Here is a 55098-nt window from a genome sequence, read left to right on the forward strand (position 1 = left end):
CGCCTCCTCGACACCAGCCCCCTCTACGCCCTGTTCTGCTCCACGGCGGCCGACACCGTCGAGTGGTGGGACGAGCTCTTCCCACTGGTGGAGGCGTATTTCGTGCGGATGGTCAGCGTGTACGTCGCGATCGCGGCCGTCGAGCACCGGCCCACGTTGAGCTCCCCGACCTCGAGTCTGCTCGGCGCGTGCATGCTGCGGATCCTCGACGCGCTGCCGCCCGGCTGCCGAGAGGAGATGCAGGCGGCCGTGCCGGACGACGCCGGTCACTTTCGTGACAGGTATCTACCCGGCCATCACAAGAGCGAGATCGGGTGGGCGCTCAAGAAGCTCGGCTTCGACATCCTCGACACACCCCTCGGCGGCGATATCGAGCGGCGCGTGCAGTTCTGCGAGCACCAACGCTTCACCGCGACCGGGGAGCTGCCCCCGGTCGACCTCGCCGACACCACAGTCTCGGAGAATCCTCGGACCTGAACAGGAGGACACGTCCCGCGGCGGGTCGCGTGGCCGCTCCTCCGAAGATCGGATCGGCTCTGAGCTCTGCTGTTCTCCGGCGCGCGCAGCGGTCGGCCGTGGAGTCGGGTGAGGTGGACGGATTTCGCCGAGGTGTGGGGGTGTTCGGCGAGTTGGCGTCGGAGGCGGTCGTACATCTCGTGCGCGCTGATGGCGGTGAGGTCGGTGAGGATTCGGGTGCCGGTGCAGGTGGTGTCGGCGAGGAGGGCAAGCAGGAGGTGTTCGGTGTCGATGATGTCGTGGCCGAGGAGAGCGGCTTCTCGCAGGCTTTGTCCGACGGCCTTTTCCGGGGGTGGGGTGAAGGGGGGCCCGGCGCATTCGGTGTCGGTGTTCGGGTAGGCGGGGATCTCGTCGAGGGCGCTGTCGAGGTGGGGGCCGGTGATTCCCCAGGAGGTGAGGGTGGCGCCGGTGGGGCCGCCGGCGGCGTGGATGCCGGTGAGGAGGTGTCCGGTGCCGAGGTGGTTGTGATGGTGGGTGCGGGCGTTGTCGGAGGCGAGGACGTGCCGGGCCCGATCGCTGAATTTGTCGAACACCGCTGATCACTCCCTCGGCGGACCCTGCGAGTGGAGCCGGTTGCCACTTCCAGTATCCCCGTGTAGGGGGCGCTGAGCCTGCGAGGAGGAGAAGTCCCGGGGCGGTGGGCGATGGTGCCTGGTCCGCCACCTCGAAGACGGTGTCGGTGCCGGCCCGGGCTTCCTTGTGTCCGTTGACAGCGATCACACCGATGGTGAGGTCGAGGGCGGCGGGTGGGGGTCACCGCGGTTCGGGTCCGGGGCGGCGGTGGGGTGTGCGGGTGCGGCGGTGGTGGCGGGTGCGGTCTCGTTCGGTCAGTCCGCCCCAGATGCCGTGGGACTCGCCGGTGGTGAGGGCGTGGTCGCGGCATGCGGTGAGCACTGGACACTGCTGGCAGATCTGCTTCGCCGCCCGTTCTCGTCGGGCGCGGGCTCCGGTGCGTTCGCCCTCGGGGGAGTAGAACACGGTCGTCTCGGTGCCGCGGCAGGCTCCGTGGTGCTGCCAGTCCGACTGGGTGTGCGGGTGTGGGCGAAGGTGTTCGGGGGTGTTCATGCACTTCTTCCGGTACCGGGGTGGGTGACAGCGAGGAAAGGGGTGGGAAGGTGGTGCGTGGTGTCAGTACGCCCGTTCGGAGGGGGTGCCGCAGGGTTCGGGTCCGTCGTGCTCCGGACGGGGTGGGGTGTCGTGTTCGGCGAACATGGCCGCGAGGTGGGCTTTGATGGTGGCGGTATTCATCGCGTCGCCGGGTGCTTCGTTGCGGGGGTGGGCGGGGAGGGGCATGGTGTGTTCTTCCGGTGGGGCGGCGGATGGGCGATGCGGGATGGTGGCGGGCGCGGGGAAGCGGAGCGGGGCGGTGCGCGTGGACGAGGGTGCGCGGGTCAGGGGTGGACACCGGTCGCGGACCCGATGATGTTGTGCGACAGGACCCCTCGTCCTGTCGCACGATTGACGGGTTTCGCTGCGGCGAGCGGGCGCGGGTGAGTACGGGCGGTACCGATCAGGGGTATCGGCGGCCGGTGCGCCCCACGCGCTCGGGGTGGGGTGCTGATGCCTGGGCTCGACATCGAGGGACACGACGGAGGCGGCGGTCTCGGGGGTGCCTCCACACCCTCGTCGTTGACCGAACTATGGGTCTGACGAGGTGTTATGCCTAGGGTAGCGAGGGTCTGATTGACGTCTGGATGAAATCGGAAAGGAGTAGTCGGCGTCACATGCCCGCGGCGACGGTTTCGGGGGGACGGCGGGAGAGCGGGCGCTCAGCCTGTCGGTGACGGGAGGTCCTCGGTCGGCGGGCACGGTCGGCGATGGCACGGTCACCGGGTCTGTCGCCGCGGCGTGGACGGGAGGTCGGTCGTCGGGTCCGGCGGCTGCCCGCCGGCCAACTGGGGCCCGCCGTGGGCGGCGGTGAAGGCGTGCGCGAGGCTGTCGAAGGTGGGCACCGTGTCCATACCGACCCGTGCGATGATGCGGCGCAGAGGGTGAGGTGCGGCGACGGTCAGGTGGCCGCGTTGCTCGCGGATCCGGGGGCCGGCCTCGGCGAGTACGGACAGGGCCGCGGATCCGACGAAGCTGGTGCCGAGCAGGTCGACGACGGCGCTGCGGCCGTGCAGCACGACTTCGTCGAGGCAGGCGGTGAGTATCGGGGCGGTGACCGCGTCGACGTCGCCGCTCAGGCGCAGCACGATCGGACCGCCGGTGGGTTCGTCGATCTTGAGGGTGAAAGGGCAGTGGTCGGTGCCGGCTCGGTCCCAGCCGGCGGTCTCGGACAGGGACAGGCGTAGGCGTTGTGGGCTTTCGATGACCGATCGCAGGTAGGTCATGGTCGCTCCCGGGTGGGGGCGGTCGGGGAGCGGGCACCCTGCCGGTGGGGGCGGGGGTCGGTGCACGCACAGCGGCCGCAGTGGATGAAGTTCGGCGGCTGCTGTCTTAACCTGTGACGACGACGGTAATCGGGCTGCAGCCGGAATGAAACCCCAGCATCGGCACAGCACCCGCCGGTGTGGCGCCCACACCCACCTCACCCGGCCGCGTCGCGGCTCGGCGGGATGCCTGCCCTTCTCGCGCGGACGCTCTCCGACGAGGACATACCTGGGGGTCGCGCCCGGTCAGTGGTGCCAGTGCACCGGGCCGATCCGCACGGTGACGCCGAACACGCGGCGGGCCGCGGGACGCGGCACGATCCGCACGCGAATCCGGGGTGGCGGAGCACGCCTCTGCTGCCGGTCGGGCTCGGCGCCCCGGGGGGCGGTGTGGTCGCGGGCGCGGACCGGGTCGCGCAGCAGGGTGTAGGCGGCGAGGATTTGTTGCAGGTGTTCGTCAGCACCGGGGTCGGCGGGCCCCGGTCCGCGGGTGTCGGGGTGGTGTCGGCGGAGCAGACGTCGGTAGGCGCGGGCGATCTCGGACTGAGAGGCCGCAGGGGTCACTCCCAGCACCCGGTACGGATCTCGGTCGACGCTCATCGTCACACTTCCTCGTCCCGCTTCGCCCCCGCATCCGTGTGGTCTCCGCGCTCCGACGCGTGGTGACCGCGCCCGCAGTGTTCGACACGACCTTGTCGTTTCGCGCCGCAAGACCGCGTGCGTTGCGGCGGCCCCGGCCGCCCGTTCGGGTACGCGTCCGGGTCACCGGGTGCGTCGGCTTCGTCCGCACCGCGAGCCCGCCTGCGGCACTGCTTAACTCTGCCGGTTCCCCGCGTGCGGTGGTTCGACGCGGGTGTGGTTTTTCGTGTGCGTGGCGGGTGGCCGGATCCGGGGCGGACGACGTCGAATTCGAAAAGGGTGCCATAGTCAATGGCGTTGCGCCCGAACACCATCGCTGTGGTGTGGTGGCGCCGGTGTGTCTCGTCGGTGGGTCGGCGGCCCCGGATCGGTGCTGTGTACCAGGGGTTCGCCGTGCCGTGTCCGCGCAGTGGACAGGTGACGGAGGCGCGGCGGCGGTCGAACCCCTTTCGTGCATCTCGTTGCGGGTACGCACACGTGCATTTCGCTGTGGTGCTTTCTCACCCCCTTTCTTCTTCGTCGCGATCGTTTCCGGTGTTGTTCTCGATCCCGGCGTCTCACCGCGGGTGTTCGAGTTCGCATCCCAGCCACCGCCCCGGTGGGCTCGTATCGCCCGGTGGTGAGCGCTGGGTGGCCCGGATCTGCGGGGCCGGGGGAGCGGTCACCGGCCACCCCGACCACCGGGGACGCGGTGGGTGCCACGGGCCGGACCGTGCGGTGGCCATCGCCGCGAGCAGGATCGCGGCCTGCGGGGTGAGCGCGTCGGCGAGGATGCGGTCCGAATCGGCGACGACAACTCGTAGTCGAGCTCGTGCCACGGCCGCACCGCCGCGCGTGCGAGGCGCTCCGGTGAGCCGGTGCCGGGTGCTGCGGTGACCATGATCGCCGAGGTCATCGACGTTCACCCCCTCCTGGAGGGCTGTCACGGTGTGGGTCAGGCGGTGACGGCCCTGCGCTCGGAATGGTTGCTGATCTCGATCTTGCGGGGCTTGGCCTTCTCCGCGATCGGGATCGTCAACCGCAGCACCCCGGCGTCGTAGGACGCCTCGATCTTGTCCGCATCGAGGTTCTCGCCGAGGAACAGCTGCCGGCTGAACACCCCACGCGGACGCTCGGAGGCCACCATCTCCTGCTTGTCGTCGAGTCCGGGCCGCTGCGCCCGCACGGTCACGGTGTCGCGTTCGACGTCCAGATCAATCGATTCCACCTGCACGCCGGGCAGGTCGAACTCCACCACGAACCGGTCATCCTCGCGCCAGGCGTCCATCGGCATCACCGCCGGCCGCGCCGCGGTGCCGAGGATCTGCTGCGTCAGACGGTCGAGGTCGCGGAACGGATCGGTGCGCATCAACATCGTCTCCACCTCCAGAAACCCTCTCATCTCAACAATTAAGCTCCAGCAGATGCTGTAGATTTGGTATAGCATCTGTCGTAGACTATGGCAAGAGTCTGGGCGAGATAATTTCCGATCGGAGCACGGCATGACCCCAGAATCCGAGCGCGACACCGAGATCCGCTCCCGGCGCGGGGTGTACGGCATCTCGGTGGCCGCCGAACTGTCCGGATTCGGGATCGCGGCGCTGCGGTTGTACGAGGAGTACGGGCTGCTCACTCCGGCCCGCACCGGGGGTGGTACCCGTCGCTACAGCGACGACGACCTGGTCCGGCTCCGGCGGATCGCCGAACTCATCGACGCCGGCGTCAACCTGGTCGGTATCGGTCACGTCCTCGACCTCGAGCGCCGTACCGGGGAACTCGAAGCCGACAACGCCCGTCTGGAAACCGACAACGCCCAGCTGCGCGCGCAACGACCACCGCCGCCGTGACGGGCCGCGCTAGGCCTCGTCGAGTGAGCGATCCCCGACCGTTCGACTGGTGAATCATGGTCTCTACGGCGCCGGTCGGACGGCGACGTCCTTGTGCGCGCACACGCGTGAGTTGTCAGAAATGGGGTAGCGCGCAGACCAGAAAAATCAGACCTGCCGCGATGCCGAACACTCCGGCGAGCACGCCGAGAAGCACTTCCAGGGATGTGGATTTGTCGTCGGTGACGTCCGGGCGCCGGAGGCTCAATGCGCCGGTGACGAGGGCGGCCCCACCGAGGATGATGCCGAACCCGAACATCCAGAACATCACGATGGACAGGGCACCGAACATGATCGCCGCATCGGACAGGCACGTCCCGAGGCGCGGGGTGGGAGCAGTGGGGGAGGAATTGCGCGCGGGTTCGGAGGCGAACGGACGGGCGGCGGTGGTCATGATCCTCCTTCATCGGACCGGGGAACGGCGACTCTGTCGACACGGCGGCGGCCGGGCGAGACGGGAGCTCGGCGAGTCTGCGGGCGACGCCGCGAATACGTATCTGGGTTATTTTCCAGCCATCGCAAATCTCGAAACCGGGCCGGAATCTCGCGTCGAGGAGACAGAGCAAAACGTCTCTGCGCCAGCAAAGCCCGATTCGAGAGCGCGTGGGGTGCCATCGACATGAGCACTCGCAATCATTGCTTATCAATTTCCGCATGCATGCGCAACTGGATGGCAATGATGGCGCTGGGGAGGGTCGAGTGCTAATTTCTGGTGTGCACAGTGACTGCGCTCGTCGGGTGACGGGTGCCGGAGTCGAGGGGAGGTGTGCTGCTGTGCGCCACGACGATCGACATCAGCAGCAACAGTTCGGTGATCCCACGGTCGAGGCCCCGCTGGTGCTGGGTGAATCGGTGCGCTGGCCGGAGCCGAGCCCGCTGGCGAACTGGTGGCAGCAGATACTGTTCGGTGAACGGGAGGCGATGTGAGAACCATGCGCCCGCCGCACACCGTTTTCTCTTGCAGCCGTTGCGATCACGTGTACCGGTCGCGGGAGGTAGAGCGGTCCTTCGCCGCTGCGATGGCCCGGTTGAACGGGTGGGAGATCGGTGACGGTGTCCTGTGTCCCGGCTGCGCCTCGATCGGCGCGGTCACGGCCTGACGGGTCGTCTTCGAGAGGCCAGGAGCCTGCACCTGCGGTGAACCGGCACCCAAAGTCGTCAGCGGTGGTCACCGGTGGGGCGGAGCAGGGTGGTGCGGTGGCCGCTGAGCGAGGCGATGTCGATGAGGAGGTAACAATCGTCGGCAGACCCGCTCCACGGGGAGCGGGTGGGATCGTCGAATCCGTCGAGACCGTCCGTGCCGGCGAACAGTCGGGCGCGGCCGATCGTGAGCACCGACCAGCCCGTGCGCGTCGACGCGGTGATGTTTCCGGTTTCGAAGGCGAGGACGGTGCCCTCGAGCGGGTGAGCCACGGATTGTCTCCGGTCGGGATGACGATCTGCCCGTCCGGGCAGGCGAAGGTCACCGGCCGCACCGCGGGCAGGGCGTTCTCCCCGCGCCCCCTCGATTTGCTCATTGAGGTCGAACACCGCTCCGCCAGCGACAGGTCGGCCTGGACGAGGGCATCTGTAGCAACTCCTATGGCCTCACCGGCCAAGTGGCACATCAGCGCCAATCGGTCTGTCAGGACGTCGAGTTGGTCGTGAAACTTCGTCCGCATGCGCATCATCATCGTGCACTCCGCCGGGCGCCGGGGTTTCAGGCTCCTCCCGAGCGCTTCGCGTCGGGCCCGGGCCTGACCGCGTTCCCCGTCCGCTGGAAGGTAGTGAGCTGGTGCTCGCCGAGCGAGCAATGGGAACCGCCGTTGGCTAAGGCGCAACCACCGGAGTCCGGTCGGATCGTTGTCGGTCGCTAGGCCCTGGAGGCGCCTCGTATGAGGTTTCGTCGGAGAGGTGCTTACGATCCGGAGGTAGGCCGAGCGGAAGGCGCAGACCGATGCCCGAGAAGAAGGATCACAGTCCGAGACCCGAACCCGGTCCACTCGGTGCGGGCGCGCGGATGCTGGTGCGCCGGCGGTCCGAACCGGCGCAGACCGGTCGGATCATCGAGGACTACGCCGAGCTGACCGACACCGAGGAGCGCGGGCACGCCTGGGCTCCGGTGCACCGGTGGGCGGTCGCCCTCGACGACGGGCGCCTGGTCTTCGCCGACACCGACGACCTCACTGCCGACCCGAGCACGCCAGACTCCGCCGGGTAGGCCGGCCCTGGCCGGTGGACGAACCAGTCAGAGACCGTGCCTCCGGCGACCGACCGAGTTGGGTTACGTCACCGCCACGCTGCCGGTGAAGAAGAACGGCGCCGCGGCGCCGAAGCAGAATACGGTCGCGTTTCCCTTCGCGAAACCGCTGAGCTTGCCCGCAACCCCGGGTCCGAACGCACCGGTCTTGAAGTTGAAGCCCGAGTCGAATCCGAAGCAGGTCCAGTTCTCGCCGGCGGGTACCGTCACCACCACCTCGCCGGATGCCCCGGCGCTCAGTGCCGGTACCGCGGCGGCGGTGCCGCCCGCGAAGATCATCGCGGGCGCGATGACTGCCGACGCGATGGCTGTGCGGACCGCGATCTTCTTCTTCATGATGCTCACCTCGTTCTGAGAGTCCCCGACTCTTGCAGCGAACGGGTAGCGAAACTGCCCTACGCTGGGCGCCGATTCGGGCACCCGTTCTTGTGAACATGTCACGATTGCCCCGATAAACAGCAGGTGAAACGGCGGAATGGGCCGAATGTAGTCGGCCAGGACCGACAGCATCCCGAACATGGCGCGGCCCTCGGCGGCACTGCAGCCGTGAGCACGCAAGCGGACGCTGCGACCAGTCCCCTAAATGCGTTGTTGCGCAACGGTATAAAATTTCCGATAGTTTGTCTGCCTCGGTGCCCGTCGCGAATCAGGATCGGTCATTGGGGGTCGACGGTGGGCCGGTGTTGCCGGTCGCGGAACCGGGCCCGGTGACCGTCGAGCACCGCGTCGGTGGCGAGGTTCCGCCGCCGCTGTCGAGCGGCGGCGTAACGGACGGTAGCGCTGCGCCGGTGGAGCATCTCGGCGTGCGCGGCCGCGGAGTCGTCGTCGAGCAGAAACGCCACCGCCCGATCGCACTCGATGAGCGCCCGCTGGTACACCAACCGGCTTAGGGCACCGTCATCGAAGATCAACCGCATCACGGTGGTATCGATGAGGTCGAACGGGAGCCGCATCAGCCGGTACTGAAAACGGGCGAGCGCTCGCGCCTCGCCGCCGATTCCCATGGTCAGAGGGTAGTGGCGCGGCCGGGTGCGCCGACACGGTTTCCTCGGTCTCACCGGCACATCGGGCATGTGTGAGGACCCGCCCACGGCGAGCTCTGCGGCATCGACGACCGGAGCGACGTGTGTGTGGCAGTGGTTCGTGAGGTTATGGGAGGGCCGCACGCGGCCGGGGCGGGGTGGGCGAACACTCGGCCTCGGCGCGTGCGACGTTGGGCGCCCCGCGGCCGAAGGGGTTGGCGACCGAGCCGGGGCTGGCTGCCCCGGCGGGTCTGGCAAGAGCCCCGGGACAACGTAGTGAGCGGGTACCCGGATCCGGGCGGGCTACGCCGGATTCCCGCAGGCCCCCGGAATGCGTGGCAGCTCGGTGGCCTCGGTGTGCTTAGTGGAAGTCGTCGTCCGCAGGATCCACCGACCGGTCGGGTCGTTTCGCGGCCGAACTGCGGTGTTGCGGTGGGCGGCCGATTGAGTGGCCCCGCCGCGGGGTAGTCGGCGGAATGCGCCCCCCACCGCGCAGGATCCGCTCACAGACCGACGTCGGCGCCGAGGTGCACCACCACATCCACTCGACGAAGGGGTTGGGCGATGACAAGCAAGGGCCAGATGGCCATGGCCGTGGGTGCCGGTTACATGTTGGGCCGCACGCACAAGATGAAGCTGGCGCTGATGCTCGCCGGGTACGGGGCCAGCAGACGGTTTCCCAGCGGGTCGCTGGGTGTTCTCAACGAGGGCCGCAAGCTGCTCGCCGATTCCCCCGAGGTCGCCAAGCTCGGTGCGACGGTCCGCAAGGAGCTGATGAATGCCGCGAAGGCGGCCGCGGTGACCGCGGCCAGCCAGCGCATCGACTCGCTCAACACCCGGCTGCAGTCGGGTGAAAACCTCCTCGGCGGCCTCGGCAAGGCCGCCGGTGGGCAGAAGAAGTCGAAGCGGGCCCGTGACGAGGAACCCGACGACGAGTACGAGGACGACGAGTACGAGGACGACGAGGACGAGGGCGCCGACGAGCCCGGTGACGACGATTCCGAACAGACGCCCCGCGCCCGCAGGCGGCCGACCCCGCGCCGCCGGTCCTCCGCGGGCGGTGGTTCCCGGCCCACCCGGTCCCGGTCGCGGTCGCCGTCGAAGGATGACGACGAGGACGAGGACGAGCTGTCCCGAGCCCGCAGGACACGCGCGAAGGCGACGACCGATTCCATACCCGTACGACGCACCCGGAAGTGATCAGTGATGACCTCGAATCTTGACAGCGCGGCGAAGAAGCTGCGTAAGAACGTCTCCGGTGCGTCCGGTGAGGCCGCATCGATCTCACCCCTGCAGAAGGCGGCGCAGGGCCTGCTCGGCACCGTGACCGACAAGGCGGTCTCTACCGTGTCCGACAAGGTGCAGGGTGCGGCCGGCCGGCTGACCGACTACGCCGAGGGCGGCGGTGGAAGCCTGCTGTCCGCGGTCACCGGCAAAGGCAACGGCAACGGCGACGGTGACGGTGACGGCAACGGTGACGGCAAGTCGCTGTTCTCCGGGCTGACCGACAAGGTGAAGGAGACGGCGTCGGATGTGAAGGACGCGGTCACCGGCGGCGGCGGTGGCGGTAAGGGCAAGAAGCTCAAGTTGACCAATATCGTCGAAACGATCGATGTCGGTGTCCCGGTCCAACTTGCCTATAACCAGTGGACCCAGTTCGCCGACTTTCCGTCGTTCATGAAGAAGGTCGAACGGGTCGAGCAGGAAGCGGACGAAAAGCTCGAGTGGAAAGCGCAGATCTTCCTGTCGCACCGGACCTGGGAAGCGTCGATCCTCGAGCAGGTTCCGGATGAGCGGATCGTGTGGCGGTCGAAGGGCGCCAAGGGTTTCATCGACGGTGCGGTGACGTTCCACGAGGTGACTCCCGATCTCACCCGTATCGTTCTGATTCTCGAGTATCACCCGAAGGGGTTGTTCGAGAGGACCGGAAACCTGTGGCGTGCACAGGGTCGGCGAGCGCGACTGGAGTTGAAGCACTTCGGGCGTCACGTCATGACCCAGTCCGTTCTCCATCCTGACGAGGTTGTGGGGTGGCGCGGGGAGATTCGGGACGGCAAGGTCGTCGAGCCCGAGGAGTCCGAGGACGACTACGAGGAACCGGCCGACGACGAAGAGCCGCAGGACCAGGACGACGAGTCCGGCGAATACGAGGAGGAAGAACCGGAGGAGGAGCCGGAAGAGGAGTCCGGCGAGTACGAGGACGAGGAACCGGACGAGGAACCGGAGGAGGAGCTGGAGGACGAGTCCGGCGAGTACGAGGAGGAAGAACCCGAGGAGGCGCCGGAGGAGGAGTCCGGCGAGTACGAGGAGGAAGAACCGGAGGAGGAGCCGGAGGACGAGTCCGGCGAGTACGAGGACGAAGAACCCGAGGACGAGACCGCTGAGGACGAGACCGCTGAGGACGAGACGGAGGAGGACGAGACGGAGGAGGACGAGACGGAGGAGGAACCCGAGGAGGACACCGCTGAGGAGGAGACGGAGGAGGAAGAGCCTGAGGAGGAGCCCAAGCCGCGCCGGCGTCGTCCCGAGCCGCGCCGGCGTCGTCCCCAGGAGGCCGCTGCGAAGAAGGCTCCCGCGAAGAAGGCTCCCGTGAAAAGGGCCGCAGCTAAGAAGACCCCTGCGAAGAAGGCTCCCGCGAAGAAGGCTCCCGTGAAAAGGGCCGCAGCTAAGAAGACCCCCGCAAAGAAGGCTGCCGCGAAGAAGGCAACACCGCGGCGTAGGACGGGAGCACGCGCATGACCACGGCAGGTGGACCCAGCTCGAGTAGTCTCGCCGACGTCATCGACACCATCCTCGACAAGGGCCTCGTGATCGACGCCTACGTGCGCGTCTCGCTGGTCGGCATCGAATTGCTGACCATCGACGCCCGCGTCGTGGTCGCGAGCGTGGACACCTATCTGCGGTTCGCGGAGGCGGTGAACCGGCTCGAGATCGGCAGCGAACCGAAGGGGCTGTCCGAGATCGTCTCGGGCGCCACCGAGGGCGCTGCCAAGTCGAAGACGAAGGGCGCCCTCGAATCGGCGGGCGACAAGCTCGGCGGCCTCTTCGGGGGTGGGGAGGAAGAGGAAGAACCGGAGCGGGAACGAGTGTCGCGCAAATCGACGCGGGGTGACCGGTGATGGCCACCTCGGAGCAGACGAAGCAGACGACCGGGGTGTATGTCTACGGCATCGTCCCGGCCGACGTCGAGGTCGCCGAGGGTGCGACCGGGGTTGCGGACGGCACCGTGGAGGTGGTCACTCAGGGTGACATTGCCGCCCTGGTGAGCGGGCTGTCGGTGGACCGGGCGCTCGGTAAACCTGGGGACCTGCGGGCGCATGCGGACCTGCTGGACGGGGTGGCCGGGGTGGCGCCGGTGCTGCCCCTGCGGTTCGGTGCGGTGCTCAGCGACGCCGACGCCGTGCGGGAGGAACTGCTCTCTGCGCACGCGGGCGAGTTCGGTGCTGCTCTCGAGAAATTGGAGGGCAAGGCCCAGTACATCGTGAAGGGCCGGTACGTGGAGCAGGCGATCCTGCGGGAGATCCTCGACGAGGACGAGCAGGCGGCGGCGCTGCGCGAGGAGATCCGCGACAAGTCGGAGGACGCCAGTCGCGATGCACGGATGGCACTGGGGGAACTGGTGAGCAACGCGATCGCCGCCAAACGCGAAAAGGACACCCGCAGGGTCGTCGAGGCGCTCGACGACCTCGCCGCTTCGGTGAACGTGCGCGAACCCACGCACGAGGAGGAGGCCGTGCAGGTGGCGATCCTCGCCGACGTCGAGCGTCGGGACGAGCTCGAACGGGTGCTCGGGGAGCTGGCCCGGGACTGGGACGGGCGGGTGGAGATGCGCCTGCTCGGACCGCAGGCGGCGTACGACTTCGTGGTCGCCCCGAAGCCGGAGGGGCAGGGCTGAAGGGATGGGTCTGTTCTCGTTCATCGTCACCTTGCCGCTGCAACCGGTCAAGGGGGTGATCTCGCTGGCGGAGTTGATCCAGCGGCAGGTCGAGCAGGAGTTGCACGATCCGGCGCGCGCCCGCCGGGCGCTCGAGGAACTCGAGGAGGCCCGGGAACGCGGTGAGATCACCGAGGAGGAGGAAATGCAGGCACAGCAGGCGATCCTCGACCAGATGACGGGCGGTGGCGGAGCCGTCCCCTGAGCGAGTCCGGCACACGCCAGAGCCGGACCTTGCCCGGCCGCACCGGTCGGGGACTCGGGTGGAGAGGCGGGTGTATCCGGCCCCACCCCACAGCGCCGCGCTGCCGCTGCAACCGGCGCAGATCGAGGGGTCGCGGGTACGTCACCGATGTCGGGGTCCGAACGTATGGGTTCCGGGAGTGCCCCGGACAGGGGTTCGGCCGGGAATGCTCCCGCATTCTCGGCCGGATCTCTGCTTCTCGAGCTCTTCACCGCAATCCGATTACTCTCTCGATCCGCACCGTCGACGTTACGCGCGTACCGCCTCCGCAACAATGACCGAGCGGCCGCTCAACAGGTGGTCAGCGGGGTGTGACGGGCGTAGTTGCGAGGATCGGAACCGGGGCGTCGAGCGTGTACCGGGTGACCTGATCGACGGGGGTGCGGAACTGCCTGTGCCCGCGCACAGCCTGGGCGCTGCACGGGGCTATCGCTCAGTTCTCCAGGACGAGGTGAAAGATCCGTGTTCAGTGGTCGCCGGCGTCGGCTGTCGCGTCACGGATCGTCGACTCCGCAGGGGTGGCCGGCCGCTGCACGCCGACCGTGGTGCTCGCCGACTCGTCCTGGCGTGGAGTCGATTTCGCGTCGAAGTAGTCACCGCCCTTGCTTGGGGCATTGTAGGTTCCCCGGCAGCGGTGCCGGGGCGCCGGAACCATGCGGGGAATGTGCTTGCGGCAGTGGATGTACGCCTCCTGCACCGTGATCACCACCCACCGTTCGGACAGACGGCCACCGCCGTGATCGGCGGGCAGGTCGGGCACCGCGGCCCGCAGGTCCTCGTCCTCCACGATCCGAGCGGAACCGTTGATGTGCAGGCCGACGAGGTCACGAACGAAGTCCACGAGGAGGATCCCGACGTGCGGGTTTTCGGCGATGTTGCCGAGGCTCGCCATCACCCCGTTTCCGCGGTACTCCGGATACGCCAGCGTTCGCGGGTCGATAACGTGCATGAATCCTTGTTCGCCGGTGCGCAGGCTGTTGTCGCACTCGCCGTCGGCGTCGGCGGTCGCCACGAACGCGATCTCCTGACGGCCCACGAACTCGATCATCGCCGGATTGAGGTGATCGAGCATCTGGTCGGAGTAGAACCGGGTGGCGCGCTCCTGTGTTCCGAACTTCCACTGGAGAATTCGTTCGCCGACGCTGCCGATCGGGGGGCGGGCACTCATGACGCTCCTGACGGGAATCGAGGGCAACTCGGTCGGCGCTCACCCTACGTGACTGTTCAGTAACTTCCGCAGTGCCCGATCCACCTCTCAGTACAAGGGATCGTGGCAGATGTCGGCGGAATCGACGCCCGCGGCCATCAGCTGGTACTTCGTGGCGCGAACCATGGACGGTGAGCCGACGACCTGGATGTCGTGATCGGTCCAGTCCCCGTACGTGGCGACGACGCGTCCGAGCTGGCCGGTGAGCAGATCGTGCATCCCGGCCGGATTCTGGGTGTTTCCCGAGACCCACCACGGGTTGTCGCTGTTTTCGATGACCGGGACGACGGTGAGCCACGGGCAGGTCCGAGACAGCCCCCACAGGATATCGAGGTCGTAGAGGTCGCACGGGTAGGTCCCGCCGACGAACACATGGGTCCGGGGAGTGTCGTCCAGTCGGGGCATATCCAGCAATTGCGCCCGCAGCGGCGCGATTCCGGTCCCTTCGGCGATCATCAGGCGACGTCGACCCGGCCGCCGTGACACGCCGAGGCCGCCGAGCGGGGAGCCGATCAGCCAGGTGTCGCCGATGCGGGTGTCTGTTGTGATCGCGGGGCTCACCCAGCCACCGGAGACGCGGCGGACATGGAATTCGACGATCCGGTCGGGGTGCGGAGGGGTGGCGAAGGAGAGGTAACGCCACATCCGGGGGCGAGTGGGTACCTGCACACTCACATGCTGACCGGGGACATACGGCATGGTCTGGTCGAGTTGGAGACGAACGATGGCAAGGTCGTCGAGGACTCGGTGGTGGTTGATCACGGTGCCGACCCAGGTGGGCGGCCCCTGCTCGGCGTTCGCCGCGTCGGTCATGGTGGCGACGATCAGGGCGATCGCGTCGCGCCATGCGCGCTCGGTCTCGTCGGTCCACAGTTCGGTCCCGGTCAGGTTGGCCAGCGCCGTGATGAGTGCGTCTGCGACGGCGTTGTAGTGGTCATCGGTGACGCCGTACTTGCGGTGATCACGTCCGAGTTGCGCGAGCAACGGCAGGACCTCGCCGGGTGTGTCCAGCTGGTCGATGACGTATCCGATGGCGTGCATGAGTCGGTCGCGCTGGTCGTCCATGGCGGCCGGAAAGTGTTGGCGGATCTCGGGGTTGGAGGCGAACAGGACGGCATAGAAGGCTCGCGCGAAGGCGTTCTCGCCCCCTGGGGACGCTCCGACGGATTTGAAGCTTGATCTGACCAATGAAGTCGTCAGAGAGTCCACGACAATCGCCGCCTTTGATAGTGGGAGAACGGGTCGGTGGGTTCGCCGAGGTGGTGCTGGTCGAGTTGGTGGTCGCGGATGAGTTCGTCGATGAGATCGCCGCGGATCTCGTCGGTGCGGGTCCTGGACAGCACCGTGGCGGTGGACCGGCCCAGCACCGTGATGGTGAGTCCGGAGCCGGCGAGGTCGAGGAGGACACCGGTCCTGTGGTCTCCGAGTACACCGGTCTCCTCGAGCAGCCGCAGCGCCGCCGTCTCCGCGGGTACCACCTGCACGTGGTGGAGTTGGTGCCGGGCCGCCGCCGCCCGCACCACGCCGGCCTACTGGTGATCCTGGTGGGCGACGGCCGGCGGGTGGGAGTCGCCGGAATGCTCGGCGAGCAGGGTGCCGACCGTTTCCGCGGCGAGTTCCTCCGGGTGGGATCCGTCGGTGCCGACGGCCCGCGAGCGGGACTTCGCTACGCCGGTGCTCTCTTCGTCCGGGTACGCGCCGCACCGCACTCGCTCCGATGGACACCCTGAGATTCGAACTCATAACCAAATTATAACGTTTCGGTCACAGGAGCATGAAGGTGGGGCGGAAGCGGTACGCCTGCAATGCAACGCGACGCTACCCCGTTGTGACGGCTGACTACACGACGCTCGAGCGCTGTAACGACAGGGCCCACAAGGGATTCCGCTGCTCGAGCGTGCTTGTTCCATTCGGCGTCGAGTTCTGCGGACAAGCAAGGACGACTCCGCGGCCTCTTGCGCGGGCACGCCGTCGCCGGTCGATCGGGAGGTCACCGACCGGTTGGCGACCAGGGGTGCCTGGAAGTCGGCATTCTCGAACTCGAGGGCCCTGCTTGCGAAGGCCAGGCGCCGCCTCGACGAGGTCTCCGCCGAGAGATCGACTCCCTCCAGGAACATCGAGCACCACCGAGGTAAGCGACGGTCACACCCCCCAAAGCTCGGACCTCGCCGCCCAGACCAACCTCGACACTGACGATGACGTCTCCGCCGCCGACCCGGCTCGGGGGGATACCGCGTGGGGGTGCACACCTGGCAGGTGTCCCGCCCAACGAAGCTCCGACAGCAACGGAGCTACCGCGCGGGCACCGCTCCCGGACCCGCCGCCCGCGGGGCCGGAATCCCATGAGCCCTTTCCAGCACCGGTGCTACGAAAACAATTGATCCACAACGCTTCGCGCTCTTCGCGGTCGTGATGCGCTGATGTCGCGTTTCCCGCGTGCCCGGACACCGCGCGGTTGCGAACCCGGGGCCCTTCGGTCACCGACGGGAGACCCTCCGGCGGGGACCGCTTCCGGGTGCCCAGCCGCCGCGGCGGGGCCGGGTTGATCGGTGCCGGTGTGGTCAGGAGCCTGCCCACAGCCGTCGGCGAGCAACGGCCTTCATCGTCTCGACCAGTTTCGGTTGCAGTGGCGTCGGCGGGTCGAGTTCGAGGTTGGTGTGCAGTTCCCGGAAGAATTCGGTGGGGCTCATCCCGAAGTCCGCCAGGATCGTCTCTTCCGGGCCGCCGCCGTGGCTGTACCAGCGCAGTTCGAAGGACACCATCCGGCTCATCGGTGCAGCACTCATCTGGCCACCCCTTTCCCGTCTCGTCGTTCGTGTGCTCGTGTGCTCATGTGCTTTGGTGGGGAGCTGTAATGCGCCCGGGGTTCAGTGACGTGCCGCGCTTGCCGCGAAGCCCGCGAATTGTGCCCCGCATCTCATTTCCGACAATCTCGAATAGTGTCACCCTCGCAATTCGGGCAATGAGCGCTCAGGCGGTAGAAATTTCGGCTCCACGCGAATATTTCGGCGCCGCGCGAACAATTTTCTCGGACCCGTCCCCGGACGTGTGCGACCGTCCGGGTGGGCGCTCCGAACCGTCGACGGAAACCGGGCCTCACCAGCATGAACCGCTCGGGCCGGTCTGACCGCTCCCCGGCGGGTGGTTCGACACCGGCGTGCCGCCGGGCCTGGCAAGAATTGCAGTTTGCGCAGCTCAGCGTGGTGCTCGGCTCACCTATTGGTGAACCGAGCACCACCGCTTCTCGTTCTACGGTGCGGTGTTCCGGGCGCTGCGGGCGGTCAGCCGATGCCGCCGCCGATGCCGAAGCTCAACTGAAGCCAATGGAGGAACGCCTCGAGAGCGACGTTGAAATCAATTCCTGCAGAACCCATGCAGATTTCACTCCTTCTGCTGTGGTCGGGTATCCACGCGAACGTTGTTTCGCGCTTATTTCTTTTATCGGACGGACCAGTCGGCCGCGTTTCACATAAATCCGGATTTCCCAGTCTGTGAAATTAAACAACCGACCAGATTAATTCGCCCACGAGGGATTCACACTCACCGGCGCCCGCGTGACCTGCGGATGCGGCCGAGGTCGGCGGTGGAGGATGCGTGTACCGCACCCTCGACCACCGGCCGGACCGTCGGGGTCGTCCGGCCGATGCCGCCGACGCGGTGCGATCCCTGGCCGGGCGACCACCCGACGAGCGCCTCGCCTGCCTTGATCCGCGTCCGGCGGACGCGCATCCAGAGGTTCCCTTCTGGTGGGTCACCACGCCCGCATGTATCACCGTGGAAGGCCATTGCGGCGTCGTGCCGCGGACACGGCGGTTCAGGTCGCTGTTGCGAGGAACCTCAGCTGGACCCGGAGTGGGGAATGCTCTCGGGCTGTCCACCAAGGACTCGATGAGGGCATGACCATCCTCGACGGAGATGATTGCACCGGTGACACCATGAACCCCGCGCCGACCCCGTTCGCCGAGCCTGTCGGAGGTGTCCGCAATACTTGCGTGCACCACCAGTCACACAGGTAACAGGAGAACAGTCGCATGCGCCCACACCCCCGGACCGCCCTGCTCGCGTTGGGTGCGGTCACCGTCCTCGGTCTGACCGGGTGCTCGGCGATCGTCGATGCGGACCCGGGCACCGGGTCACTCGGGGGAGCGCCGGCCGCTCCGGCGCCGGTGTTCGATGCGGGACCGGCGTTGGCGAAGCTCGACACCCTTGCGGTGAAGGGCCGTGCTCCGAAGACCGGGTACACCCGGGAGCAGTTCGGGCCGTCGTGGTCCGACGACAACGGTGTCGAGGGCGGACACAACGGCTGCGACACCCGCAACGACATCCTCCGCCGCGACCTGGTGGATCTGACCTACAAGTCCAGCACCCGGGACTGTGTGGTGGCGACCGGTACCCTGCACGACACCTACACCGGCACCACCATCGCGTTCGTCCGCGGGCAGGACACCTCCACCGCCGTCCAGATCGATCACGTCGTCGCCCTGTCCGATGCGTGGCAGAAGGGGGCCCAGCAGCTCAGCCCGGAGCAGCGCCGCGACCTGGCCAACGACCCCCGCAATCTGCAGGCCGTCGACGGGCCGACGAACTCGCAGAAGTCCGATTCGGACGCTGCATCGTGGTTGCCGCCGAACAAGGCCTACCGGTGCACCTACGTTGCCCGGCAGGTCGACGTCAAGGCTCTCTACCGGTTGTGGGTGACCCAGGCGGAGAAGGACGCGATGAGCCAGGTCCTGCACTCCTGCTGAGCACCGCTGTGCCAGCCGAGACCAGCGTGGACGCGCACCGCCATACGCGATCGGGGGACGCCATCCGTTCGACCCACCGTCCACGGACGTTGCGTACCGATGATTAGGCGTCCCGGTCCCGGGTAAGCACCCGTATACGCACCCCGCGCCGGGCACGGCTCCAACACACACCCTTCCCGCCCGCCAACCGAGGTACGCGGACGACAGCTCGGCATTTGCGGGGTGACGACGATGAAAACCAGCGGCCAGGTGGTAGTGGCCCTCGGGGCGGGCTACCTGCTGGGGCGAGGGACCGCGACGCTCACCAGTTCCCCGGAGGTCGCCAAGCTCTGCGAGACCGTTCGGGGAGAGCTGATGAACTCCGCGAAAGCCGCGGCGATCACTGCGGTCACCTCGCACATCGATTCGCTGACCAGCCGGCTCCACTCCGGCGGTGAGAGCCTGGCGGGGCACGTGGGCACTGGAGCCGGCGCACTGGGCAGGTCCGGCGATATCCGCCGGTTGCACCTCGTCGAGCCGGACGAGGGCGAGACCAAGGACCGTGAGGGGGACGGGTCCGCAGCGAACGAACGGGGCCGAACAGACGGAAAGCGAGCGGGTAAGGGAAAAGGGAAGCGGGGCAAGGAGACGGACGAGACCGACGAGAGCCCCGCGACCGAGCAGCCCGAGCAGGAACAACGGCCGCGACACCGACCCCGACGAAACCGGAGCACACGCACCGCCAAGGAAATCCGCCAGTGGGCTGTCCAGCACGGTTACGAGATCTCCTCCCGCGGACGCATACCCGCGGACATCGAGCACGCTTTCGCCGACGCCCACTGACAACCGGAGCGGTGCCGGTCGCCCACCCACAGCCGCGTCACCCGGGAGACTCGACCCGAACCCGAGTTCGGCGCTGCCTCCTGTCCTACTCCTGATGCCGCCGGGTCCAGCCCACCCCTGTCCGCGGGCACAGACGGTGTCCACCGCATCCGTTCGTGCGCCCGACCATGATGAACGGCCGGTGCGCCCCGCCGCCGGGGTGACGCCCTGGGAACTTGGTGTCGAGGTCGGGAAGTGGCACTGGGCGGGAGATTCAGCCGAACACGATCTGGCACGTCGCCGATCGGCTCATCTCCAATCCCGAACTGCGCGGCGCGCTCCCGGACACCAGCACTGTCTCCGGACACCTGCACATGTCCACGGTCCCAAGGCCCCCGGGTCAGCCCGCCGCCGCGGCCGAGTCAGAGTGAGGCGGCGAGCACCCTGCCCCGGGCCTCGACGTATCTCCACAGCAGCGCGGTCGTCGTGGCGTCCGGGTGCGCCAGCTCGGGTAGGTCCTTGGCCCCCACGATCTGATCATCAACGGCCGCGACCTTGCGCAAGCACTCATCGATCATCTCGGGGGTCAACGGGACGGCGTCGAGGCGTTCGGTGAGGTAGCCGATCGAGTCCTCCAACCGAAGGTCCGAGGTGGGTGCGCCGGCGCACCGATTGGCGGCACGTTGCGTCCAGTCGTCGAGTTCTGCGACAGTGGCAGGGTTTTCGACGGCGACGCGTACCGCCCGGTTGACAGCTTCCGGGTCGGTGATGTCACCGTCGAGGAAACCTCCCCGTTGCAGAATCTGCTCCAGGTGATGATTGGCGAGACCGTCGAATCTGCTCCACCTCCAGATCACACTGCCCATGACCCTGATGCGCGGGTCATCCCCCTGCCCCATGTACGCCCTCCCCGTTGATGAAACATGCAGATCGGTATGTTTCCATATCTGTGGGTCAACGGGGCAATCCGAGCACGGCTGCCGGGTGTCAGATCTCCGCGGCGTGAAGGGCGATGAGCCGCCGACTGGCAGTGCGGCGTTCGCGGCCGATGGCGAGGAGGTGCTCGAAGAGCTGATCGTCGGGCAGTTCGGCCGCCGCTTGGGCCATCGATTGCGCGGCCTCGTGGTAGCCGCGCCGGTAGGCGCGGGTGACGACGGCTTTGGCGTAGTAGCCGAGAGAGACCGGATCAGCTCCCGCGGTGGCGACGTCGGTGAGGGCACGGGCGATGCGGATGCCGTGGTGGCCGGCGAGTTCGCCGTCGCGCTCGAGGGCGGTGGCAACCATGGCGGTGCCGTGAGGTGCTCCCTCCCGCACGAGTGCGGCGATGACACCATAGAGCTCGGCGTGGAGGGGGCGGTGGAAGTCGGTGGTTTCGACGATGGCGACCGCCCGTGCGGCGGTGTCGGCCGGTGCCCAGAGCAGGGCGCACAGACACAGGGCTTCGATGTCCTCGCGGAGGTCGGCGTCCACGTCGTCGGGGCGGAGCACGTCGACGGGTTCCTCGACGCTCGCCTGGTCGCTGGTGCTCATCTTCGTCGCCTCCTCCGGGGTGTGGTGGTGGACAGGCTGCAAATCGGTGGGGGTGACACGGTCGGGCGTCGTGGAATCATGTACTCGGCGGCCCGGTTTCGCGCGGCGTGACGGCGGCGGCAGGGCACCACTGGGTGACCTCGAGGGAGCCGAGATTGTTTCCGGTGGGGACAGTGAAGGTGCATGCTGCCAGCCAGGAGCCGCGGGAGGTGCGCGCCCAGGCATGCAGCACGCCGGGAACCTGGATGTCGAGGTTGAGTCCTTCGGCGCGGACCCGGAGCGGAAGGTCGTGGGCGAGGCGGCCACCGTCGTGGGCGATCGCCGTGGCCAGATCGACCGTCACCGGCTGGGGTGGGGTGATCGTGCGCCACGGTTTGGGGTCGTAGGTGGGTCGCCAGTGCCGGAACTTCCCATCGAACATACATTCGATTATGTGTTATGGTGACGCTTCGGCGCCAGCGGCGGGGTAGGGAAGACCCCACTGGTGGCGCCGCCCACCCGAGGCGTACGGCTGATCGATCGTGAGTGGCAAGAACGCTGCGGGCCGCCGTGTTGCGCGAAGTCCCGACCGCCGATCACCGCTGCCGGGTCCTGGTGCAGAGCAAGGGGCGTGTTCGATGCCCGGCGATCCGCCCCCGGATGAGACCGGTGGGCCGGAGCGCAGCAGAGTCGGGGTTCGGCACGAACCCAGCGCCGAGCGGGTTCTGCTCCTCAGGCGTCGCCACCGTGCGGCCCCGAATCGGCTGTGGGCCGATGTCCTCTGCCGTCTCGTCGCGTCGGCGTGTGGCCTGCGGGATCACAGCGAAGCGCGACGGAGTCGCCCACGGGTGTTCGACTCGGATTCGTCTCCGTCGTCGCTCGACCTTGGCGTCCGTCGTGCGCATGATTGTGCCCCGGCATCGGGGGATGACGCCGGGGCACGGGGGGTGTCCAGCAGAACAAAATTGGGGGGATGCGCTGCTGGAACAGCACTCATCCTAACGGTGTCTCGGACGCGCTCACGCGTGGGGTGACCGTCTCCGCACTCGACGCGTGCCCGTCGACATGATTCCGGGCGACGGGCCCCTGGCGTCGTCAGGAGCGCCTCTGGTGCCACCACTCGGCGGCGCTGGATTCGATTTCGTGGGCGCGGGTGGGCCAGGCGGAATCGGCGGTCAGCGATCGGATGGTTGCCGCCATTTGTATTGCGCTGCCATCGATGTCAAGTCTGGTCAGGAGGCGGGCGATGCGGGTCTGGTTCTCCGGCCAGCGGCCGCCGGTCGTTTCGACGAGCACCGCGACGAGGGTGGCGCACTCGTGGTCGGTGATCGGGGGAGGGGTGCGGGTCATTCCGCGCAGTCCCCGGCTGCCCCGGGTGAGCCATCGGTCGCCAGCTTCCCGCTGGATCCGCCGCCAATACACGGGGCCACGGTTGCTGAGGAGAGAATGCACCGTCGGACGGTAGCAACCCACGGTCGATCAGCCGTGTGCGGCGGTGCCGGCCGTCGCAGAGGGCGCCCAGCATCCCGCTCTCGGGGCCACCGACGTCGGGTTTCCGCGGCCGTGGCGGAGGGGCGGACTACGGTGACCTGTGCGACGAGCAACAGGTCGCCACTCACTGCCCAGACCGGTGATCCGATCACGGTCCTGATCTGCGGTGTTCCGCGGATTGGTAGATGTGTGGCGGCCTGTTTCTCGGCGAAATCTCAGGACCAGCGGTGATGCCGCCCTCTTTTCGTCCCGGTCGAGGAGGGCGCAAGCAGTGACCATGGCCGAGCCGTGATCGCCGATGTCCGGTTCGGGCGAGGTCGCCGGCTGTCCCAGATTCTCGATCATGCCGTGGGAGACCTGCGCGGGATGTCAGAGGAAAGCCGCCGACGCCTTCCCCGGTGTCAGCGGCTCCTCACCCGCCCGGGAACGCTACGCACTGTAGGTCTTGCCCGGTCACGGGGTGACGGTGACGCCATATCGCCTCTCGGCAAGTGGTCGCTCGCGGCGACTGTTCTGATGTGGTACCCGGGGTATGCGCGCCACCGTCAGCCTCTGCAACAGCGGACTGTCCGTCGGTATTCCACACGCCCGCGGTGCGCCGACAGGCCCTGGCCTGTACGGGGCCAGACCGTCCTCAGTGGGCATCGCCGGTGGTGATCGGCTACGAGGTCCTTGCCGTTGTTGCGGACGTTGTTCACGGCCCCAAGCTGCCCGGTGCCGGGAGTGCCATCAGAGATCGGGCGAAGTCGACGTCGGTATTGGTCGGGTCGAGCCAGTCCGCCCAATTCGCTTCGGCCACGCTCATCGGCATCCGGTCGTGGATGTGCCCGACGTCGTCGGTGGAACTGGTGGTGATCACCGAGAAAGTGACCAGCCAGGCGTCCGGATCATCGTCGGAGACGTCGGGGTTGCGCTACAAGTCGAAGATCCCGGCCAACGGCAGAGTGTCACCCTCGGCCGGGTGAATGGAGTACGGCTGCTTGAGCGGTTTCCCGGACTTGTCGACCTACGCCACATCTTGACCGCCCGATAGTGCCACTGACCTTTGGTGGGGCAGTGGTCCTCGGACCCGGCTCGTGCAGGAGGTGAACTCGGCGTCGTGTGATCTGGTCGGCGTGATGCCCCGGTGGTGTGCCGCCGGTCAGGAAGCGGGCGCGAGCAGCTTGACGAGCTGAGTCCGGGCCCGGTGGATCCGTGTCTTGACCGTTTGGACGCTCACGCCCTGGTGTTCGGCGATATCGGCGTAGGTCAGGGACGCGAACTCGCGCAGGACGATCGCGACCCGGAAGTCTTCGGGGAGTTCGGCGAGGGCGCGGCGAACGGCGTCGACGGTGGCGACCCGATCATCAACGCGAGGGGAGGGGTCTTCGAGCTGGAGTTCGATTTCGTCGTCGCCGGCGCCGAGGCTGCTGGTTTCTTTCCGTCGGCGCAGGACCGCGAGGGCGGCGTTGGCGGCGATGCGGTGCAGCCAGGTGTTGAAGCGGGACTCGCCGCGGAACTTGTCGAGGTTCCGCCATGCGGCGACCAAGGTTTCCTGGAGGGCATCTTCGGCGTCGGTGTGGTTGCCGGTGATCTGCAGGCACACGCCCCAGGCGTTGTTCCGGTAGCGGCCGACGAGCTCGGCGAAGGCGTGCTGGTCGCCGTGTCGGCACAGCAAAATCAGCTCAGCGTCGTCCATCGGTTGTCCCCCCGGCTTGTCGTGCGTCCCGCCCTGTTCCAGTGCCGTGTGATCGTACCCGCCGGGAAACCGGGGTACCCGCGGACCGTTGTGCGGGGTCGGCGGGTACCGGGCCAGCGGTGTTCGTTCCGCGAACCCGCTTCGCGTTCGGTACTGGTCAGAAGGTGTCGTGCCCGAAGTCCTGCTCGGGCAGCTCGAGGTCAGGCAGCGGGTCCTCGACATGAGTCGACACATCGTGGTGCACCGCCGGGTCGACGTCGGGGAGGTGATCGTCGTCCGCGAAGACCTCGGCCGGCACATCGACGCCCTGATCACCGCTGTCACTGTCGCCGTCGTCGATGTCGCCGAGGTCGAGGATCAACTCGTCCTCGGGAACGACCGGGGTGTCATTCATCTCCGGGACGAGAGAGCCGTCGGCCTCGGGGGTCTGCGGGTCGAGCGCCACCTCGAGCGCGCGGTTCCAGACGTCGTCCGGTACCGGTGTGTCCTCGGTCGATAGGCCCAAGGACTCCAGGAGAGGATCATGATCCTCCATCGCTCTACACCTCTTCCCTGCTGCGTTCGGTGCCGGTGGTATCCGGCAGCTCGAGAGTTAGATGTCTGCAGGAACGGAAATGTTCCCACGAGGTGACATCGGATCTCGCACCCCGGTGTGTCGGGGCGCGAAATCCAGTGTCCACGCCTTTGCTCGGACTGCCCACTCTCACAGCGGCAGCATCGCCCACGGCCGCTGATCGAGGGCCATCGCCGTCGGATCGGCCGGGGTGTCACGGGGTGCGAGGTCCGGGTCGACCTCGTCGGCGGTGAGCATCTGGCAGCCGGAGTCCTGCCAGGCACCCTCGAACTGAGCGATCGGCACCTCCAGCTGGTTACCGGTCGGGCTGCCCGGGTCGGACAGGATGACCACGCCGCGGGCCTCGTCGATGCCGGCGACCACCAGGAAGTGGTCCGGCTGATCGTCCTCTCCGATCTCCTCTCCAGGGGTCCAGATTTCCCCGGAGTCCACCATCGCGATCACGCCGTACCCGCCCTCCAGCTTGCCCTTCAGGTCGTCGAGGGAGCTGTTCTCGATGTGGCAGGGCACCCCCTGGTCTTCGAGGAGGACTTCCAGGTTCGGCAAGGTCATCCCCTGCGAGGGATCACCGTTGGCCATCAGGCCGAGGGCCAGCGCCCGGTCCATCAGCTGCTGCGGGTCGGTGATGTCGAGGCCGGTGTACTCGGACACGAGTTGTGCGGCGCTGGACGGCCCGCAGTACCCGTCGAGTTCCTGGAAGAACCAGCTGGTGGTCCACTGGGTGGGGCTGCCGTACACCCCGTCCTGCGGGGCGGCAGCGGGTTCGGGGTAGGGGACCAGTTCCGGTTCGGGCTCCGCGGGCGGTACGGCCGACAGGTCCGGTTCCGGTGCTACCGGAGGCAGTGTCGACAGGTCTGGTTCCGGCGGGGCGGGTGGCAGGTCCGCCTCCGGTGAGGCGGGTGGCAGGTCCGGGGCCGTTGGCGGAGTAGGCGTGACGTCGTCGTACGGGAGACCGGTCGTCGTATCGTCGGGGAACACCGGTGAGGACTCGTCGACGAATCCCGGGTCCAGTACGGGTTCGTCCAGTTCGGGGCCTGGACCCCAGAGGGACGCGTTGCGGTCCTCGAGGTCGGAAATGGTGTCGTCCATCGAATCGATCTCTCTGTGAGTCCAAGCGGAAGTGACAGTGACCGCTGCCGCACACCCGAATTGGTCGGTGTACGGCAGCGGGAAGTGGATAGGTCAGACGAGGTCGTCGCCGGGGAGCGGCTCAGCGGGGGCGTCGAAGGTGCCGTCGTACTCGGCGACGAGGCCCTGCGAACCGGTGGTGATCTCGTCGAGGATTCCGTCGTTGGTGGTGTCCTCCATTTTCAGGTCGAAGATCCCGTCACTGTCGGTGTCGACGAGCACGGTGTTGGGGACGTCGTCGCCGTCGCTGTCGAGAATGACGGTGTCGAACTGGCCGGACCCGGTGCTGTCGATGAGCGTGGTGTCGAGGTGCACGTCACCGTTGGTGTCGCGGTAGGACTCCCGGACGACGCCGTCGGCGATCGCATCGGCCTGGATGACGTTGCCCTGCGCGTCGAGGATGCCCTTGGCGTCGACGTTGCCGTCGTCGTCGAGATCGGTTGCGACTCGGACCGTTCCGTCGGCCTGGGGGTGAACGGCGGACTCGTAGGTGCCGTTGCTGTCGGTGTCGAGTTCGATGGTCGTCAGGTTGCCGTCGGTGTCGAGGTGCTCGATCTGGTTGACGCCGTCGATGGTCGTGTGGACGGTGTCGACGTTTCCGTCGCCGTCGAGGTCGCGGGGGGAGCGGTACGACTCCCCACTGGCGCCGGGGACATCTTCGGGTGCCGGGGCCAACTCGGGTTCGAGGGTGGGCTCCGGTGCGAGTTCGGGCTCGGGTGCGACGGCGGAGGTGAAGGACGCGTCCTCCGGGGACCCGGTCAGGTTCGCAGACGGCGCGGTCGGCGCGGCGGTGGCATTGCTGGAGGGGTTCGTCATCGTCTCGTCCTTTGTCGGTCCGGTTAGCCGGGAGCCGATCTCCCCGCCTATGTAGGTGAGATGCCGGCGATGACGGAAAGGTTCCCGCGAGTTCCCACAATTATTTTCAGGCCGCATGATTATTGGCTGGACCGGCGCGAATCGAGACCCGCTCCGCTCGGAAGAGGTCTTCGGTCGTAGGCGGCCGAGGTCGACAACACCGCAATCGGCGCTCGACTGCACACACTGCGACCTTGTGTGGGCGCTCGGCGCGTACGCTGACATGTCAGCTGGGTCGGGGCATATCCGTAACTGGAGGGTCACGTCATGCACTGTCTAGAGGTTCATCGTTCCCTCGTCGCAGGAAGTGTTGTGTCCGCAGCGATCCTCGCTCTCGCGCTCGGCTCCGCCGCCGCGATAGCGGCCCCGGTCTCGGCGGCGTCGACCACCGAGTTTCAGGTCCCGGTGACGTTCCTCTCGGCATGCGGGGTGGGGTTCAGGTGTTACCTGCCGACGCTCGCTGCCGTGACACCGTCGGCAACGACGAACGCACCCGGCGCAGTGAGCTTCGCTGCAACGCCTCCGACGACCATCTCGATCACCTGGCTCGACTGCATCGACGTGACAGTGCACTGGCGAAACCTGACCACCGGCGCCACTGGCGCCACGGAGATCCGACGCGTGCCGCCCGACTACAGTCGCCCCACCGCGCCGGGCGAGTGGTGCCGATACAACCCGACCACGGTGGTCACCGGCAGCGGCACAGTCGCCGCGACCGCCGATGTCGCCGCGGCCGCCTCTCGCACCGGGGATCATCGCCCCATCAGCTCGGGGGTTGGCCTCTTCCAGGTTCCCTAGAGCGACGGTGAATCAGCCGCTTGCGGCGTGGCCGCGAATGCCGACGCCCGCGTCACCGTAGGTGTGGTGACGCGGGCGCAGCCTTGCCTTGTCGAAGCGTTCCGGGTGGGACTTTAGTTCAGCAGGCCGGCGCGGGAGAGGAAGGTCTTCGCGGTGTCGACGCTGCTCGCGCCGGAGAAGTTGACCTGGACCCCGCTGGAGTTGTTCGCGTAGTAAATGGAGTAGTCGGGGAACTCCTGGGAGAGTGGGCCATTGACGTGGGCGGCGGCGGTGCGGGCGGTGTTCTCGACGATCACGTTCTCCGCCACGGCGGTGTTGTCGTGGTAGCCCTCACGGATCCCGAGGACGGCCTTCTTGGCGGCCGCGAGGTCGACGGAGAAGATGATGCTGTCGAAGGTGCCGTCGGTGACCCCCTTGGTCAGGGTGCTGCCCTTCTTGATGGTGCATTGCAGTTGGAGGCCGTCGTTTTCGGTGAACCCGATCTTCTTGCAGTCCGTGAGGTCTTTGCTCAACGCGGCGGGTATCGCGGCGAGGACCTGGTCCTGGGTCTTCGCCAGGGTGGGCGCGTTGTCACCGGAGGCGCCTTGGTCGTTGTCGACGGGCTGGGCGCTGTTGGGGGAGCCGTCGGTGCCGGCGGCGGCGGTGTTGTCGCCGCCACCGGTGAGCAGGACCGTCGAGACGATCGCGATGACTACGACGAGGGCTGCCGCGGCGGACCCGGCGATCAGCCACTTCTTCTTCCCGGACGAGGCCGGGGCCGGGGAGGTGCTGTGCGTAGGTGCCGGTTCGGGCCACCGCGTGATCGGTCCGCTCGGGTGCGAACCGGACGCGGCACCGACCGTCCCGGACTGGGTCTGTGCCGGAGCGCTCTGGCCGTACCCGCCGAACTGCGGCTGCTGCCCGTACCCCGCCGGCTGGGGCTGCTGCCCGTATTGCGGCGGTCCTTGCTGATACGCGCCGCTGTGGTTGGGTTGAGTCTGGTGATGCGCCGCCGCCGGCTGCTGCACGGACAGTCCCCGCAGCACCGGTGCGACCGCGGCCAGCGCTCCCTGCGCGACCACGGTCTTCGGATCGTCGAGGGTGGCAATGGGTCCGAGCGGCTTGAGTTTTTCGTGCACCAGCGGGATCCGCGAGGAACCACCGGTCAGATACAGGGCCTCGAGCTGTGAGGGGTCGGTGATCTGCGCGTCGGCGAGGGTGGCCCGGGTCAGGTTCACCGCCTTCTCCAGCGGGGCGGAGATGAGGTCCTCGAACTCGTCGCGGGTGATCTGGAACGTTTCGTGGAACCCGCCGCCGGCGACGGTGATCGTCGCGGACGGTGACTCCGAGAGCAGTTCCTTGGCGCGGCGGATCGAATCGTCGAGGTTGTGCCGCACGCTGATCGGCGCGGACTGCCGCAGGTAGGTCAGCAGTTCGGGGTTGCGGCCTTCGAGTTGGTCGTCGACCCATCGGCGGATGAACGCGTCGAAGTTCTTCCCGCCCAACCCGTTGTCGCCGCGGGCGGCGATGACGTCGAAGGTGCCTTCGCTGGTGGCGGCGAGGACCGCGATGTCGAGGGTGCCGCCACCGAAGTCGAACACGGCGATCTTCGCACCCGGGGCGAGGGTGTTGGTGCGGGTGTAATAGTGCGCCGCGGCCCGGGGTTCGGACACGGTCTGCACGATTCCCGGGCTGAGCCCGAGGGTGCCGGCGGCGTCGAGGAGGACCTGGACTTCCCGCGGGGACCAGGCCTCCGGGTGGGTGAGGACGAGCTGCGACGGAGCCGTGCCGCCGTGCGCGCTGGACGCACGGGTCATCACGTTCTGCAGCACGGCCGCCACCGGTACCGAGGCGGGCAGGTCATAGGAGTTGACGGTGACCATGCCCTGCCGGACGACGCGCTTCGGCGAGGGCAGGAACGCCGCCGGGTTGCGTTCGGCCTGGTTGATCGCGACGTCACCGACGGCGATCGAGTTCGGGGACTCCACGAACACCGCCGAGGGCATCAGGTTGCCCTGGTGCGTCAGCGGCAGTGCCTCCACCGCACCGCTGACCGCACCGGTGTGCGCCGCGGCCGTGTTCGACGTGCCGAAGTCGATACCCAGAAGCCACTCAGACATGGTCGTGTCCCCCCTCGGATCCCAATTGTTTCTGCGCCGCGCCATCGCGGCGGCCGTGGCGCGAGAGCATCATGTCATGCAGGCCTCGGCCTGCTCGCCGAGGCCGGAACGCTGGGCCGGTGGTGCTCATGGTGGTGGTGCTCCTCACTCGGCACTCTTCGTGCCTGTCTGAAAAGTGAGATGCGCCCAGCGGGCCGAAAGTTCCCACCCGATCGTGGGCGGCACGCTCGGGTCTCATTGGGTTCGGATTCCGCAGATCTTCCAGCCGCTGTCCTCACGCGTGTAGGTGAAGATCTGCGTCGAGGTGGTCGGTTCGCTGTCGGGCAGGGTTTGGGTCAGGCGGACCCGGGCGCTGCCGGTATCTCCATTGGTGCTGACGGAGATGATCTCGTCGATCGCCAGCTCCTCCCCGGCAACACCGACCACGTCCTCGGCGGTGGCCTGTTTCTGCGCGCACCGGAAACTGTTGACGACCTCGATGCCGGCGCCGGGCACATCCCGCACGTAGGCGGTGGTCAGCTCGCGGATCGCCTGCTCATCGGCGACCGGATCGGCGACGGCCGTCTGCGACGGTCCCGCGCTGGCGGCGTCGTCGGAGAACACCGTCTGGCTGAGCACCACCGCACCCCCGACCACGACCACGGCGGCCGCTGCTGCGGCGGCCGCCCACACCTTCGCCCGACCAGTGCGTCCGGCCGGCTGCGGCACGGCCGCGGGGGTGGACCACACCGGGGCGGTGTGAGGAACCGGTGCCGGGGCGGCGTCGACCGCACCGATCCCGGCAGCGTTGAGGGCGCCGCGGGCGACGACCGTCTTCGGGTCATCGACCGCTGTGACCGAGACGATCGAGGAAAGACGCTGGTGGAGGAGGGGGATGCGGGAGGCGCCACCGGTCAGATACACCGTGTACAGATCGGATCCGCGCACACCCGCATCGGCCAGGGCCCGCTCGACCAGCCCCAGACTCCGGGTGACCATCTCGCCGATCAGCGAATCGAAAATCCCCCGGCTGAGCTCGATGTTCTGGACGTGTCCGGCACCGGTGACCGTGATGGTCGCCGAGGGCGCCGTCGACAGCAACTCCTTGGCCCGGCGGATCGAGTCGTCCAGGTCCCGCAAATCACCCGCCGGGGAGTTCTCCCGCAGATAGGTCAACAGCTGCGGATTCTCCGCCGCCAGCCGAGAATCCACCCACCCGCGGACCGCCGCGTCGACGGCGGCCCCACCGAGTGCATGATCGCGGTGTTCCGCGACCACGGTGAACTCACCCCGGCCGGTCGCCTCGAGGACCGTGACATCCAGGGTGCCGGCCCCCACATCGACCACCCCGAACTTCGTGCCGGCCGCAATGTTCGCCGACACGCACTGGTGCGCGGTGGCGCGCGGCTCGGAGATCACCCGAACAGAGGCCGGGTCGAAACCCAGGGCGGCGGCAGCGTCATGCAGCACCCGGATCTCGTCCGGTGTCCAGTCTTCGGGATGGGTGAGGATCAACTGGGCGGGCGATTCCGCCCGCCCCAGCTGCGCGGTCCGCGCCGCGATGGCCCGGTTGACTGTCTCCCCGAGGACCGCGGTGACCAGACGCACCGGGGCGATGTCATAGCCGTTGATCGGTACCGCGTGCAGGCCCACCGACCGCTTCGGTGTCGGGGTGACACCGCCGGGATTGCGGTCGGCGGCGTCGATCACCGCCCGGCCGGCGGTGATCGTGTTCGGGGATTCGACGAACACCGCCGACGGCATCACCGTTCGCTCGCCGGCCAGCGGCACCACCGACGGCGACGAACCCGGTTCCATGCTCGCGGCCGCGGTATTGGCCGTGCCGAAATCGATCCCCAGCAGCCACGACGAAGACACGGTTCGTTCCCCCCAAGATCCATCCAGCACTGTGAAGGCCCGCACCGTGGCGGCGCGGACCGCATCGCATCATTCCATCCACCCCGCGCTCTGTCGTAGCCAGCCAGATCTCTTCTCACGTATCCGCTGGTGATGAGCCCGAAGCGTCCGCAGTCGCTCGCCGGCATCCTCGCCTCACGACGGCTGGGAGCGGAGACGAGCGGTAGCGGGACTATGTGATCGCCCGAACGCCGAGGGGCGACGGGGCGGTCGGGTATGTTCGATTCTTCATCGACACAGAGGGTTTGGACTCCTGGTGGCACGCGATTACATGCACGTCCCAGACCTGGCAGGTCTCTACCTCGAAGACAGCTACGTTCTAGCGATATCCGAGACGCCCCGCCGGTTGTCGTTCATGCTCGACGCGGTCCTCACGCCCGCGCATCCGCGCTACCGTGCACCCCTGCCTGGCGAACAGCACTGCTACGCAACCGGTGTGCTCATCTTCGAGGGCATCACCACGATCGAGTGGATCAGACGATCCCCACTCCGATCCGTCGACGCCGCCGGCAACGTGGATCTCGGCAACATCGACAGTCTGACCGTCGACGGCGCGTCCTGGCGGATCGAGGGCGACTGGGGTCAGGTACGGCTGCTCAGCACCAGCACACCGTCGTTCGTCGACACCGGCGGCCACGCCTAGCCTCACCGCTGTCGAGCAGCCGGTGACGCAGTCGTACGGTGTCTTCAGGCATTTGCCTTCCCCACTCACTTCGGGGCACGAAACGGCAGGTCCTACTTCGACCAGGTCCTATTGGGACAGTGTGTTGTAGGTGCGGATGAGGGTGACCAGGGCCGCGTCGTCGGCGGCGGTCATCGTCGACAGTGCCTGTCCTTGTGCCCAGGACAGTTTCGTGCGGGCCTCGGCCCGAACCTGCTGGATCGGTGCCTCCGGAGGCAGGCCGAGTTTCTCGGCGACGGTGCGGCCTTGCAGGAGTCGGCGCAGTTCGGCCGCGACGGGGGAGCGGGGGTCGGCTTCGAGCATGCTGCGCAGCGCCACGAACAGCACGATCGGTTGCATGGCCGGGTCTTCGCGCACCTGGTGGACGATGCCGCGGATGTGATCGCGGGCGGGATGACTGTAGGCGAGGTTCTTGAGTTCGAGCAGGATCCGCTGGGCCCGGTGCACGGACGCGAACTCGGCCACCGAGTTGTGCAGGATCTGACGCAGCGGCCTGATGCCGGAGTTGTCGGCGAGCCACTCGTTCAACGCGGCGGCGCCGCGGGCCGCGATCTGCCGGCCGTGGATGATGCCGTATTCCCCGAGGAGGTCGACGAGCCGGTCCCGTTGCTGGGCGGTGAGGTACCGGGTGTCGTCGGATTCGATCAGGTCGATCAGGTCGAACGGGGCGAACCCGCCGAGTTCGGCGAGGGTGCGGGCGTCGACCTCGGTGAGGGCACCGGTGTGGCTGGTTTCGGCCATCAACCCCGAGATCGGGACCACGGTCATCACGGTGTCCGCGAGTTGCGCGGCGAGGGTGCGGGCATGCTGGTGGGCGTGCTCGATCGGGTTCCGCTGCCCGAGTGCACCTTCCCCGAACCCGTCGGCGCGGGAGAGCACCCCGAGGGTGTTGAGCGGGGTGAAGCCGAGCTGTTTGAGGAACGCGACCTCGTCGGCGCGGGGGCTGGAGTCGAACAGGAACACCGCGGCGTCGGCGTCGACCGATGCGGTGCGGGTCTGCTCGAACCCGTCGATCAACACCCGCCGGGTCGCGGTCTCGTTCGCCGTCGTCAGCGTCGCCAGCCCGGGGGTGTCGACGAGGGTGACGTCGCGGATCGCCGCCGACGGCAGATAGCGGTGGATGTAGGCGATGTCGGTGGCGGGAACCCCGAGGTCGGCGGGCTGACCGCGCACCAGGTCGATGGGTCGGCGGGTGCCGTCGAGCCCGACCACCTCGGCCCGCGACGGGGCGCCGTCCTGGTAGACCGCGACCAGGCGGGTGGCCTCGAGCGCCGCGGTCTCGGCGACCGGGGCGCCGATCAGGGCATTGACGAGGGTGGATTTACCGGCCTTGAGGCGTCCGACGATCACCACCCTGGGCGGAGACCACAGGATCGCCCCGATCCGGTTGGCGTGGGCGATCAGGTCGCCGCCGAGGCCGGCGAGGGCGTGCAGGCTCCGATCGAGGCTGGCCCGGACCGGGTCGAGCGGCAGTGTGGGCGTGGACATCACACCGCCGGTTCGACGGTCGCGGGCGGCGCGTAGACCGCGACCTCGGCGTACCGGATGATCGTGGTGCCGGTGACCCAGCCGGGCCGCAGCTGCCGGGCGATGGTGTCGACGTCCCCGGGGGCCACCGCGGAGGCGGTATCGACGGCCCGGTGCAGGGCGGGGTCGAATCCGACGCCGACACGCGCATCGATACGGTTCACGCCGGCGCGGGTGAGGTCCTCGGCGATCTGGGTGCGCACGGCGGCGGCCTCAGCGAGGTCGTACAGGGAGATCAGCGCCTGCACCAGCTGCCGTTCCACCGGCCCGGTCACGATCTCTGGGGCGGCCGCCGGGGGCGCTGGGGCCTGGGCTGCGGGGGCCGGGGGAGCGGGCGGTGGGGTGTAGAGCTGGGTGCCCTGCGGCGCCGGCGCGTACCCGGCGGCGGGCGCGGGTTCGGGTGCGTTGAGGGTGCGCAACGTCCACCCGCCGGCGAGTCCACCGAGCAGGCAGAGCAACCCCACTGCGACAACAAGTCCCATCTGATCAAACCCCCTGTGATGACGATGTGAGCCGTGCGATGACGTTCTCGACTTCGGCGCAGCGCGCGGTGACTACACGCTGATTGTTGCTCAGCCGCTTGATGGTCTTCTCCCGCGTGGCCGCGTCCTGCCGCGCGGTCTCCTTCGCGTGGGTGACCTGCGTCTGCAGCTCTTCCATGCGGGTGCGCAGGTGCTCGCGGTAGCGGATCACGATCTCGGGCCGGCTGAGCGCGGTGGCGCTCTCGAGCAGCCTCGCGGTGGTCGTCTTGGTGGTGCCGATGGTCTCCCGCAGCCACGTCAGAAGATTCGTCTTCCCCGACCGCATCGCCCGGAACCCGAGGTTGACCCCGACCCAGACGGCGCCGACGACCACACCGATCCCGATGACGCTGGACACCCCGATCAGGCCGCCGATCATCGACGACCCCATGACACCCATGGTCAACATGCTCGGGTCGAGCAACCCGTGCCGTTTGTTGCCGACCTGCGCCGTTTCGATCCGCCGGTCCGCGATGGTCGCCATGATCTGGTGGTAGATCTCGTTCCAGACCACCTCGGAGTCGAAGCGGGGCGAGACGATGACGGTGTACATCTGCTCGAAGAACAGGTTCATCGCCGCGGCCATCGCCCGGTGCAGGTCGGTTTCCATCTCCGCGGTGAACTTCTGCGGGTTCCGGCGCAGCACCTCCATCCCGTTCTTGTTGACCCGGTTCGTCCATTTCGTGCGGATCTCGTCGAGCTGGCGGTCGAGTTCGTCGGTGGCCTTCTGACGGATCAGGGTCAGATCCCGCTGCAGGTACTGCTCCCACTGCTGGGAATGGTCCTTGAGTGATTGCAGCTTCTCGAGCTCGGCGGTCAGGTCGGGGATGACGTCCTCGCTGCCTTCGGCGGCGGCGAGTTCGGTGCCGATCTTGTCGAGGATCTTGCGCATCCCACCGAGTGCGGTCCGCAGGCCGTCGACCACCGGCAGGTGCTCGGCGACGTCGAGACGCCCGAGGATCTCGGTGCGCAGTGCGGTGATCCCCGACGCCTGCTCCGTCCGTTGCCGTTCGGGGCCGGCCGGCAGCTCAGCGGCGACGACCGCCCGCAGGCTCGACACCCCGATCACGGGAACGGTGCGGTGTAGGTGCTGCTGGAGCAGTTTGCGGTTCTCCTCGACGATGGGCTTCCACCGGCGCAGGTTCTTGTCGGTCTTCGTCACCGCCACCACCAGGGAGTCGACGGTGGCGGCGGCGTCCTGGATGAACGCCATCTCCGGTGCGGTCAGGGGAGTGGTGGCATCGCAGACGACGACCAGCACGCAGGCCTGCTGCGCGGAATGCACCGCGAGCTGGGCGTAGGAGGGATCGAGTCCGCCGACTCCGGGGGTGTCGATCACGGTGACATCGCCGAGGGCGCTGGATTCGACCGGAACGATCGCCCGGGTGGGGAGGACCTCGACGCGGGCGTCGCGCACGTGCCGGCCGTCGACGGTGACCCAGTCGGCCAACTGGTGGTGCGGGATCTGCTCGGACGTGCCCGGAAAGAGCAGCTCCGCGGTCCCGGCGGGATGCGCGGGTGTGGCGGTGGCGAAGCTGATCGTCGTCGAGGTGGTGACATCGACCCCGACCGGGGAGGCATCTCGCCGACCGACCAGCGCGTTGACCAGGGAACTTTTGCCGCGTTTGACCTCACCGACCACCACGACGGTGCGGGTCTGCTGGGTGCGGGATGCCTTCTGCTCGGCCAGGTCGGCGGTCGCGTCGAACCCGTACGGGCGGAGGATCTTCGCCGCGTGTTCGAGGGCGGTCCTGGCCTGCGTTTCCGGGGTTCCCGTCGGTACCGCGGGCGTGGTAGTCGGCGCAGGCGTGCTCTGCGCACTCTGAACTGCGCCCTCCACCATCTCGTCCCCCTGGGTAGTGACTCCCGCACCGAAGCTGGGACCGGTGCGGGTGCGGCGAGAACCGATCGCCGCGGCGTAGACATTAGCGGTCACCGCCAACCGCCCCTACACGGAGCCGGGGCACGGGGCGGGGCTCATGAGAAAGGTCGCAGACCCGGACAACCGAGGGGAAGCCGTTTGCGTCCTCGTCGGGGACTTCCTGGGAGACGACGAATCCCACCAGGCCGATCAACCACCATTTCACCAGGTAGCCGAACGTGGGCGCCGTTCCATCTTCCGGGCGGATCACCCGTAGCCCGACAATCGCCTTGCCGGCGGTGCACCGGAATGCGCGTTGCACCACGGTCCGGTGGATAAAGGACACAACGGCCCACGAGGCGAGCGCGGCAAGCAGCGCGAACGGCTTCAGCTCCGGGATCCGGTCGCACAGTGCCACCGCTGCGGCGGCGATACCGGCATGCAATCCCCAGTCGATGACGAACGCCGTCAGACGCCGGAGCCGGCGCGGCGACGGGTAACGAGGATCACCAGGTGCGCCGTGCCTGGCGGGGAGTGGGCGACCACGCAGCAGTGGTGGTGTGGTCGTTGCGACGCGAGTGGGTGTCACCTCGAGGATCCAATCTGTGAAGGGCGTCATCGAATTTGATGTCGCGACCGCCACGGCGGACAGCGCAGTCCCCGGTGGCGTTCTGGGACGCATGCTCAGTAGCTGGAGTAGTCGCCAGCGCCGGCAACCATCGCGATCATCAGGATGTAGAACGCGATCAGCATCGCGTTGAGGATGACGAAGATCCACAGGGCGGTCTTGCCGAGGCGCTTCGTTCGGTCGGAAGCGTGCTCGGCGCCGGTGTAGTCGCCGGTCGCCCACAGCGGATAGACCCGTGCGGAGTGGTTGAACGCGGCGAACGCCAACGGCCAGAAGAAGATGATGGTGGCGGCGGCCCAGCCGGCGTTCGATTTCGGCAGTGCGGGCTGGGCTGCACCGTAGGTCGGCATGGTCTGGGCGGGGAACGACGGGCCGGACAGGGGAGACGAGGCCGGGTACATCGCGGGGATCTCCTTCACACGGTGCGGGCAACGGGTTCGTGCTGTTATCAGTGAGATGGTGCGGAGCGCGGAAAAGTTCCCGTGTCGTGTGCGGCGAGTTCGTCGAGGTTCTGGACGGCCGTGATCGTGTCGCGTGCCTACCCCTGCGAGTACCTGCCATCGCCGAGCGTGTGGATGATCTCGTCGAACGCGGCTTCCGCTTCGGGATCGCCGTCGAAGTAGTCCTCCCAGAACCCCGCACGGGCGAACGCCGGGTAGGTCAGGGCGAAGGTATTGCACGGCCTGGCGCGGATGATCCACGCATCCGGAATGGAGTTGTCGATCATCGTGACCAGGTCGGCGGGCCAGACCGACGTCCGGCCGGACTTATCGATGATTCGGAAGGTGAAGGTGCAGTCGGGTTTTGTCAGAATCTCGAGGACATGGGTGCCGCCCGCACGCAGGCTCGGTAGGCGATTCCCTGCGTGCGGGAGGAATTCTTGTGCGTTCGGTTTCAGGGTGACTTCCATCTGGACTTGGCTCCTTTTCGTCGTGTGCGCGGCGGTGCGGCCGGTCTTTGTCAACCGGTCCCTCGGAGTGCGTTGCGGTGCGCCGATATCTTCGTCAGCGTTATCCACCTGGCGGTGATGTCGAGCTGTGGAACTGCACGACACGTGAGGGTGAATCCGTCCGGGCCGGGCTCGATTGCGAGGTCGACACTCATCGTGCTCGCCCACCCGGTGATGGACAGGCTGCTGATCTCGGAGAGAGCAAGCACGATCTGCACGGTGTTGCACCCACGCTGGGAGTATTTGCGTGGCGGGTGGCGGGGTAATCGGCGAGATCGCACCGGATCAGTGCCGAGGTGGCGTGTCGATCCAAGCGAATCTCGTGAAGGTCTGCACCGGAAAGCGACGGGCGCTGAGCACCGTAGATCTCCCGGATCCCGGTGGTGTTCAGCACCAGGTCGACCCAATCCTTGTGATCATCAGAACTGTTGCAGGTCAACACATTGTCCGCCGTATGGGACTCTCATGGTGAGTCTCGAGACGACGAGGTCCGTCCGAGATCAATACCCCGTGGGGTGCAGAGCGATCGCGGTCACCACCAGTTCCAGGAACTGATCCCGGCGCAGTGGTGGTGGGCGCCCAGTCGTGTCGATCAGGATGATTCCGGGGGGAGAGGTCGAGGATGAGCACACCATCGGTGGACAGGTCCACGAGGCGGCCGCGCACTGTCGTAACACCATCGGCGTGTGTCGCCAACACCGGTGTCCCCGGCGCCGTCCTCTCGATGGTGTGCCAGGCAACGGCGTCGGCAACGTCGACCTCGACGTGGACACACGCGCCCTCCGGCGCGTTCACTCCGCGCCAGATGCCCATGAGTTCGCCCCCGTGAGGGGTCATCACGGTGACGGGGTCACTATCGGTCGCGGCAGCCCGCAAGGTCACGTTCATCGTCCGTGAGATGCCACCAACGGCGAGAATGTTCCCACAGCGCCGGCCGGAAATGACTGTGCCCACCCGCTGAGACGGGTGGGCACAATGGGCGAGCGTCGTTACTTCGCGCCGTCGAGGATCAGATACTGTGCGGAAATACGCTGATCAACATCGGTTTTGGTTCCCGACGTCGATTGGCCCACGTACCGGCCTCCTGCGACCCAGCACGCATCGCTGGTGCCGTTTGTGGTGCACTGCGCGTTGGGTAGGCCCGCCGGCGACGGAGCTTTCGTCCACCCTTCCTGGTCGAGGTTCGCGGTGACGAGGCCGTCGAGGAGTTTCTGCGCGGACTCCGGCGACTCGGAGCGATAGACATACGAGTCGTAGACGGCGACACGGTCGGTGTTGGTGTCATCGAGGACCTTGTAGAGGCGCGATGCGTCGGCGAACTGATCGTTGGCGAGCTGCGAGATTCCCCGCGGACCGTAGACGGCCATCTCCTGGGTGGCCAGAGCCCCGTCGGGTCGTCCGACGGTGTAGATCAGCACATCATCCTGGTCCATCTTGATGTCCTTGATCTGATCGACCGGGGTGGCAGGGAACTGATCGATCAGCGGCTCCTGCAGCTCGAGGGCCTTCGCGATCGTCCGTGCGGTCGAATCCTTCTCCGTGCCCGGCACCCGCGCCGACGAGTACAGCAAGTAGTTGCCGTGGGCGGTGAAACCCTTCACGGTCACAACCGGTTTCTTCGTGGTGAAGTCGGCCGATTCCCGGCTCGAGACGAACGAGTTCGGCAGGATGTCGATCTTCTCCGCCGTCTGGGCGCCGACCCCGCCGTTGTCCGTGGTCACCAGACTGGTGTGGATTCGCTCTGCCGCCGAAGCTGCCGCTGCATCGTCGGTGAGGCGCAGGACGATCTGCGAAAACTCACGCTCGCCACTGGGCGTCTTCGCGGAGGTCATGTACCCGGCGACGAGCGATTCGCCCACGATCGCGGCCCCGGGTTCGGAGAAGCTGTCCTTGAGCACCTTGGGATCGGTCACCGGCTTCGAGGAGCCGAACGACTCGGTTATTTCGGGGTCGACCTCGAACGGCAGCGTGGTGAACTCGGCCATCCGCTGACTTTCGATCGCGACGGTTTTGTCCGGGTCGGCAGTCCCGTACGGGGGCTGCGGCGTCGTCGGGAAGTCCCCGGTGTTCAACGCGGCGCGATCCACACCCGCGGTCGGTGCGGTGTCGCCGCCGACCGCAGCCTCCGAGCTGCCGCATCCTGCCAGCAGTACCCCGGCCGCGACTGCCCCTGCAGCCACGCGCATGAATTTGATCATCCTCACCTGTGCATGTCCTTCCCGCGATCATCACCGTGATGGCAACGGTGCGTCGCCGGTGAATGTGTCGTCCCCGGTTGGATGCGGGCGCCACACGGAAAGTTCCATGATGTGACGTGCCTCACCCGAGCGGGAGGGCTGACCTGCGTCCGCATCGTTGTGTGGCCGTGGATGGTCCGCACCGGTAGCGGCGCTCACCAGGCCTTCGTGCCCGCGGACGTCATCACCGAGGTCGTGGCCACGAACCACAGCACAGACACTGCAACGACGGCCCCGAAAAGGAGCGCGAGCTGCCCGAGTATGCGTGCCCGCTCGGAGGAACGTTCCGCGGCAGCGACATCGCCGACGATCCAGTGGGGCAGGACCTTCGACGAATGACTGAACGCCGAGAAGGCGAGTGGCCAGAAGAAGATCAGGGCCGTGACCGCCCAGCCGATGTTCGACGGAGGCCCCACCCGCGAGGGGGTGGTGGGCGGAGAAAGGTCCTGGTGCATCGACATCGAGGGATCCGGAACATTCGTGGGCGGGTTCATCGGAGGGTCTCCTTGATGGCGGTGAGCGTGGACGGTAGTGAGAGGGCCGCCGAATAGGGAAAGTTCCCAACGAGGTTCGCTCCGGCCGTCGGGCGACCTCGAGGTTGCCCGCACACGATGCGCCTGTGGTCTAGATCACAAAAGGGTGGGGAACCTTTCGCCTCCCGCCGGCATCCGACTACACAAGAGTCCTCCACGTGGCCGCAATCAGCCGTGCCCGATCAGTGCGAAGGACCAGCATGGAAGGAACACCACGTTGAGGACCACGAAGCTGATACCGTTGGCCGCCGCTCTGACGGCGGGCCTGCTGCTCGCCGGCTGCAGCGCCGACGGCGAACCGACCGGTGCATCCGGCGGCGACGCACCCACGACCGCGAACGTCGACAAGGCGGCCCTGGACACCGGTGACTACCCGACCACCCCGGCGCCTCCCTACGGCTACGCCGACCCCACCTCGGCCGGATCCATCGAAGGACAACGCCTCTCCGAGTTCACCACCCTGCCCTACGAGATCGACGCCGACCTGACCGAAGTGAAGATGCCGACCGGGCCGCTGAAAGACGGCGGCGCCGTGTCCATGCTGATCAGCGGCAACGTCAGCCAGGTTGCCCTGGACAACGGGATGATGACCGGGTTCTCCACCGTCGCATCCACTCCCGGGAGGGACAACTCCCGCTCCGTCCTGCACGCGGTCCTGCGTTTCGGCGACAACGCCGCGGCAACCGCGGCGGCCGAGGGGATCTACCAGGGCTTGCTCACCGAGGACAGCGGCATGGGTCTGCCTGTCCCGGAGAACATCGACGTCCTGCCGAACACCAAGGTCACCGTCCACGACATCCCGGACCTCAAGAAGGTCGATGTCAACGCGCTGACCGTGCACGGCGACTACATCATCTACACCTGGGCCTCGGCACCGACCGATCAGAAGGACTGGACCGCGAAGTCCGTCGCGAAGGCCCTGCAGTTGCAGGAACCGCTCCTCGACAAGTTCCCAGCCACCCCGAAGGACAAAACGAAAGAACTCAAGATCGACCAGAACGACCTGCTGATCTACGCGGTCCCCAACAAAGAGGGTGACGCGAGGCAGACCTCGCAGATGGCCGTCTACGGGCCCCGCGGCATGGCGCACCGATCGACCAACCCGCAGTTGACCTACGAGGTGCTCACCGGCGCCGGCGTCGAGCACGCCGCCTCCTACAACACGAGCGTCTACCGGGCCGCCTCGGCGGACGATGCGATCACGGTGCTCGACGCCTTCGTCGACGACCTGACCGCGGCCGGCTTCGCCGCCGCACCGGCGCCCGCAGGACTGCCGGACGCCAAGTGCCTGGCCAAGGACACCACCTCGGGTGAGGAGAACTACTGCTACGTGGTCAACGGCCGCTACATGGGCGAAGCGGGTGGACTCGACAAGAAGGACGTCGACCAGCAGATCGCGGCGCAGTACCTGATCCTCGAGCAGGCCGACCAAGACGCAGAATAAATCGACCGCACGCCAAGGTGCCCACCCGCCCTGTGGCGGGTGGGCACCGCTGTATCTGCCGGCCCGTGGCCCCCAAGTCAGTCCGGGGAACGGGAACATTTCCGCCACACCGCGACTCCAACGTAGTAGAGGCGACCACGCCACCACGAACTGGAGATGACGATGACGAACCCCGAAAACTCAACCGGCCAATACCGTTCCGAGCGCGATCTGGACGGTGACGGCATCGTCGATACGACCGAGATCGACCTCGACGGCGACGGACGTGTCGACTCGATCGAGCACGACCTCAACGGTGACGGACTCACCGACGTCCAGGAGAACAGAGCGCCGGGTTCGGAGACCTTCGACAACGTCGCCTTCGACGCGAACAACGACGGCATCGCAGAGCTCGTGCAAACCGACGCGAACGAAAATGGGGTCTTCGACATGGTGTCGGTCGACGCGGACAACGACCTCTCCTTCGAGGCGATGCTCTACGACACCGACGGAAATGACCAGGTCGACGCTGCCGTCTTCGATACCGACGGCGACCACTCGCACGACCTACGGATCGAGGACCACAACGGCGACGGGCTCCCCGACGTCATCATGAACGACCTGATCTGATCTGACCATGCATTCAGGCATCCGACGTTGCGCGAGGTCAATCGTTCCACGTCGAAAGCCCGACTTCGCTGGTGCGCAACGTATTGCGTGCGAGACCGGGACTGCACAATCTAGGTGAGGGGAAGCGGGTGTGAGTGCGCACGACCCTGCGGACGGCGAGGTGTCGTCGGAACGATCTGAGGCCACGACATCACTCGAACACCCGGCCGGCGACGACTCGGCAGAACTGCGGTCTCAGATGCGACGGCTGTCAGCGATCGCCGAGATCGGCTCGTCCGGGTTGTCTCTGTGACATCGCCCTTTGCTCGCACCGCCCCGAGACCAGATCGCCGAGGTTGACGAATCCCCGGCGGTCCCCGTCGGACGGTCGACAGGTTACGAACACGTCGACACCATCGTCCACAGCCACTCGCGCACCGCTTGCGGACTTTTCTTCTCGCGGGCCGCGGGATGGGCACTCACGCAGGCGCAGTACACTCCTTACTGTTCCACAGAACATCCCCCCAATTTTGTTCTGTAGAACGTCCCCCTGTGTCCAGCGTCGCCCCCCGACGCGGACGCCAGCGCCCCAGCACCACCCCCCGGTGCTGGGGTGCACTACGTTCGGACCGCCCGACTCGCCGTCACTCAGGCAGACTGCGGCGGTGGGGCGGTGTTCCCGGGGTCGAGTGCAGAACCGGCAGGCGTTGCCGTCGAGGTGGAAGGTGATGAGCGAGACGAGCATGGGCCGCGTACCGGTGGGGGATCCGATCCCGCTCCGGTTCGATCCGACGACCAAACAACGCCTCGAGCAGTACGCCGCCGGCATCGGGCCCCGACGTTTCGGGGCGCTGGTGCGGGTGGCCGCCCGCCGGCTTCTCGCCGACCCTGACCGGGTGCCGGCGGCCCTGACCGCAGCCCGGTGGGCGTCCGCCGACGCCCGCCGCCTCCCGTGGGCGGAGCGACCTCTGAACCTAGACCCCGCCACCCGCACACGCCTGGATGAACTCGCCCGCGAGTTGCACACCGACCGCAGCGCGATCGTCCGCGTCGCGCTGCACCGCTTCCTCACCGCGGCGGGACGATTCCGCCACCCGGTGCTCCGCGAAGACGCCCGCACCGACCTGACGACTCGCACCTACGTGTACCTCAACCGCTCCACCCTCGACCGACTCGAGCGGCTCATCAGCCGCCACGGCGACGCCCCCACCGCCGCAGCCATCCGGGTCGCGGTGCGTCGTCTCCTCGACGACCCGGGCGATCTCGCCACCGACCTGACCACGATCGGCGCCGCCCGCGACCTGAAACCGGAGACCCTCGGCCCGCGCTCGAACGTGAACTTCGACGACGATTTGCGCGACCAACTCGACACGCTCGCCGAACGGCTCGACTCGAACCGCGCCGAACTCATGCGCCTGGCCGCCCGCCAACTCCTCGCGAACCCGCGGGACCTCGATCAGGCGGTGACCGACGAGATCTACCGCGGGGACGCCAACCGGGCCAAGCTCCTCGCCCGCAACACCCGCCGTCGGCAGGCCGCGGCCGCCGATCAACTCGCTCAGATGCCTCTTCGGGCGCCGAGTCCGCAGGGGAACCCATTCGGGAAACGGCACGTCTTCCGGTTCGACGAGGACACCAAACGCCGGCTGGAGGAGCTGGCGGACGAGTACGGTCCCCGCCGGGTCTCCGCGCTGCTGCGGGTGGGAATTCGCCGACTCATCGGGTCCCCTTGCGCCGAGGCCGATCTCGCGCAGGCCCGCCGGGTCGCCGACCAGGCGCGGGCGCTGCCGCACGACCCGGTCACCCTGAGGCTGGACTCGCCCACAGGGGCCCGCTTCGGCGCCCTCGCCGCCAACCATGAGGCGACGCCGCGGGACCTGGTCGCGGTCGCGGTGCACCGCTTCCTCACCGCCCCCGGCCACTACAAGGCGGCGCTGATCGACGAGGCCGGCGCATCCCGGCTCGACGAGAAGATCAAGGTCTCGCTCCGCCCCACCGCCCTGCGCGACATCGACCGACTCGCCGGCCGCCACGGCACCCGGTTGAGCTCGGCGTTGGTGCGCGTCGCGGTGCGCCGGCTCCTCGACGACCCCGGCGACCTCGCGGGCGACCTCGTCACCGTTGCGCCGGCGCACGACCTGCGTCCCGCACCGCGTACGGCCCGGGTCGACGTCGCCCTCGACGACGAACTCCTCGTCCACCTCGACGCCCTCGCCGACCGGCTCGGCTCGGACCGTCAGGAACTGGTGTATCTCGCGGCCAAACGGATCCTCCGCTTCCATCACAACATCGAAAACCGGATACTCGACGAGATGTTCCGCGCCCCGACCAGCCGGAAACACCTGCTGGCCAAACACGCCCGCCGCGAGAAAACTCGACGGACGGACCGCGGTAGCGACACCTGAACTGCGAGAATAGATCGTGGGTCGGGCCCGCACCACCGGAGGACCCCATGTCACGGTTTCTGCTCCTCACCCTCGCCGCGGCGGCCACAGCGGCTGCGGCGGTGTCCCTGACCGCAGCGCCCGCACACGCCGCGCCATCCGTCCCGAGTGGATGCGTATGGCAGAGTTTCGTCATCGGCGGGCTGTCGACGTGTGCACCGAGTTCGGTGAATTCCCATCAGGTGGAGGTGGTGTGCCATCTGCTCGGAGGGTTCCCCTATATGGACTTTTCCGTGTGGGGGCTGGCCGTGCCCACCTCCCAGCCATCGATCGCGCTGTGCCCGCCGTTTCACGTCGGACTCGGCGGCACTGTGCACACCCGATAACCCCGGTGTGCCTCTTGCCCTGCAGAAACAACCGGACTTCACAGCGGTGCGGTGATCGGCGCGGCAGCGCCGGCCTGTTGCTCTTTGCGATCTGCGGGTAAACCCGCCATCAGTCGGCCTGTCCCCTATGGGGCCCACTCATTGGGTAGCTGTACCGATCCGCCTCCGGCGGTCGATACACAGCGCAGGAGGTGTGCTTCCATTCAACTGAGCCCGTTCCGACCAAGGAGTTTCCCGTGACCGCGTGCAATACGTAGTTGTCGGGGCCAACTTCACCGTGCGGAGGACGCCATGGACGACCTGAGTGTTTGGGGCATTCCCGAGTGGGCGCAGCCCGCCTTCTATGCGATCGCCAACGGTCTGGCACAGATCGCGTACTGGTGGTTCAGCGTCACGTGAGGGCTTTACTGGTAACCCTGCATACTCGGTTGGTGCGCATGCGATCTATTCGGGTGACGGCTGTCAGGGGCGAGTTTCATCTGCCAGCTGGCGCCTTGGGCGCAGGGCGTTTTGGGTGCGCTCGGACACCACCTGGAACGGTGCCAGCTCGTCCATATCCGTGTCATTCATGATCGATTCCACCCCCGTGGTCGCGAGGTATCGGACGCCTACACGGTTCACGTACGGGTACCAGCACGGACCGGTACTTCGATACAGCACACCCTCCGGAACGTCCCTCCAACTGCTCCAGGTGCCGTGATGCGCGTTCGTCATTCCCGTCTCTCTCATCTGTGGTCCTTGGCGGCCTTTTTTGTCCCACGGTTGCGCCGATTCAACGGCGCGGTGTCGATGTCATGCGAAAGTCCGGGCGGGCGGACATGAGATGTGGTTCCTGCGGGTCGCGCGTGATATTCCGGTAACGACCCGCCGGGGCCAATCGAATGGGTGTGGTTCGCGCCGAGGCGGATTCGCGGGCGAGGTGAAGAGATCGACGATGGCGAGTTCACCGCGTTCGGCATCGGCGATCGCCAGGGTGACATCGGTGTTCCGTAGAACGAATCTGAGACATTTTCAGCATGCTTGCTTGTCGTAACCGTCCGGTGAACCGGTGCCGTCCCACGCGATAGCGGCGGCAATAGCGCGCAACCGTGCGGTGTGCATCGAACGAGGGTGACCGTTCTCGTCGTGACCGTGACCGAAGTAGCACCAACCGTGGTCGTAGATGACGTGTCCGCGCCGCCCCAGCACTACACGCCAGTCGTACGCCATACGCATTACGTCGACGCAATGCTCATCGTTCAAGTCTTTGACGTGGAATCCACCGTCGATCGGTGTCATCCCGTCGATAATGTCGTTCACGGTGTTCATGCTAAGCGCGGGACAATGCCGACGCGAACAGGACGAGTGGGTGATTAGTTCGGAATCTACACTGGCCACATCGATTGGATCTGAGCTGATGGGGGACGTCTCGTGTCCGCGGCCCGGGCCGCGGACAGGATTGCTATCGAGGCTAGCGCTGCTCGCAACGTTATGTGGGGATCTGGGTGCGATCGGGGCGCAGGCGCACCTCCGACGAACACCTGTTGACTTCAGCGCTGTGTCAAGAGTGCTTCGATGAGCGCGGTTGCTGATGCGGTTTTTGCGGCGGTTTTCGTGGTTGCGTCGGCGGTGGCGGTGTGGCCGGCGAGGTGCACGGTGGCGGTGAATCGGGGCGCGTGCGCGGGCCCGTCGGTGCGGAACTCCCACTCGGGTGGGGCCTGATGGTTGTTCTGGGCGAGGCTCATCAACCAGGCGATGGGGTTGGACAGCGCCTTGGATTTCTTCGCCCCGTCCAGGTTGAACACGGCCGGACCGGTCGTATCGCGCGGCGGCGGTGAGATCGCCGGACCGGGATCCGCGGACGCGGGCGGGGTAGCAGGCTGCGGGTTCTGAGGTGCTGCAGGCCATTCCGGTTCGGTGTCGGGGTGGTCGGTTCCGGTCAGCTGCGCGCGCAGCCCGGCCCAGAGGGCTGCCTGCTCGGCCGGCTTCTTCGCCGCCGCGATGGCCCAGGGTCCGCGGATGCCGAGGTGGGTGGCGCGGGCGGCGAACAGCGGGTGGTGGTCGGCGCCGCCGCGCCGGGTCTCGAGGTCGGTGGGGGGTTGGTCGGGGTGGGTTTGCCGCCACACCGACACCACACTCGGGCCGATCTCCGGATGAGTATCGGCGAGGGTGTCGAGGACGCGGAGTTGGATCGGGCGCCAGGTGGGGTCGGCGGCGTCGATCAGGACTGCGACGTCCGGGGCGGTGAGCAGGTCGGCGTCGGCGCGGCGGGCGAGTTCGGCGGCGATCTCGGCGCGAAGCGGTGCGGTGGCGGCGGTTTTGAGGACCTTGTGGAAGGTGCGGGCATCGAGGGCGGTGAGGTCGCGGGCCGCCTCTTGGGTGACGTGGCGGTGGTCGGCGTGTTTGAAGTGGTTCTTCTTCGCCTCCCGAGCCTGGCGGGTGCGCCGGTTCAGGTCGGCGCCGAGGGCAGCCAACTGATCCGGGGTGTAGGGGGTGGGGGTGTGGTCGAGGTGGGCGAGGATGATCCGCTGGTTGATCAGGTCGGCCACCCGCCGCAGCGGGGAGGTGACATGGGCATAGGCGCTCAGACGAAGACCGGAATGTCCGTGGACCGTCGGATCGTACGTCGCGGCCCGCAGCGTCGACAGCAGCCGTCCGCGGAGTTTCGCGAACAGGTCCGGGTCCCCGGCCGCGGCGGCGATCTCGGTCATCAGCTCGTCGGCGGGGCCGGCGACCGGGTTGGGTCGGTGGTTGCGAAACAGGATCGGTAATCCCTGCTCCACACACCAGAGGGCGACGGCTTCGTTGGTGGCGATCATCAGTTCTTGGACGATGACGTAGGCGACGGTCCGCAGTTCGGCGGCGATCGCGACGATGGCCCCGTCCTCATTGGCCGCCCAGCCGCGGGTGAGGTCGTAGAACGCCAGCGCCCCGCCGTCGCGGCGGGCGCCGAGCAAGACGTGCGCGGCCGCATCCGCCGCAGCCAACTGGGCACGGAGTGGATGGGCCGGGTCGGTCAGGATGCCGGGCACCTGCGCGTGATCAACGGCCACACACCGACCCGACGGAATCTCTCCACGCCCGACGGTGACACCGTGCAGTCGGCCGTCGGGGGTGAGGGTGCCGGTGACCTGAAGGCTGGTCCGCGCGGCTTCGGTGGTCAGGGTGGCGGCCTGTTCGGCGGTGTCGCCGAGCATCGGGACGGTGCGGCCCGGCAGGTATCGGGTCTCGGCCCGCAGGAACGCCTGCTCGTCGGCGACCGACCCCAGGCCGACGACGTCGGCGACACCGGCGATATGAACTTCGACCGCCCAGCCGTGGCCGCCGGTGAGCGGGGTGACGGCGAAGGCGTCGTCGCGGTCCCGCGCAGTCGCGGAGTCGATCATCAGCAGTGTCGACAGGTCGGTGGTGGTCGGTGATGCCATGGTCGCTTGCCCCCTTGCTTCACTACAGGTCTTCGACGATAACCGGCTCCGGACCCTGCGGGTCGCCGACACACGACGCCCTGGCCAACCCCCCAGGCAGGTGGCGTTTCTCGTGCGAGGTCCCAGGGACTGGTGTGCGGTCAGCACTGCGGGGGTGTCACTACCCCGGCCGACGATGTGGACGGCCTTGGCGGTGATTCTCGCGGGGCAGCACCAGTGGTCGCGATGAGGACGCCGAGCCCGTCATCTGGCCGGACGCGATGGTGCTCCGCAATTCAGGTTTCCCGGCCTCGCCACGGACGGCGGTGGCCGCGGTGGGCGACGTGCTGGCTGGCGTTGGGTGGTCTCGTGGGGTGTCCTGCTCGACGTTGACGTCTCCGAGGCCCGGACATGATCGTCTGAGGCCGGTCCGCGAACGGTCACACCGCCAGCCCGCACGGGGCCTGTGTTTACGTGGAGTGGCCCACCCGGTGCGTCGGCACAAAGCCGGGGCCGAAGGGGGATGCGGTCCCCATCAGGGGGCGTTCCGGGGTGCACTGGAACTACACCTACGGCTCTGTACCCACCGAAAGCGACCAGCCGGTGGACGTGTATGCCACGGGCAGCCGGGATGACGTGCGGCGGGCGGCGGGGTGTGCTCGCCGACGACGAGTGGGACATCCTGTTCGAGGGCACCCGCACCGCACGCCAGGCGCAGCGCGCTATGGGCTCGGCGGTGAGCGTGGCCGGAGGAGCGCTGCGCGAAACAGTTTCTCGGCAATGGGTGCACCTGGGCAGCACGGGCAGCCGCTGCACCCGGACGGTGGCCGGAGCACCCTCGACCTGTGTCGGGCACCGAGGATCGGTGCGGCAACGGCGAGACGGGATCCGGTTTCATAGTGGTGTCCGCCGGTAACTGGCCGCCAACGACCCGTTGCCGAGTGGTGGGGTCGCGGCGGCGTGCAGCCACGCCCACGGTGGTCGGGGTGTGTGGACATCGCGCAGTGTCGGTGACGACCTCTACGCTCACGGTGCGCGATGGCAGGTGGTAGCGACGAAGGCCGCGGACACTGTGTCCCCGGTCGCCGTGGACGGCCGCCCCGGTGCCGGATCAGTTGAGGACGGGAGATCGACATTCATTCACACAGCCAGGACTTTTATCTTGCGGAGACGACTCGTGCCACAGTGAAGGCTCGCACGCTGAACCGTGTGCAGTGGGCGTTCATTGCCGCCGCCGGTGCCTGTGCGGTGCTCTATCTCGTGTTTGACGCGTGGTGGTGGTTTCTGGCGATGGTCTTCGCGGCGGTGTCGGTTGTCGTGGCGATTTTTCACCTCTGGGTGGTGCGAAAGGGGTTGAAGGCGTCCCGCGCGTTTCGTGCCGTCGGTTCGATGGACTCGCAACACCGGGAGGGCTGAAGTCGGCCTTGTCGGATGTGGTGAAGGAGATCGGGCAGGGATGAGGTGATGGTGGCGTGTGCTATCCACATCCTCCCCGGAGCGGGGTCGCCGGGTGTGCCAGGTCTTCGACCGCCGGGCGGCTGCAGGTGAATCGGATCCGGCCGAGAATGCGTGTGCATTCCCGGCCCGGCCCGGCGTGTGCAGAGCTTCGCGAGTTCGCCGTACGCGGCCTTGCCCGGCAATTCGGTGAGCTCGGATGCAAACGACTGCCAGACGGCCTTGGTCCCCACGTATGCGTCCGGGGAGCCGGAGCAGTACCTGTCCGGGTCGGCGCCCCCCTTCGCCCCAGCCGCGGCGGTCGCGCTCGGTGATGGTGGTCCTGAGGACCTGTTCGCCGTCGGGCGTTCGACCCATTCCTGGGTGCGGCGGATCGGAAGCTGCCAGCACACATCGGGACGTCCCGGGTCGGCACCCCGCTGGTTCCCCACCATGAGGAGATGCGGACGTACGGCGCGGCGAGGGGGATCGGTCAGCTCGCGTCGCTGGGGTCGGGGCCGGTCACGGCGAGGGCGGTGGCGGCAACGGCGGGATCCGTGCCGGTGATCGTGCCGCGTGTCTTCCCGGAGAGAAGTTCGAGGACGTCGAGCGTGGGGCTGGCGACGGCAGCGGTTCCGAGGGTCGGACTGCCCTTCGTGCGCCAGCCGAGGCCGAGCAGCAGGTTGCGGATCTCGCGGGTCCATTCCTCGGCCGGGATGCCGCTGGCGACGACGGCGAGTGCCAGCCAGCCCGCCTGGCGGTCGAACTCGGTCCTGCTCACCGGCAGTCGGGACAGGATGTGTTGCCACAGCGCCAGTGGCTGGTTACCGCTCCGGCGGGCGAGCGCGGTCGGCGCCAGCCGGCCCTTGCGCACACTCACCAGGCCGAGCGCTCGCGCGCTGTCGCGGAGTTGCGCGACCGGCCACGTGAGGTCTTCGCGGTTCGCCTTGCCGATCCACCAATCGGTGACGCCGGTCCGCTCGGCGAGCTGCTCGACCAGTGCCGGTGGAAGGTAGCCGGCGCTGGTCAGCCGCACCCCGTCACCGATCAGGTCAAGCAGTGTGACGTACGGCTCGATCAGGCGTGCGGCGTCGGCCTCGGTCACCTCGACCGCGGTGTGTGACGCCGACCGTTCCAGCAGCTGCGTGAGTGCCCGGTTGCCGCCCCGCTCCAGTTGCTCGACCATCGCGGCCAGTTCCCCGGCCACCCGGAGCGGCGCGGCCACCGTCGCCGCGAGGGCGGTGGCCTCGTCGACGTCGAACAGGTCGGGGTGCCAGTCGAGCGGTAGCCAGTCGCGGGCGTGGCCGGCGTCCTCGAACGGGGGCGGGACGGACGACGGGTCGCATCCGCCGCGCACCCACGCCGCCAGCTCCGTGTAACCCCAGATCCCACCGCAATCCTCGGGCGGGCAGGCCATCCGACCGCCGGTGCAGCGCACCTCGGCGGGCGGCTCGTCGAGGACCGCTTCCACCGCGAGCACGTGGTCCCAGCCGTCACCGAAGTCGTATTGGTACCAGAGGCGGTCACCGGTGCCGGTCAGCACCTGATCGAGCCGGACGCCGTTTTCGAGCACGCCGTCCTCGCCCTCCTCGACGTCGAACGGTGTGACGAAGTACGGCGACCGGGGATCACCACCCGTGCGGAACCGGTGCAGGTGGCCGTCGAACCACCCCATCGCCGCCTGGATCACCATGTGTAGCCGGTCGAGGGTGAGGTCGCCGGGCAGCTCGAGCCGCCGCCACACCGGCGGTTTGGCGCCGACCAGGTCGAGCCGGACCCGAAAGCCGCGGATGCGGGTCGGGGCATCACCGACCATGGGCTCGGGGGTTCGCAGCGCATTCTCGATCAACGCCATCGAACGATCCGCCCCGATCGCGCCCAAGAACGCCTGTTGCTGCTGCGGGGACAACTCGGCCATGAGCTGCTCGGCGAGCCGTCGTACGTCGTCTGAGGTCGGCACGAGATCAGTCAACCATCGACGAGAACCGGCATGCCCCGCCGCTCCACGAACCAGCGCCCGCCGCCGCGATACTCGGTGTGCAGGCTCGTCCTGTCCCGATCGGCACCGCGCAGATCCAGGACTCGAGCAGGCACGTCTTCCGCACCCTGCGGTGAGGAATCTGAAGTGGCAGGTCGGGCTTCGTTGAACCTGCTGCGGGGCCGGACTTCGCCAGTGGATGTTGCTTGATTTCGCGTGAGTATCCGTGGTGGAGGATTCCCACGGCGAGACGGGTGACCAGTCGGTGGCGCCGATATGCTGGATGCCGCCGAACGGTATCCACGGACCTTCACCTGGCCCGACATGTGCGGACGCGGGAGCTCCCGATCGGTGGAGCAGAATGGGGTGCCATGGACGATGCGGAGTTGGTCGAGCAGGTGCGGCGGCGTTGGGAGCAGGGTGTCCCGCCGAAGGTGATCGCGCGTGCGCTGGGTGTGCGGCCGTCGGTGGTGGCGCCGGTGGTGCGACGAATCGCCGCGGAGGCCGACGTGTCCCGAGGCTTGGGGCGGGTGCTGGGGTGCTGGGTCAATTGTGGCTGGAGTGTCGGGCTGGGCCTCGACGGGCATCCGGAGTGGGCGGAACTGGATGCTCCCGCCGGTGAGGCCGAAGGCTTCGCGCAGGTGCTGGTGGCACGAGAGGGACGGCGTGGTCGGGCGACGCTGCGAGGGTACCTGGCCGACGTGCACTGCCTGGGGGTGAAGAACGCCCGTGATCCCGAAACCATGGACGCGGGCAGGATCCCCACCGCCATCCGCACCTACTATGCGGCGTTCGACCGTCCGGCGGTGGAGATTCCGATCGAACTCGGCCGCGAACTGATCCTCGGGGCGGCGGCGTATGCGCGCGGACTCGGGTTCGAGCCCGCCGGCGCCTTCGATGAGGATGCCGCCGCGTTTCTGGGTGAGTGGGACGGGCCGGGTCGGATCGAGTTCGGTAGGGACGGTCAGCCGTTCTACCTCAACGGGCCCTACGACAATCCGGCTGCCGTCATTGCGACCCTCGAGCGATCCGTGGGGGCAGGGAACTTCCACGTCTCGGTGGCCGTGGGACCGATGTGACCGCCACGAACACACCCGATACCGAGGGGAACGCCCGACTCCACGGGCCGTGAGCCGAGCCTCAGCCCACGCCGGCACGACAACGGCAACCGCCACGACCAACCGGACATCACAGGCGGGCCGGCATCGGTGTTCGGTCGGATCATGGTGGACAAGCGGGTCGATGTTCGTTGTCGGCTGCACCGCGGGCGGTGTCCCCTACGGTTGTTTCGAGGACGAGCCGGACGGCGACGCATTCGGCGCTGTCGCCGCGGATCCGTTCGGCTGGCCTGGCACGCGGCCCCGGCCGGACGGCCGGATCCGGCCCGGCCCGGTCGACTCGACCCCGGTCCTCCATGTGTGCTATCGACGCCGGCACCCACTTTTCGAGTGTGGCGGTGCCGAACGTGCATGCCGAGAACGGATTCGGTTGTGGTGGCGTGTCTCTCGGACCTGCCTCCAGATCCAAACCGGTCGCGGATGGCTACTACGGGGCAGTCGGCCCACCGCGTTTCGAGCTGATCGTCAACGCACTGGCCGAGCATGCCGATCTGCCAGAGGCAACGCGGAATCTCGGAACGGTGGCGGATTCGCCACGTCACCGCCAACCGTTCTAAAGATGTGCGCGGTCGGCTATCGGTGTCCGGCGCGCTGTCTGCGTTTGCGGGCGGTGTCCGGGCGGCGCCGCGGCCCGCTTGTCATCCTCGGGGATAGCACGAACGTGGTTGTCGGTGACGGTGGAGCTGCTCGGCGGATGTCATCGGCGGCGAGGACGTTCATCTCGTCGAACAGGATTGGTGCACCTGTCATCGACGAGCACCGGACCCGAAGGTGGTGGGGAAGGGGCTGGGTCCGAGCGTGAGGGTGACCGAGGTGGGGTGGAGTCCGACTTGCGGCCAGCTGGTGGTGATGGTCAGTGACCTGGTGGTCGGGTAGGTGCCGATCCAGTACTGCGGTGTGGTTCGATACGGCCCGGATCCGTCCTGCCCGGAATCGGGTGTCGGGTGGAACGGGTCGGCGAACCCGGCGAGGTCGTCGGCGCCGAGGTGCACGGCCAGGTAGGACCATTGCGCCGACCAGTCACCGGGGTCGGTCAGGGGCCGGGTTTCGTAGCGCGCGAAGTCGGCGCGGACACCGGTGACGCACAGTGTGAACCGCAGCCCCAGCCCGGACGCGAACGCGGTCGCCGCCGACAACTCGAGGGCGAGATCCTTTTCCGCCGCGATCGGCATGCCCGCGTGCACGACGATCCCTCCGGTGGTGGGCGGCGCGAGGGCCGGCCAACGATGGCGGCGCATGCTTCATCGTCGCATCACCCGGCCCCGCGGTGCCTGTGAATTTCCTGAGAGTCCCACTCCCAGAAAGTAATTTGAGGCCACAACCTGAAGGCCGGTAACGGAAGATCGGGGTGCATATCCACCACAAGCGTGCTGCCGCCCGGCGAGCGTATCTGTCCGCTCCCCGGGTAGCGGGTGGGGCATGCCGGCCGGATCAGAGGGCGGCGGTGACCAGACCGGCGACGCCGGCGACCGCGACGAGCGCGAAAAGGGCCAGCGGAAACAATCCGAGGGCGGTGCCCGCCAGGGTCGTCAGCAAGGCCAGGCCGATGATCACGGCGATACCCGATTCCCAGGACTCGAGCAGCGCCATATCGGTCGGCGCAGCCTCGTCGCGGCCAGTGGCGGGCTGGGTGGTGCGCAAATGCGGGCCGGGGATGGCGGTCACGGGGTGCGGATCCTTTCTGGGCGTTGCTGGTTCGTGCGGGTCCCGGTATCGGGTGCAGAAAATTTAGCACTCTCTATGGTGGAGTGCTAATGCATTGTTGCCGTCGGCATGTCGCGGTGAACGCCGTGGTCGACTGCAGACGGTGGGAGGCACCTCGGGTCAACCGCG

59 protein-coding genes and 3 pseudogenes (1 of these 62 running past the window's edge) are annotated in these 55098 nt (G+C 67.7%); 20 read left to right on the top strand and 42 right to left on the bottom strand.

The window, feature by feature from the left end; all coding sequences use genetic code 11:
* Window positions 1–477: the 3' portion of a zinc-ribbon domain-containing protein gene (locus BLV94_RS03465; protein WP_244163463.1), read on the top strand. Its footprint begins 366 nt before the window's first position; 477 of the gene's 843 nt are visible here — the last part of the coding sequence; its start codon lies off the left edge, out of view; it ends in the stop codon at window positions 475–477.
* Window positions 478–737: 260 nt separating this feature from the next.
* On the opposite strand, the pseudogene BLV94_RS51980 reads toward BLV94_RS03465, so the two are convergent.
* The 7 genes and pseudogenes from BLV94_RS51980 to BLV94_RS03495 all read right to left on the bottom strand — a co-directional run.
* Window positions 738–1049: pseudogene (locus BLV94_RS51980) on the bottom strand (Clp protease N-terminal domain-containing protein); the annotation flags it as partial.
* Between the two features lie 220 nt (window positions 1050–1269).
* The gene (locus BLV94_RS03475; RefSeq protein ID WP_072949065.1) at window positions 1270–1581 is read right to left on the bottom strand and encodes a WhiB family transcriptional regulator; all 312 of its coding nucleotides are present in this window, start codon (window positions 1579–1581) and stop codon (window positions 1270–1272) included.
* Window positions 1582–1644: 63 nt separating this feature from the next.
* Entirely contained in the window at window positions 1645–1809 is a 165-nt protein-coding gene (locus tag BLV94_RS49270) for a hypothetical protein (RefSeq protein ID WP_167372108.1), read from the bottom strand.
* A gap of 533 nt (window positions 1810–2342) precedes the next feature.
* Window positions 2343–2849 carry an STAS domain-containing protein gene (locus tag BLV94_RS03480; protein ID WP_072949063.1) on the bottom strand — a complete coding sequence of 169 codons (507 nt, stop codon included), beginning with the start codon at window positions 2847–2849 and terminating at the stop codon, window positions 2343–2345.
* A 285-nt stretch (window positions 2850–3134) separates the two neighbouring features.
* The gene (locus tag BLV94_RS03485; protein WP_072949062.1) at window positions 3135–3488 is read right to left on the bottom strand and encodes a J domain-containing protein; all 354 of its coding nucleotides are present in this window, start codon (window positions 3486–3488) and stop codon (window positions 3135–3137) included.
* A 596-nt stretch (window positions 3489–4084) separates the two neighbouring features.
* Window positions 4085–4432 carry a hypothetical protein gene (locus BLV94_RS03490; RefSeq protein ID WP_244163465.1) on the bottom strand — a complete coding sequence of 116 codons (348 nt, stop codon included), beginning with the start codon at window positions 4430–4432 and terminating at the stop codon, window positions 4085–4087.
* A gap of 29 nt (window positions 4433–4461) precedes the next feature.
* Window positions 4462–4881, bottom strand: coding sequence for an Hsp20/alpha crystallin family protein (locus BLV94_RS03495; protein WP_072949069.1), 420 nt, complete (start codon window positions 4879–4881; stop codon window positions 4462–4464).
* Between the two features lie 127 nt (window positions 4882–5008).
* On the opposite strand from BLV94_RS03495, the pseudogene BLV94_RS03500 reads away from it, so the two are divergent.
* Window positions 5009–5344, top strand: a pseudogene (locus tag BLV94_RS03500) (MerR family transcriptional regulator); the annotation flags it as partial.
* A 124-nt stretch (window positions 5345–5468) separates the two neighbouring features.
* Here BLV94_RS03500 and BLV94_RS50340 read toward each other — a convergent pair.
* A complete protein-coding gene (locus BLV94_RS50340) occupies window positions 5469–5786 on the bottom strand; it encodes a hypothetical protein (RefSeq protein ID WP_072951724.1) in 318 nt (105 codons plus the stop codon).
* A gap of 380 nt (window positions 5787–6166) precedes the next feature.
* Here BLV94_RS50340 and BLV94_RS49275 point away from each other — a divergent pair, with 380 nt between their 5' ends.
* A complete protein-coding gene (locus tag BLV94_RS49275) occupies window positions 6167–6319 on the top strand; it encodes a hypothetical protein (protein WP_167372109.1) in 153 nt (50 codons plus the stop codon).
* A 231-nt stretch (window positions 6320–6550) separates the two neighbouring features.
* On the opposite strand, the gene BLV94_RS03510 is transcribed toward BLV94_RS49275, so the two are convergent.
* A complete protein-coding gene (locus tag BLV94_RS03510) occupies window positions 6551–6805 on the bottom strand; it encodes a hypothetical protein (RefSeq protein WP_244163490.1) in 255 nt (84 codons plus the stop codon).
* Window positions 6806–7328: 523 nt separating this feature from the next.
* On the opposite strand from BLV94_RS03510, the gene BLV94_RS03520 reads away from it, so the two are divergent.
* Entirely contained in the window at window positions 7329–7592 is a 264-nt protein-coding gene (locus BLV94_RS03520; protein WP_072951722.1) for a hypothetical protein, read from the top strand.
* 63 nt (window positions 7593–7655) lie between these two features.
* On the opposite strand, the gene BLV94_RS03525 is transcribed toward BLV94_RS03520, so the two are convergent.
* Both BLV94_RS03525 and BLV94_RS03530 read right to left on the bottom strand, forming a co-directional pair.
* Entirely contained in the window at window positions 7656–7967 is a 312-nt protein-coding gene (locus BLV94_RS03525; RefSeq protein WP_072951727.1) for a hypothetical protein, read from the bottom strand.
* Between the two features lie 320 nt (window positions 7968–8287).
* On the bottom strand, window positions 8288–8635 hold the full coding sequence (locus BLV94_RS03530) for a hypothetical protein (RefSeq protein WP_072951720.1): 348 nt from the start codon (window positions 8633–8635) through the stop codon (window positions 8288–8290).
* 582 nt (window positions 8636–9217) lie between these two features.
* Between BLV94_RS03530 and BLV94_RS03535 the strand changes: the two genes are divergently transcribed.
* Genes BLV94_RS03535 through BLV94_RS03555 form a run of 5 tightly spaced genes read left to right on the top strand, consistent with a single transcriptional unit; the run spans window position 9218 to window position 12792 of the window.
* Window positions 9218–9853, top strand: coding sequence for a hypothetical protein (locus tag BLV94_RS03535; protein WP_074933552.1), 636 nt, complete (start codon window positions 9218–9220; stop codon window positions 9851–9853).
* A 6-nt stretch (window positions 9854–9859) separates the two neighbouring features.
* Entirely contained in the window at window positions 9860–11392 is a 1533-nt protein-coding gene (locus BLV94_RS03540; protein ID WP_074933555.1) for an SRPBCC family protein, read from the top strand.
* Window positions 11389–11772, top strand: a complete 384-nt coding sequence (gene gvpJ / locus BLV94_RS03545; protein ID WP_072951766.1) for a gas vesicle protein GvpJ — start codon at window positions 11389–11391, stop codon at window positions 11770–11772. The genes BLV94_RS03540 and gvpJ overlap by 4 nt, the downstream gene beginning before the upstream one ends.
* A complete protein-coding gene (locus BLV94_RS03550) occupies window positions 11772–12548 on the top strand; it encodes a GvpL/GvpF family gas vesicle protein (protein WP_074933559.1) in 777 nt (258 codons plus the stop codon). The genes gvpJ and BLV94_RS03550 overlap by 1 nt, the downstream gene beginning before the upstream one ends.
* Before the next feature lie 4 nt (window positions 12549–12552).
* Window positions 12553–12792 carry a gas vesicle protein GvpG gene (locus BLV94_RS03555; RefSeq protein WP_072951750.1) on the top strand — a complete coding sequence of 80 codons (240 nt, stop codon included), beginning with the start codon at window positions 12553–12555 and terminating at the stop codon, window positions 12790–12792.
* Between the two features lie 505 nt (window positions 12793–13297).
* On the opposite strand, the gene BLV94_RS03560 is transcribed toward BLV94_RS03555, so the two are convergent.
* The 3 genes from BLV94_RS03560 to BLV94_RS03570 all read right to left on the bottom strand — a co-directional run bounded on the left by BLV94_RS03560 (window position 13298) and on the right by BLV94_RS03570 (window position 15522).
* On the bottom strand, window positions 13298–13999 hold the full coding sequence (locus BLV94_RS03560; RefSeq protein WP_074933562.1) for a pyridoxamine 5'-phosphate oxidase family protein: 702 nt from the start codon (window positions 13997–13999) through the stop codon (window positions 13298–13300).
* A gap of 87 nt (window positions 14000–14086) precedes the next feature.
* Complete coding sequence (locus tag BLV94_RS03565) at window positions 14087–15247, bottom strand: globin domain-containing protein (protein WP_072951747.1); 1161 nt, start codon at window positions 15245–15247, stop codon at window positions 14087–14089.
* A complete protein-coding gene (locus BLV94_RS03570; RefSeq protein WP_143051322.1) occupies window positions 15235–15522 on the bottom strand; it encodes a hypothetical protein in 288 nt (95 codons plus the stop codon). The genes BLV94_RS03565 and BLV94_RS03570 overlap by 13 nt, the downstream gene beginning before the upstream one ends.
* On the opposite strand from BLV94_RS03570, the gene BLV94_RS48380 reads away from it, so the two are divergent.
* The gene (locus tag BLV94_RS48380; protein ID WP_143051323.1) at window positions 15523–15768 is read left to right on the top strand and encodes a hypothetical protein; all 246 of its coding nucleotides are present in this window, start codon (window positions 15523–15525) and stop codon (window positions 15766–15768) included.
* 831 nt (window positions 15769–16599) lie between these two features.
* On the opposite strand, the gene BLV94_RS03580 is transcribed toward BLV94_RS48380, so the two are convergent.
* Window positions 16600–16824 (bottom strand): DUF3263 domain-containing protein, encoded by a 225-nt coding sequence (locus BLV94_RS03580; RefSeq protein WP_072951848.1) that lies wholly within the window; start codon window positions 16822–16824, stop codon window positions 16600–16602.
* A 754-nt stretch (window positions 16825–17578) separates the two neighbouring features.
* Complete coding sequence (locus BLV94_RS03585) at window positions 17579–17767, bottom strand: hypothetical protein (RefSeq protein WP_074933568.1); 189 nt, start codon at window positions 17765–17767, stop codon at window positions 17579–17581.
* A gap of 302 nt (window positions 17768–18069) precedes the next feature.
* Between BLV94_RS03585 and BLV94_RS03590 the strand changes: the two genes are divergently transcribed.
* A complete protein-coding gene (locus BLV94_RS03590) occupies window positions 18070–18783 on the top strand; it encodes an HNH endonuclease family protein (protein WP_072951696.1) in 714 nt (237 codons plus the stop codon).
* 231 nt (window positions 18784–19014) lie between these two features.
* The gene (locus tag BLV94_RS03595) at window positions 19015–19605 is read left to right on the top strand and encodes an Lsr2 family DNA-binding protein (RefSeq protein WP_072951704.1); all 591 of its coding nucleotides are present in this window, start codon (window positions 19015–19017) and stop codon (window positions 19603–19605) included.
* A 401-nt stretch (window positions 19606–20006) separates the two neighbouring features.
* Here the strand turns inward: BLV94_RS03595 and BLV94_RS03600 are convergent, their stop codons facing one another.
* The 9 genes and pseudogenes from BLV94_RS03600 to BLV94_RS03640 all read right to left on the bottom strand — a co-directional run bounded on the left by BLV94_RS03600 (window position 20007) and on the right by BLV94_RS03640 (window position 26780).
* Window positions 20007–20483, bottom strand: a complete 477-nt coding sequence (locus tag BLV94_RS03600) for a hypothetical protein (RefSeq protein ID WP_072951693.1) — start codon at window positions 20481–20483, stop codon at window positions 20007–20009.
* An 88-nt stretch (window positions 20484–20571) separates the two neighbouring features.
* A complete protein-coding gene (locus BLV94_RS03605) occupies window positions 20572–21114 on the bottom strand; it encodes a DnaB-like helicase N-terminal domain-containing protein (RefSeq protein WP_072951691.1) in 543 nt (180 codons plus the stop codon).
* 76 nt (window positions 21115–21190) lie between these two features.
* Window positions 21191–21535, bottom strand: coding sequence for a hypothetical protein (locus tag BLV94_RS03610; RefSeq protein WP_083395443.1), 345 nt, complete (start codon window positions 21533–21535; stop codon window positions 21191–21193).
* 653 nt (window positions 21536–22188) lie between these two features.
* Window positions 22189–22545 (bottom strand): hypothetical protein, encoded by a 357-nt coding sequence (locus tag BLV94_RS03615; RefSeq protein WP_244163466.1) that lies wholly within the window; start codon window positions 22543–22545, stop codon window positions 22189–22191.
* Between the two features lie 733 nt (window positions 22546–23278).
* A pseudogene (locus tag BLV94_RS50350) lies at window positions 23279–23461 on the bottom strand (SOS response-associated peptidase family protein); the annotation flags it as partial.
* Between the two features lie 264 nt (window positions 23462–23725).
* A complete protein-coding gene (locus BLV94_RS03625; protein WP_072950643.1) occupies window positions 23726–24262 on the bottom strand; it encodes an RNA polymerase sigma factor in 537 nt (178 codons plus the stop codon).
* Between the two features lie 157 nt (window positions 24263–24419).
* Window positions 24420–24767 carry a hypothetical protein gene (locus BLV94_RS03630; protein ID WP_143051324.1) on the bottom strand — a complete coding sequence of 116 codons (348 nt, stop codon included), beginning with the start codon at window positions 24765–24767 and terminating at the stop codon, window positions 24420–24422.
* 198 nt (window positions 24768–24965) lie between these two features.
* Complete coding sequence (locus tag BLV94_RS03635; protein WP_072950648.1) at window positions 24966–25925, bottom strand: C39 family peptidase; 960 nt, start codon at window positions 25923–25925, stop codon at window positions 24966–24968.
* Between the two features lie 93 nt (window positions 25926–26018).
* Window positions 26019–26780, bottom strand: coding sequence for an MSCRAMM family adhesin (locus BLV94_RS03640; RefSeq protein WP_072950651.1), 762 nt, complete (start codon window positions 26778–26780; stop codon window positions 26019–26021).
* Window positions 26781–27131: 351 nt separating this feature from the next.
* On the opposite strand from BLV94_RS03640, the gene BLV94_RS03645 reads away from it, so the two are divergent.
* Entirely contained in the window at window positions 27132–27617 is a 486-nt protein-coding gene (locus tag BLV94_RS03645; RefSeq protein ID WP_244163468.1) for a hypothetical protein, read from the top strand.
* Window positions 27618–27730: 113 nt separating this feature from the next.
* Here BLV94_RS03645 and BLV94_RS50355 read toward each other — a convergent pair whose 3' ends face one another.
* Window positions 27731–29716: an Hsp70 family protein gene (locus BLV94_RS50355; RefSeq protein ID WP_244163469.1), complete on the bottom strand. Its 1986-nt coding sequence runs from the start codon at window positions 29714–29716 to the stop codon at window positions 27731–27733.
* A gap of 234 nt (window positions 29717–29950) precedes the next feature.
* Entirely contained in the window at window positions 29951–31573 is a 1623-nt protein-coding gene (locus BLV94_RS03655; protein ID WP_072950659.1) for an Hsp70 family protein, read from the bottom strand.
* A gap of 295 nt (window positions 31574–31868) precedes the next feature.
* On the opposite strand from BLV94_RS03655, the gene BLV94_RS03660 reads away from it, so the two are divergent.
* Window positions 31869–32255, top strand: a complete 387-nt coding sequence (locus tag BLV94_RS03660) for a hypothetical protein (RefSeq protein ID WP_244163470.1) — start codon at window positions 31869–31871, stop codon at window positions 32253–32255.
* A 108-nt stretch (window positions 32256–32363) separates the two neighbouring features.
* Here the strand turns inward: BLV94_RS03660 and BLV94_RS03665 are convergent, their stop codons facing one another.
* From BLV94_RS03665 to BLV94_RS03705, 8 genes are all read right to left on the bottom strand, one after another.
* Window positions 32364–33782, bottom strand: coding sequence for a GTPase (locus BLV94_RS03665; RefSeq protein WP_072950662.1), 1419 nt, complete (start codon window positions 33780–33782; stop codon window positions 32364–32366).
* Window positions 33782–34303 (bottom strand): nucleotide exchange factor GrpE, encoded by a 522-nt coding sequence (gene grpE, locus BLV94_RS03670; RefSeq protein ID WP_083395444.1) that lies wholly within the window; start codon window positions 34301–34303, stop codon window positions 33782–33784. The genes BLV94_RS03665 and grpE overlap by 1 nt, the downstream gene beginning before the upstream one ends.
* A gap of 4 nt (window positions 34304–34307) precedes the next feature.
* Complete coding sequence (locus BLV94_RS03675) at window positions 34308–36278, bottom strand: dynamin family protein (protein ID WP_244163471.1); 1971 nt, start codon at window positions 36276–36278, stop codon at window positions 34308–34310.
* Window positions 36268–36822: an RDD family protein gene (locus BLV94_RS03680; protein ID WP_072950667.1), complete on the bottom strand. Its 555-nt coding sequence runs from the start codon at window positions 36820–36822 to the stop codon at window positions 36268–36270. The genes BLV94_RS03675 and BLV94_RS03680 overlap by 11 nt, the downstream gene beginning before the upstream one ends.
* A gap of 65 nt (window positions 36823–36887) precedes the next feature.
* Complete coding sequence (locus tag BLV94_RS03685; RefSeq protein ID WP_083395457.1) at window positions 36888–37232, bottom strand: CD225/dispanin family protein; 345 nt, start codon at window positions 37230–37232, stop codon at window positions 36888–36890.
* A gap of 137 nt (window positions 37233–37369) precedes the next feature.
* On the bottom strand, window positions 37370–37741 hold the full coding sequence (locus tag BLV94_RS03690; protein ID WP_072950670.1) for a WHG domain-containing protein: 372 nt from the start codon (window positions 37739–37741) through the stop codon (window positions 37370–37372).
* 1028 nt (window positions 37742–38769) lie between these two features.
* Complete coding sequence (locus tag BLV94_RS03700) at window positions 38770–39966, bottom strand: DUF7373 family lipoprotein (protein ID WP_072950698.1); 1197 nt, start codon at window positions 39964–39966, stop codon at window positions 38770–38772.
* Between the two features lie 206 nt (window positions 39967–40172).
* Complete coding sequence (locus BLV94_RS03705; RefSeq protein ID WP_072950676.1) at window positions 40173–40511, bottom strand: CD225/dispanin family protein; 339 nt, start codon at window positions 40509–40511, stop codon at window positions 40173–40175.
* 256 nt (window positions 40512–40767) lie between these two features.
* Between BLV94_RS03705 and BLV94_RS03710 the strand changes: the two genes are divergently transcribed.
* The 4 genes from BLV94_RS03710 to BLV94_RS03725 all read left to right on the top strand — a co-directional run bounded on the left by BLV94_RS03710 (window position 40768) and on the right by BLV94_RS03725 (window position 45352).
* The gene (locus BLV94_RS03710; protein ID WP_244163472.1) at window positions 40768–41994 is read left to right on the top strand and encodes a DUF7373 family lipoprotein; all 1227 of its coding nucleotides are present in this window, start codon (window positions 40768–40770) and stop codon (window positions 41992–41994) included.
* Between the two features lie 162 nt (window positions 41995–42156).
* Window positions 42157–42603 (top strand): hypothetical protein, encoded by a 447-nt coding sequence (locus BLV94_RS03715; protein WP_143051326.1) that lies wholly within the window; start codon window positions 42157–42159, stop codon window positions 42601–42603.
* Between the two features lie 707 nt (window positions 42604–43310).
* Window positions 43311–44987, top strand: a complete 1677-nt coding sequence (locus BLV94_RS03720) for a ribbon-helix-helix protein, CopG family (RefSeq protein WP_072950682.1) — start codon at window positions 43311–43313, stop codon at window positions 44985–44987.
* Window positions 44988–45034: 47 nt separating this feature from the next.
* Window positions 45035–45352 carry a hypothetical protein gene (locus tag BLV94_RS03725; protein WP_072950685.1) on the top strand — a complete coding sequence of 106 codons (318 nt, stop codon included), beginning with the start codon at window positions 45035–45037 and terminating at the stop codon, window positions 45350–45352.
* 1011 nt (window positions 45353–46363) lie between these two features.
* Here the strand turns inward: BLV94_RS03725 and BLV94_RS03730 are convergent.
* Window positions 46364–46660 (bottom strand): hypothetical protein, encoded by a 297-nt coding sequence (locus BLV94_RS03730; protein WP_072950687.1) that lies wholly within the window; start codon window positions 46658–46660, stop codon window positions 46364–46366.
* A gap of 221 nt (window positions 46661–46881) precedes the next feature.
* The gene (locus tag BLV94_RS03735) at window positions 46882–48756 is read right to left on the bottom strand and encodes an RNB domain-containing ribonuclease (protein WP_072950689.1); all 1875 of its coding nucleotides are present in this window, start codon (window positions 48754–48756) and stop codon (window positions 46882–46884) included.
* Between the two features lie 1164 nt (window positions 48757–49920).
* Here BLV94_RS03735 and BLV94_RS49280 point away from each other — a divergent pair.
* Window positions 49921–50151, top strand: coding sequence for a hypothetical protein (locus BLV94_RS49280; RefSeq protein ID WP_072950691.1), 231 nt, complete (start codon window positions 49921–49923; stop codon window positions 50149–50151).
* Here BLV94_RS49280 and BLV94_RS52305 read toward each other — a convergent pair.
* Genes BLV94_RS52305 through BLV94_RS51450 form a run of 3 tightly spaced genes read right to left on the bottom strand, consistent with a single transcriptional unit; the run spans window position 50064 to window position 52263 of the window.
* Window positions 50064–50624: a DUF3109 family protein gene (locus BLV94_RS52305; protein WP_482822425.1), complete on the bottom strand. Its 561-nt coding sequence runs from the start codon at window positions 50622–50624 to the stop codon at window positions 50064–50066. The two genes, BLV94_RS49280 and BLV94_RS52305, sit on opposite strands and share 88 nt — an antisense overlap.
* 38 nt (window positions 50625–50662) lie before the next feature.
* Window positions 50663–52129, bottom strand: coding sequence for a plasmid pRiA4b ORF-3 family protein (locus BLV94_RS51445; protein WP_279635324.1), 1467 nt, complete (start codon window positions 52127–52129; stop codon window positions 50663–50665).
* Window positions 52130–52137: 8 nt separating this feature from the next.
* The gene (locus BLV94_RS51450; RefSeq protein WP_255315077.1) at window positions 52138–52263 is read right to left on the bottom strand and encodes a hypothetical protein; all 126 of its coding nucleotides are present in this window, start codon (window positions 52261–52263) and stop codon (window positions 52138–52140) included.
* A 255-nt stretch (window positions 52264–52518) separates the two neighbouring features.
* Between BLV94_RS51450 and BLV94_RS03750 the strand changes: the two genes are divergently transcribed.
* A complete protein-coding gene (locus BLV94_RS03750; RefSeq protein ID WP_072951739.1) occupies window positions 52519–53226 on the top strand; it encodes a hypothetical protein in 708 nt (235 codons plus the stop codon).
* Between the two features lie 785 nt (window positions 53227–54011).
* Here the strand turns inward: BLV94_RS03750 and BLV94_RS49885 are convergent.
* On the bottom strand, window positions 54012–54503 hold the full coding sequence (locus BLV94_RS49885) for a hypothetical protein (RefSeq protein WP_074933572.1): 492 nt from the start codon (window positions 54501–54503) through the stop codon (window positions 54012–54014).
* Between the two features lie 193 nt (window positions 54504–54696).
* A complete protein-coding gene (locus BLV94_RS03765; RefSeq protein WP_072951853.1) occupies window positions 54697–54930 on the bottom strand; it encodes a hypothetical protein in 234 nt (77 codons plus the stop codon).
* Window positions 54931–55098: the final 168 nt, after the last annotated feature.

The sequence above is a fragment of the Rhodococcus koreensis genome (assembly GCF_900105905.1).
Taxonomy (GTDB): Bacteria; Actinomycetota; Actinomycetes; order Mycobacteriales; family Mycobacteriaceae; genus Rhodococcus_F; species Rhodococcus_F koreensis.

Excerpts from the sequence above, each read along its gene's own strand:
- BLV94_RS03475 (WP_072949065.1), bottom strand. The coding sequence starts at position 1,581 with ATGAACACCCCCGAACACCTTCGCCCACACCCGCACACCCAGTCGGAC.
- BLV94_RS49270 (WP_167372108.1), bottom strand. The coding sequence starts at position 1,809 with ATGCCCCTCCCCGCCCACCCCCGCAACGAAGCACCCGGCGACGCGATG.
- BLV94_RS03480 (WP_072949063.1), bottom strand. The coding sequence starts at position 2,849 with ATGACCTACCTGCGATCGGTCATCGAAAGCCCACAACGCCTACGCCTG.
- BLV94_RS03485 (WP_072949062.1), bottom strand. The coding sequence starts at position 3,488 with ATGAGCGTCGACCGAGATCCGTACCGGGTGCTGGGAGTGACCCCTGCG.
- BLV94_RS03495 (WP_072949069.1), bottom strand. The coding sequence starts at position 4,881 with ATGTTGATGCGCACCGATCCGTTCCGCGACCTCGACCGTCTGACGCAG.
- BLV94_RS50340 (WP_072951724.1), bottom strand. The coding sequence starts at position 5,786 with ATGACCACCGCCGCCCGTCCGTTCGCCTCCGAACCCGCGCGCAATTCC.
- BLV94_RS03520 (WP_072951722.1), top strand. The coding sequence starts at position 7,329 with ATGCCCGAGAAGAAGGATCACAGTCCGAGACCCGAACCCGGTCCACTC.
- BLV94_RS03525 (WP_072951727.1), bottom strand. The coding sequence starts at position 7,967 with ATGAAGAAGAAGATCGCGGTCCGCACAGCCATCGCGTCGGCAGTCATC.
- BLV94_RS03530 (WP_072951720.1), bottom strand. The coding sequence starts at position 8,635 with ATGGGAATCGGCGGCGAGGCGCGAGCGCTCGCCCGTTTTCAGTACCGG.
- BLV94_RS03535 (WP_074933552.1), top strand. The coding sequence starts at position 9,218 with ATGACAAGCAAGGGCCAGATGGCCATGGCCGTGGGTGCCGGTTACATG.
- BLV94_RS03540 (WP_074933555.1), top strand. The coding sequence starts at position 9,860 with ATGACCTCGAATCTTGACAGCGCGGCGAAGAAGCTGCGTAAGAACGTC.
- gvpJ (WP_072951766.1), top strand. The coding sequence starts at position 11,389 with ATGACCACGGCAGGTGGACCCAGCTCGAGTAGTCTCGCCGACGTCATC.
- BLV94_RS03550 (WP_074933559.1), top strand. The coding sequence starts at position 11,772 with ATGGCCACCTCGGAGCAGACGAAGCAGACGACCGGGGTGTATGTCTAC.
- BLV94_RS03555 (WP_072951750.1), top strand. The coding sequence starts at position 12,553 with ATGGGTCTGTTCTCGTTCATCGTCACCTTGCCGCTGCAACCGGTCAAG.
- BLV94_RS03560 (WP_074933562.1), bottom strand. The coding sequence starts at position 13,999 with ATGAGTGCCCGCCCCCCGATCGGCAGCGTCGGCGAACGAATTCTCCAG.
- BLV94_RS03580 (WP_072951848.1), bottom strand. The coding sequence starts at position 16,824 with ATGAGTGCTGCACCGATGAGCCGGATGGTGTCCTTCGAACTGCGCTGG.
- BLV94_RS03585 (WP_074933568.1), bottom strand. The coding sequence starts at position 17,767 with ATGCGCGTCCGCCGGACGCGGATCAAGGCAGGCGAGGCGCTCGTCGGG.
- BLV94_RS03590 (WP_072951696.1), top strand. The coding sequence starts at position 18,070 with ATGCGCCCACACCCCCGGACCGCCCTGCTCGCGTTGGGTGCGGTCACC.
- BLV94_RS03595 (WP_072951704.1), top strand. The coding sequence starts at position 19,015 with ATGAAAACCAGCGGCCAGGTGGTAGTGGCCCTCGGGGCGGGCTACCTG.
- BLV94_RS03600 (WP_072951693.1), bottom strand. The coding sequence starts at position 20,483 with ATGGGGCAGGGGGATGACCCGCGCATCAGGGTCATGGGCAGTGTGATC.
- BLV94_RS03605 (WP_072951691.1), bottom strand. The coding sequence starts at position 21,114 with ATGAGCACCAGCGACCAGGCGAGCGTCGAGGAACCCGTCGACGTGCTC.
- BLV94_RS03610 (WP_083395443.1), bottom strand. The coding sequence starts at position 21,535 with ATGTTCGATGGGAAGTTCCGGCACTGGCGACCCACCTACGACCCCAAA.
- BLV94_RS03625 (WP_072950643.1), bottom strand. The coding sequence starts at position 24,262 with ATGGACGACGCTGAGCTGATTTTGCTGTGCCGACACGGCGACCAGCAC.
- BLV94_RS03635 (WP_072950648.1), bottom strand. The coding sequence starts at position 25,925 with ATGGACGACACCATTTCCGACCTCGAGGACCGCAACGCGTCCCTCTGG.
- BLV94_RS03640 (WP_072950651.1), bottom strand. The coding sequence starts at position 26,780 with ATGACGAACCCCTCCAGCAATGCCACCGCCGCGCCGACCGCGCCGTCT.
- BLV94_RS50355 (WP_244163469.1), bottom strand. The coding sequence starts at position 29,716 with ATGTCTGAGTGGCTTCTGGGTATCGACTTCGGCACGTCGAACACGGCC.
- BLV94_RS03665 (WP_072950662.1), bottom strand. The coding sequence starts at position 33,782 with ATGTCCACGCCCACACTGCCGCTCGACCCGGTCCGGGCCAGCCTCGAT.
- grpE (WP_083395444.1), bottom strand. The coding sequence starts at position 34,303 with ATGGGACTTGTTGTCGCAGTGGGGTTGCTCTGCCTGCTCGGTGGACTC.
- BLV94_RS03680 (WP_072950667.1), bottom strand. The coding sequence starts at position 36,822 with ATGACGCCCTTCACAGATTGGATCCTCGAGGTGACACCCACTCGCGTC.
- BLV94_RS03685 (WP_083395457.1), bottom strand. The coding sequence starts at position 37,232 with ATGTACCCGGCCTCGTCTCCCCTGTCCGGCCCGTCGTTCCCCGCCCAG.
- BLV94_RS03690 (WP_072950670.1), bottom strand. The coding sequence starts at position 37,741 with ATGGAAGTCACCCTGAAACCGAACGCACAAGAATTCCTCCCGCACGCA.
- BLV94_RS03700 (WP_072950698.1), bottom strand. The coding sequence starts at position 39,966 with ATGCGCGTGGCTGCAGGGGCAGTCGCGGCCGGGGTACTGCTGGCAGGA.
- BLV94_RS03705 (WP_072950676.1), bottom strand. The coding sequence starts at position 40,511 with ATGAACCCGCCCACGAATGTTCCGGATCCCTCGATGTCGATGCACCAG.
- BLV94_RS03715 (WP_143051326.1), top strand. The coding sequence starts at position 42,157 with ATGACGAACCCCGAAAACTCAACCGGCCAATACCGTTCCGAGCGCGAT.
- BLV94_RS03720 (WP_072950682.1), top strand. The coding sequence starts at position 43,311 with ATGAGCGAGACGAGCATGGGCCGCGTACCGGTGGGGGATCCGATCCCG.
- BLV94_RS03725 (WP_072950685.1), top strand. The coding sequence starts at position 45,035 with ATGTCACGGTTTCTGCTCCTCACCCTCGCCGCGGCGGCCACAGCGGCT.
- BLV94_RS03730 (WP_072950687.1), bottom strand. The coding sequence starts at position 46,660 with ATGAACACCGTGAACGACATTATCGACGGGATGACACCGATCGACGGT.
- BLV94_RS03735 (WP_072950689.1), bottom strand. The coding sequence starts at position 48,756 with ATGGCATCACCGACCACCACCGACCTGTCGACACTGCTGATGATCGAC.
- BLV94_RS52305 (WP_482822425.1), bottom strand. The coding sequence starts at position 50,624 with ATGGTGGGGAACCAGCGGGGTGCCGACCCGGGACGTCCCGATGTGTGC.
- BLV94_RS03750 (WP_072951739.1), top strand. The coding sequence starts at position 52,519 with ATGGACGATGCGGAGTTGGTCGAGCAGGTGCGGCGGCGTTGGGAGCAG.
- BLV94_RS49885 (WP_074933572.1), bottom strand. The coding sequence starts at position 54,503 with ATGCGCCGCCATCGTTGGCCGGCCCTCGCGCCGCCCACCACCGGAGGG.